36 protein-coding genes and 4 pseudogenes are annotated in these 41368 nt (G+C 69.1%); 25 read left to right on the top strand and 15 right to left on the bottom strand.

Features of this window, described 5'->3' with window-relative positions; genetic code table 11:
• Nucleotides 1–219: 219 nt before the first annotated feature.
• The 4 genes from TY25_RS27835 to TY25_RS27820 form a co-directional block, all read right to left on the bottom strand.
• Nucleotides 220–1215 carry a TAXI family TRAP transporter solute-binding subunit gene (locus tag TY25_RS27835; protein WP_042260900.1) on the bottom strand — a complete coding sequence of 332 codons (996 nt, stop codon included), beginning with the start codon at nucleotides 1213–1215 and terminating at the stop codon, nucleotides 220–222.
• A 108-nt stretch (nucleotides 1216–1323) separates the two neighbouring features.
• Nucleotides 1324–2319: a TAXI family TRAP transporter solute-binding subunit gene (locus TY25_RS27830; RefSeq protein WP_042260898.1), complete on the bottom strand. Its 996-nt coding sequence runs from the start codon at nucleotides 2317–2319 to the stop codon at nucleotides 1324–1326.
• Nucleotides 2316–4343, bottom strand: coding sequence for a TRAP transporter permease (locus tag TY25_RS27825; RefSeq protein WP_042260910.1), 2028 nt, complete (start codon nucleotides 4341–4343; stop codon nucleotides 2316–2318). Before TY25_RS27825 ends, TY25_RS27830 begins: the two co-directional genes overlap by 4 nt.
• A gap of 66 nt (nucleotides 4344–4409) precedes the next feature.
• Nucleotides 4410–5375, bottom strand: a complete 966-nt coding sequence (locus TY25_RS27820; RefSeq protein WP_042260896.1) for a helix-turn-helix transcriptional regulator — start codon at nucleotides 5373–5375, stop codon at nucleotides 4410–4412.
• Between the two features lie 62 nt (nucleotides 5376–5437).
• Here TY25_RS27820 and TY25_RS27815 point away from each other — a divergent pair, with 62 nt between their 5' ends.
• The 5 genes and pseudogenes from TY25_RS27815 (at nucleotide 5438) to TY25_RS27795 (ending at nucleotide 11727) form a co-directional block, all read left to right on the top strand.
• Complete coding sequence (locus TY25_RS27815) at nucleotides 5438–7723, top strand: ATP-binding cassette domain-containing protein (RefSeq protein ID WP_052383230.1); 2286 nt, start codon at nucleotides 5438–5440, stop codon at nucleotides 7721–7723.
• Between the two features lie 25 nt (nucleotides 7724–7748).
• Entirely contained in the window at nucleotides 7749–8636 is an 888-nt protein-coding gene (locus tag TY25_RS27810; protein ID WP_226887377.1) for a glycoside hydrolase family protein, read from the top strand.
• Between the two features lie 42 nt (nucleotides 8637–8678).
• Nucleotides 8679–10172, top strand: a complete 1494-nt coding sequence (locus tag TY25_RS27805) for an FGGY-family carbohydrate kinase (protein ID WP_042260892.1) — start codon at nucleotides 8679–8681, stop codon at nucleotides 10170–10172.
• A gap of 59 nt (nucleotides 10173–10231) precedes the next feature.
• Nucleotides 10232–10597, top strand: a pseudogene (gene trxA, locus TY25_RS27800) (thioredoxin); the annotation flags it as partial.
• A 158-nt stretch (nucleotides 10598–10755) separates the two neighbouring features.
• Nucleotides 10756–11727 carry a glycoside hydrolase family 172 protein gene (locus TY25_RS27795; protein ID WP_226887378.1) on the top strand — a complete coding sequence of 324 codons (972 nt, stop codon included), beginning with the start codon at nucleotides 10756–10758 and terminating at the stop codon, nucleotides 11725–11727.
• Here TY25_RS27795 and TY25_RS27790 read toward each other — a convergent pair.
• Nucleotides 11703–12206, bottom strand: a complete 504-nt coding sequence (locus tag TY25_RS27790; protein WP_042260887.1) for a hypothetical protein — start codon at nucleotides 12204–12206, stop codon at nucleotides 11703–11705. The genes TY25_RS27795 and TY25_RS27790 overlap by 25 nt on opposite strands.
• A gap of 124 nt (nucleotides 12207–12330) precedes the next feature.
• On the opposite strand from TY25_RS27790, the gene xylB reads away from it, so the two are divergent.
• The 4 genes from xylB (at nucleotide 12331) to TY25_RS27770 (ending at nucleotide 16900) form a co-directional block, all read left to right on the top strand.
• Nucleotides 12331–13731, top strand: a complete 1401-nt coding sequence (gene xylB / locus TY25_RS27785) for a xylulokinase (protein WP_042260885.1) — start codon at nucleotides 12331–12333, stop codon at nucleotides 13729–13731.
• 102 nt (nucleotides 13732–13833) lie between these two features.
• The gene (locus tag TY25_RS27780) at nucleotides 13834–15558 is read left to right on the top strand and encodes an N-acyl-D-amino-acid deacylase family protein (RefSeq protein WP_042260883.1); all 1725 of its coding nucleotides are present in this window, start codon (nucleotides 13834–13836) and stop codon (nucleotides 15556–15558) included.
• A gap of 145 nt (nucleotides 15559–15703) precedes the next feature.
• A complete protein-coding gene (locus TY25_RS27775; RefSeq protein WP_042260906.1) occupies nucleotides 15704–16354 on the top strand; it encodes a maleylpyruvate isomerase family mycothiol-dependent enzyme in 651 nt (216 codons plus the stop codon).
• Between the two features lie 24 nt (nucleotides 16355–16378).
• Nucleotides 16379–16900: a DinB family protein gene (locus TY25_RS27770; protein ID WP_042260880.1), complete on the top strand. Its 522-nt coding sequence runs from the start codon at nucleotides 16379–16381 to the stop codon at nucleotides 16898–16900.
• Nucleotides 16901–16907: 7 nt separating this feature from the next.
• Here the strand turns inward: TY25_RS27770 and TY25_RS27765 are convergent, their stop codons facing one another.
• Together TY25_RS27765 and TY25_RS27760 are read right to left on the bottom strand one after the other, a co-directional pair.
• Nucleotides 16908–19187, bottom strand: coding sequence for a LuxR C-terminal-related transcriptional regulator (locus TY25_RS27765; RefSeq protein ID WP_042260904.1), 2280 nt, complete (start codon nucleotides 19185–19187; stop codon nucleotides 16908–16910).
• Nucleotides 19188–19283: 96 nt separating this feature from the next.
• A pseudogene (locus TY25_RS27760) lies at nucleotides 19284–20609 on the bottom strand (2-isopropylmalate synthase); the annotation flags it as partial.
• 240 nt (nucleotides 20610–20849) lie between these two features.
• Here TY25_RS27760 and TY25_RS27755 point away from each other — a divergent pair.
• The 4 genes from TY25_RS27755 (at nucleotide 20850) to TY25_RS27740 (ending at nucleotide 24144) form a co-directional block, all read left to right on the top strand.
• On the top strand, nucleotides 20850–21521 hold the full coding sequence (locus TY25_RS27755; protein WP_042260876.1) for a FadR/GntR family transcriptional regulator: 672 nt from the start codon (nucleotides 20850–20852) through the stop codon (nucleotides 21519–21521).
• A complete protein-coding gene (locus tag TY25_RS27750; RefSeq protein ID WP_042260875.1) occupies nucleotides 21518–22324 on the top strand; it encodes an ABC transporter ATP-binding protein in 807 nt (268 codons plus the stop codon). The genes TY25_RS27755 and TY25_RS27750 overlap by 4 nt, the downstream gene beginning before the upstream one ends.
• Nucleotides 22325–22484: 160 nt before the next feature.
• The gene (locus TY25_RS27745; protein WP_042260873.1) at nucleotides 22485–22835 is read left to right on the top strand and encodes a YciI family protein; all 351 of its coding nucleotides are present in this window, start codon (nucleotides 22485–22487) and stop codon (nucleotides 22833–22835) included.
• A 13-nt stretch (nucleotides 22836–22848) separates the two neighbouring features.
• Nucleotides 22849–24144: an RNA polymerase sigma factor gene (locus tag TY25_RS27740; RefSeq protein WP_042260871.1), complete on the top strand. Its 1296-nt coding sequence runs from the start codon at nucleotides 22849–22851 to the stop codon at nucleotides 24142–24144.
• Here the strand turns inward: TY25_RS27740 and TY25_RS27735 are convergent.
• The 3 genes from TY25_RS27735 to TY25_RS27725 all read right to left on the bottom strand — a co-directional run bounded on the left by TY25_RS27735 (nucleotide 24138) and on the right by TY25_RS27725 (nucleotide 25612).
• The gene (locus TY25_RS27735) at nucleotides 24138–24332 is read right to left on the bottom strand and encodes a hypothetical protein (RefSeq protein ID WP_147296710.1); all 195 of its coding nucleotides are present in this window, start codon (nucleotides 24330–24332) and stop codon (nucleotides 24138–24140) included. The two genes, TY25_RS27740 and TY25_RS27735, sit on opposite strands and share 7 nt — an antisense overlap.
• Before the next feature lie 95 nt (nucleotides 24333–24427).
• The gene (locus tag TY25_RS27730; protein WP_226887379.1) at nucleotides 24428–25192 is read right to left on the bottom strand and encodes an alpha/beta fold hydrolase; all 765 of its coding nucleotides are present in this window, start codon (nucleotides 25190–25192) and stop codon (nucleotides 24428–24430) included.
• 51 nt (nucleotides 25193–25243) lie between these two features.
• Nucleotides 25244–25612, bottom strand: coding sequence for a hypothetical protein (locus TY25_RS27725; RefSeq protein WP_042260865.1), 369 nt, complete (start codon nucleotides 25610–25612; stop codon nucleotides 25244–25246).
• A gap of 21 nt (nucleotides 25613–25633) precedes the next feature.
• Here TY25_RS27725 and TY25_RS27720 point away from each other — a divergent pair, with 21 nt between their 5' ends.
• Nucleotides 25634–26242 (top strand): TetR/AcrR family transcriptional regulator, encoded by a 609-nt coding sequence (locus TY25_RS27720; protein ID WP_042260863.1) that lies wholly within the window; start codon nucleotides 25634–25636, stop codon nucleotides 26240–26242.
• 12 nt (nucleotides 26243–26254) lie between these two features.
• Here TY25_RS27720 and TY25_RS27715 read toward each other — a convergent pair whose 3' ends face one another.
• Nucleotides 26255–26911, bottom strand: a complete 657-nt coding sequence (locus TY25_RS27715) for an HAD family hydrolase (RefSeq protein WP_042260862.1) — start codon at nucleotides 26909–26911, stop codon at nucleotides 26255–26257.
• Between the two features lie 152 nt (nucleotides 26912–27063).
• Here TY25_RS27715 and TY25_RS27710 point away from each other — a divergent pair, with 152 nt between their 5' ends.
• A complete protein-coding gene (locus TY25_RS27710) occupies nucleotides 27064–27738 on the top strand; it encodes a PaaI family thioesterase (RefSeq protein ID WP_029892355.1) in 675 nt (224 codons plus the stop codon).
• A 46-nt stretch (nucleotides 27739–27784) separates the two neighbouring features.
• Here TY25_RS27710 and TY25_RS27705 read toward each other — a convergent pair whose 3' ends face one another.
• Genes TY25_RS27705 through TY25_RS27695 form a run of 3 tightly spaced genes read right to left on the bottom strand, consistent with a single transcriptional unit; the run spans nucleotide 27785 to nucleotide 30934 of the window.
• Nucleotides 27785–28990: a sulfotransferase family protein gene (locus tag TY25_RS27705; protein ID WP_042260860.1), complete on the bottom strand. Its 1206-nt coding sequence runs from the start codon at nucleotides 28988–28990 to the stop codon at nucleotides 27785–27787.
• 4 nt (nucleotides 28991–28994) lie between these two features.
• Complete coding sequence (locus tag TY25_RS27700) at nucleotides 28995–29771, bottom strand: SDR family oxidoreductase (protein WP_014984279.1); 777 nt, start codon at nucleotides 29769–29771, stop codon at nucleotides 28995–28997.
• Nucleotides 29771–30934, bottom strand: coding sequence for a hypothetical protein (locus TY25_RS27695; protein ID WP_042260858.1), 1164 nt, complete (start codon nucleotides 30932–30934; stop codon nucleotides 29771–29773). Before TY25_RS27695 ends, TY25_RS27700 begins: the two co-directional genes overlap by 1 nt.
• A gap of 99 nt (nucleotides 30935–31033) precedes the next feature.
• Here TY25_RS27695 and TY25_RS27690 point away from each other — a divergent pair, with 99 nt between their 5' ends.
• The 8 genes and pseudogenes from TY25_RS27690 (at nucleotide 31034) to TY25_RS44505 (ending at nucleotide 39560) form a co-directional block, all read left to right on the top strand.
• On the top strand, nucleotides 31034–31933 hold the full coding sequence (locus TY25_RS27690) for a helix-turn-helix domain-containing protein (RefSeq protein ID WP_042260856.1): 900 nt from the start codon (nucleotides 31034–31036) through the stop codon (nucleotides 31931–31933).
• Nucleotides 31934–31982: 49 nt separating this feature from the next.
• Nucleotides 31983–32915 (top strand): sulfate adenylyltransferase subunit CysD, encoded by a 933-nt coding sequence (gene cysD, locus TY25_RS27685; protein WP_042260853.1) that lies wholly within the window; start codon nucleotides 31983–31985, stop codon nucleotides 32913–32915.
• Complete coding sequence (gene cysC / locus TY25_RS27680; RefSeq protein ID WP_042260851.1) at nucleotides 32915–34750, top strand: adenylyl-sulfate kinase; 1836 nt, start codon at nucleotides 32915–32917, stop codon at nucleotides 34748–34750. The genes cysD and cysC overlap by 1 nt, the downstream gene beginning before the upstream one ends.
• Nucleotides 34751–34894: 144 nt before the next feature.
• A complete protein-coding gene (locus TY25_RS27675; RefSeq protein ID WP_042260849.1) occupies nucleotides 34895–36016 on the top strand; it encodes a CaiB/BaiF CoA transferase family protein in 1122 nt (373 codons plus the stop codon).
• Nucleotides 36017–36092: 76 nt separating this feature from the next.
• Complete coding sequence (locus TY25_RS27670; RefSeq protein WP_042260847.1) at nucleotides 36093–37889, top strand: acyl-CoA dehydrogenase; 1797 nt, start codon at nucleotides 36093–36095, stop codon at nucleotides 37887–37889.
• Between the two features lie 45 nt (nucleotides 37890–37934).
• Nucleotides 37935–38561, top strand: a complete 627-nt coding sequence (locus TY25_RS27665) for a TetR/AcrR family transcriptional regulator (RefSeq protein WP_042260902.1) — start codon at nucleotides 37935–37937, stop codon at nucleotides 38559–38561.
• A pseudogene (locus tag TY25_RS44510) lies at nucleotides 38461–38898 on the top strand (hypothetical protein); the annotation flags it as partial. The gene TY25_RS27665 and the pseudogene TY25_RS44510, both read left to right, overlap by 101 nt.
• A gap of 98 nt (nucleotides 38899–38996) precedes the next feature.
• A complete protein-coding gene (locus TY25_RS44505; protein ID WP_256656768.1) occupies nucleotides 38997–39560 on the top strand; it encodes a pyridoxal-phosphate dependent enzyme in 564 nt (187 codons plus the stop codon).
• 145 nt (nucleotides 39561–39705) lie between these two features.
• Here TY25_RS44505 and TY25_RS27655 read toward each other — a convergent pair whose 3' ends face one another.
• Entirely contained in the window at nucleotides 39706–40305 is a 600-nt protein-coding gene (locus tag TY25_RS27655; RefSeq protein WP_042260846.1) for a TetR/AcrR family transcriptional regulator, read from the bottom strand.
• A gap of 107 nt (nucleotides 40306–40412) precedes the next feature.
• Here TY25_RS27655 and TY25_RS27650 point away from each other — a divergent pair, with 107 nt between their 5' ends.
• A complete protein-coding gene (locus tag TY25_RS27650; protein WP_042260844.1) occupies nucleotides 40413–41105 on the top strand; it encodes an SDR family NAD(P)-dependent oxidoreductase in 693 nt (230 codons plus the stop codon).
• A 62-nt stretch (nucleotides 41106–41167) separates the two neighbouring features.
• Nucleotides 41168–41368, top strand: a pseudogene (locus TY25_RS27645) (serine protease); the annotation flags it as partial.

Raw genomic sequence — 41368 nt, 5'->3', positions numbered from 1 at the left:
AGGCCCTCCGCTCAGCGTCTCCGCTGGCTTCTCGGCTCCGGGTCGGTGTCCGTGTCGCTCTGACTCGAACTAAGTTACGCGCCGGAGAACGCCACGTCAAATCGCCTGCGCAGCCCGAGAATTCGCAGGTCAAGGGGCCTGGCATCGGCCCCTTTCCCGGACGAATCACACGAATGTGACTCAGGCCACCGCAAAGTTCTCGAAACCGGGCGTCCGGTCCTAGTTCTCCAGCGCGTGCTCGGCACCGCGGTGCAGCGGTACCGGGTCCGTCGCGCGGGCGGTGTCGCGGACGATTCCCTTTGCGGCGGAGTTCGCCTGTTCCAGCTGCGGCTTGCGCTCGAAGAGAGTCTTGGTGAGTACGCAGGCCACGTCGGCATCGAGGTTGTCGCGGACGAGCAGCACATTCGGCACGACGATCGCGGGCACGTCTTCGGCCAGTCCATAGGCCGCCGCGGGGATGGTGCCCAGTTCATACGCGGGACTGAGCACGCGCATACCGACCATCTGGTCGGAGGTGTCGAGGAAGCGGAACTCCCCCCTGTTCGATTTGAACAGCTCGCTGAGGCCCGGGGTCGGCAGACCGCCGACGAAGAACAGCGCGTCCAGGGTGCCGTCCTTCATGCCGGCGACGGCCTTACCCAGGTCCAGCCGGTTCACCGCGATATCGCTGTCCGGGTTGAGCCCGCCGGCCCGCAGCACGCGCCGCGCCACCACTTCGGTGCCCGAGGTGGGCGAGCCGGTGGACACGCGCTTACCACGCAGGTCGGCGATCGTGGTGATGTCGGAGTCCGCGCGCACGACGACCTCCACGTAGCTCGGATAGAGCCGGGACAGTGCTTGCACCGGCTGCTTCTTTCCGTCGAAGGTGCCGATGCCGAGCACCGCGTCGGCCGCGGTGTCGGCCTGCGCGAAGGCCACCTGATACTTGCCCGCCACGAGCTGCTGGATGTTCTGCACCGACGCGAGAGTTTCCGCGGCGGTGGCCGTCACCTTCCCGTTGGTCGCCAGGGAGATCTGATCGGCGAGCGCGGCGCCGAGTGCGGAGAAGACGCCCGTCGCGTTGCCGGTGGCGATGCCGAGCTCGGTCGATTGCCGCACCTGACAGGTGACCGGGCCGCCGGCGTCGGTCGGCACCGTCCCGGCACCGTCGCCGCATCCGGTGAGCAGACCCGCAGACAGCGAGCCGACCGCGAAAACTACGACCACTCTTCGCATCTCATCCTCTCTCGACGACGGAGCGACCCTGCTCCACCGCAAAACGAGACGATATCAACGCAGCGCGGCACGCAGGCAGCTAACCGCACAGCTATCCGGCAGCGGCGGCTACTTCATGAACGCGTGTTCGGCGCCGCGATGCAGGACGACCGGCGCGGTGTTGGTGGCCGCGTCACGAGAAATGCCCTTCGCCGCGGAGTTGGCCTGCTCCAGTTGGGGTTTGCGATCGAACAGCGTTTTCGCGAGAACACACGCCAGGTCCGCGTCGAGATCGTCCCGAACGAGCAGGACATTCGGCACGACAATGGTTTTCGCGTCGGCGGGCAGCCCGTAGGTCGCGGCGGGGATGGTGCCTTCCTCGTAGACCGGGCTCAGGTTGCGCATGGCCGAGAGCTGCGGGGTGATGTCGAGGAAGCGGACCTTGTCCTTGGCGGAGGTGAACAGGTCGGTGATACCGGGGGTGGGCAGTCCGCCGGAGAAGAACATGGCGTCGATGGTGCCGTCCTTCATGCCGTCGACCGTTTTGGTGAGATCCAAACGCTGGGCCGAGATGTCGCCGTCCGCGTTCAGGCCCGCGGCCTGCAGCACCCGCTGCGCGATCACCTCGGTGCCCGACTTCGGCGAGCCGGTGGAGACCCGTTTGCCGCGCAGGTCGGCGACGGAGTTGATGCCCGCGTCGGCCCGCACCACCACCTGGGTGTAGTTCGGATACAGCCGCGAAAGCGCTTGCACCGGCTGCTTTTTGCCGTCGAAGCTGCCGGCGCCGGTCACCGCGTCGGCCGCGGTGTCGGCGAGCGAGAACGCGACCTGATAGGTGCCCGCGACCAACTGCTGGATGTTCTGCACGGACGCACCGGTTTCCGCGGCGGTCGCCTTCACCTTGCCGTCGGTGGCCTGCGAGATCTGATCGGCGTAGGCGTTGCCGAGCGCGAAGTACACGCCGGTCGCGTTGCCGGTCGCGATGCCCACCCGCGTTTCCTGTTTCACCGCACACGTGATGGGCGCGCCCGCGTCGTGGTGCGGGGCGTCGCGGCGGCCGCCGCAGCCGACGAGCAGTCCGGCCGACACTACGGTGACGGCGAAAACTATGGCGACTCTTCTCATGTCGTTCTCCTTCGAGCGAGCAACGTGACCCCGATGGCCGCGCTCAGCGCGACCAGTCCGGCAATGAGGGCGCCGGTTTCCAGATACAACAGCAGCAGGCCGCCGACCGCGGCGAGTGCACGGGCGATCGGCCCGGCCGGGCCGATCCCGAGGATCCAGCCGCCGGTGGCGACGGCCAGTGCGGCGACACCGAGGCAGGCGACGAGGGTGGCCCAGATGATGCCGAGCACCGGTCCCCGGCCGAGCAGATACTCGCCCGGTTCGGTCAGCACGAACACGACCGGCACCAGGAACGCCGGTAGCGCGTACTTCAGCGCCTGCCACATGGTCGGCACGGTGCGCGCACCCGTGACCGCGGCCGCGCCGACGGCGGCGAGCGCGGTCGGCGGCGTCACCTCGGACAGCACCGAGTAGTAGAAGACGAACATGGCCGCCGCGGGCGCGGGCACGTCGAGCGCGAGCAGGGCGGGGCCGATGATGACCCAGCCGATGATGAACGACGCGGTGACCGGTACCGCGAGACCGAGCAGTGCCAGCGCGATCGCCGCGAGCACGACGGTGCAGGCCAGCACGACGGTGTGGTTGTCGGACAGGGATTTCGCGAGCCGCACGAGCAGCGCGGCCAGCTGCGAACCGAGGCCGGTTTTGGTGGTCATCGCGGTGATCACGCCCGCGGAGGCGCATACCGCAACCACCGGCAGCGCCGCGCGCACGCCGCTGCCGACGGCGTGGAAGACGTGGCGTGGCGAGCGCGCCAACGCCCGGGTGCGCTTGTCGAGGAAGGCGAGCACGAAAGCGAGCGCGGTGGCGTACACGACTGCGCGGGTGGCACTGACGCCGATCAGCAGCAGCACGACGATCGCGATCAGCGACAGGAAGTGGTACCCGAAGCGCAGCAGCAGCCGCCAGGCGGAGACACCGTCGAACTCCACGCCGGTGGTGCCGAGCCGACGGGCGTCGATCTCCACGGCGAGCAGGATGCCGAGGTAGTAGAGCACCGTGGGAATGAGCGCCCAGCCGAGCACCGTCACATACGACACCTCGAGGTACTCCGCGACGATGAACGCGGCGACCCCCAGGGTGGGCGGCGACAGAATCGCCCCGACTCCGGCCGCGGCGAGCATGCCGCCCGCCTGTTCCGGCGGATATCCGGCCCGCCGCAGGATCGGCCAGGTCACCGCGCCGATGGTCACCGCGGTGGCAGTGCCCGAGCCGGAGACGGTGCCGAGCAGGAAGCCCGAGGCGACCGCGGTGCGTCCGGCGGCGCCGCGGGAACGGCGGAACGCCGCCACCGACAGATCCACGAAGAACTGTGCCGCACCGGAGAATTCGAGCACCGCGCCGTACAGCGTGAACAGCACGATGTAGGTGGCCGCGACGTCGAGCGGGGTGCCGTAGAACCCGCTGCCGGAGTTGTACAGCGCGTCGACGATCTGCCCGAAGTCCAGCCCCGCGTGCGCGACACTCCAGCCTTGCGGCAGGTAGCCGCCGTAGTACCCGTAGGCCAGGAACACCACGCACACCGCGACGAGCACCCAGCCGGTGGTCCGCCGGCACGCCTCCAGCACTAGCACGAGCAGCACCGCGCCCATCCCGACGTCGACGGGATCGAGCAGGCCTTGCCGGTCGAGGAAGGAGTTGTAGCCACCGCCGCCGGAGCCGATCGTCCACGGCAGCACGGGATACAGCGCCACGAATACCGCGAGCACGGCCAGCGACCAGTCGGCGATACCGGGACCGCCGTCCCGATCCAGGAAGCGCAGCCCGGATCGATAGGAGAGGAACACCAGCGGCAGGGTCGCCGCCAGGAAGATCACCAAGTAGTACTGGCTGCCCTGCGGCAGCGGCCGGAACACCTGCCACACCACCAGCAGCGCGACCGCGAACGCGGTCACCGCGACCACCCGCTCGGCCCAGCCGGTCAATTCCCGGGCAGGGCGCTCCTCGTCGTCGACTTCCAGCAGCGACGACCGATCCTCCACGGGCGCCTCGGTCTCCACCTCATCGGGGCCCGTCTTCGGCATGGCGGAACGATAGCAACGCACGACCGTCCGCATGTCCGAATTGAAAGCAAGGGAATTGGTCGCTTTTCAGTTATTCCCGGCCGCCCGAGCGAGTTTCGCGCCGAGGTCGCGCAGCAGCTCCCGCATCTCGGGCGGCTCCCGCACCTCGAAATCCAGACCCAGGTGGGCGATCCGCAACGCGGTCCACTCCAGCGAGTCGGCGGCGGTGCGGATCAGGCAGGTCCGCGCGTCGATCGGTTCGACCTCGTCGGGCCGGACCCGGAAGGTGTCGGCCAGCTCGTCCGCGCCGGCGTGGACGAGCAGGACCACCCGGCGCGCCGGGCGCGAGCGGGCGAGCTGCTCGGCGACGAACGCCGCGGCATCGGCGGTGGGTAATTCCTTTGGCACACAGCGCATCCCGGTACGGAACGGCGCATCGATCCGATCGACGCGAAAGGTGCGCCAATCCTCCCGCTCGATATCCCAGGCGACCAGATACCAGCGCCGGCCGGCGGAGACGAGGCTGTGCGGTTCGGCGAATCGCTTGCTCTCCTGGTCGGCTTTGTCCCGATAGCGGAAACGGATCCGCTCGCCGTCCCGGGCCGCACCGGCCAGAGCGACGAGTGTCTCCGGATCCACCCGCGGTCCGGCCGCCGGGCCACCGAGCGACACGGTGGCGGTGTCGATCGCATCGACGCGTCCGCGCAGCCGCGAGGGCAGCACCTGCTGGAGTTTCACCAGGGCGCGCGCGGCAGATTCCTCGATACCCGCGACCGAGCCCTGCGCGGCGCTGCGCAACCCGAGGGTGATGGCGACCGCTTCGTCGTCGTCGAGCAGCAGCGGGGGCAGCGCGGTGCCTGCTTCCAGCCGATAGCCGCCGATCGAGCCGAGGCTCGCGGATACCGGATAGTCCAGGTCACGCAGCCGCTCGATATCGCGGCGCACCGTGCGCACGGTGATGCCGAGCCGCTCGGCCAGCTCGGGACCGGTCCATTCGCGGCGGGTCTGCAACAGGGACAGCAGCTGGAGTAGTCGCGCGGCGGCGTCGGTCATGTTTCGAGTATTCCCCGCAATGAGGACCGGAACCGTCCGCATTGCGCCCTACCGTCGTCGGCGTGAGTACAGAGCGTGACACCATCCAGATCGTCGGAGCCCGCGAGAACAACCTGCGCAACGTCTCGCTGGCCATTCCCAAGGGCAAGCTCGTGGTTTTCACCGGGGTGTCCGGCTCCGGTAAGTCCTCGATCGTGTTCGGCACCGTCGCGGTCGAGTCGCAGCGCCAGCTCAACGAGACCTTCACCTGGTTCATCCGGAACCGCCTGCCGAAATACGAACGGCCCGAAGCCGATCTCATCGACAACCTGGCGCCCGCGGTGGTGATCGACCAGAAGCCGATCGGCGGTAATTCGCGCTCGACCGTCGGCACGATGACCGATATCCAATCGATCATCCGGGTGCTGTTCTCCCGGCACGGCGTGCCGAGTGCCGGTGAGGCGTCGCGCTATTCGTTCAACGACCCGCTCGGGATGTGCCCGGAATGCGGTGGGCTGGGCCACGTCGTGCGCGCGGACCTGGACAAGCTGCTCGACACCGGGAAGTCGCTCAACGAGGGCGCGATCACGTTCGGGCCGTTCGCGATCGGCACTTTCCAGTGGCAGCTCTATGCCCAGTCGGGCCTGTTCGATCCCGACAAGCCGCTGCGCGACTACACGGCCGAGGAATGGCAGCTGTTCCTGCGCGGCAACGGCTTCCGGGTGCCGCGGCCGAACAGGACCGGGTCGATGGGTAGCAACGCCTATGAGGGCCTGCTCGAACGCCTCGACCGGCTCTACATCAAGCGCGACCTGAGCTCGCTGTCGGAGAAGAACCGGGCCGCGGCGCGCGCGGTCGTCACCGAGGAGATCTGCCCCGACTGTCGCGGCGCGCGCTTGAACGCCGCCGCACTGGCCACCCGGATCGATGGACTGAGCATCGCCGACTACGGCGAGCTCGAGGTGTCCGACCTGATCGGTGTGCTCGGCGCGATCGACGACCGGGTGGCCGCGCCCATCGCCGAGTCGGCGATCGCCCGGCTGCGCCGGATCGAGGAGGTCGGTCTCGGCTATCTCTCGCTCGGCCGGGAGACTTCGACGCTGTCCGGCGGTGAAGCCCAGCGGCTCAAGGTGGTTCGGCACCTCGGTTCGAGTCTCACCGGCATGACCTACATCTTCGACGAACCGAGCGTCGGCATGCATCCGCGCGACGTCGGCCGATTGAACAGCCTGCTGATCCAGTTGCGCGACAAGGGGAACACCGTACTGGTGGTCGAACACTCCCCCGACGTGATCGCGGTCGCCGACCATGTGGTGGACATGGGGCCGGGTGCGGGCGGGCACGGCGGGCAGGTGGTGTTCGAGGGCTCGCTCGAAAAGCTGCGCGCCTCCGGCACTTCGACGGGCGAGCGACTGCGCCGGGTACGGCCGGTCAAGGACCGTGCGCGCCGGCCCACCGGTTGGCTCACCGTCGCCGAGGTCGATCGCTACAACCTGAAGAACGTCACCGCGCAGTTCCCGACCGGCGTGCTGACTGCGGTCACCGGGGTGGCCGGTTCCGGGAAGAGCACCCTGGTCTCGGGCGCGTTCCTGGCCGCGCATCCGGGCGCGATCGCGGTGAACCAGTCGGCCATTCACGCGTCCCGCCGCTCCAGCCCGGCCACCTACATCGGCATCATGGAGCCGCTGCGGCAGGCGTTCGCCCGGGCGCACAACGTCAAGCCGGGGTTGTTCAGCTTCAACTCCGACGGCGCGTGCGCCGAATGCGGCGGCGCCGGTGTGATTTTCACCGACCTGGCGTACATGGACCCGATCACCACCGTGTGCCAGACCTGTCACGGCAGGCGCTATCGCCCCGACGTGCTCGGCTATACCGTGCGTGGTGTGTCCATCGCGGATGTGCTGGAGATGACCGCCGAACAGGCGCTGGACTTCTGGGACGGGCACGACGACAGCAAGATTCGCCCGCCGCTGCGCGCGCTCAACGAGGTCGGGCTCGGCTACCTGACGCTGGGCCGCTCGCTCAGTTCGTTGTCGGGTGGGGAGCGCCAGCGCATCAAACTGGCCGATCACCTGCACCGCAGCGGCGGGATCTACGTGCTCGACGAACCGACCACGGGGCTGCACATGGCCGATGTCGACACGCTGCTCGCCCTGCTGGACCGCTTGGTCGATGCGGGCAACACGGTGATCGTCATCGAGCACGATCTCGATGTCGTCAAACGCGCGGACTGGGTCATCGACCTGGGACCGGACGGCGGCAAGCACGGCGGCGAGATCGTGTTCACCGGAACGCCCGCGGCGCTGCTCGACGACCCGCAGTCGATCACCGCGGACTACCTGCGGCGCAGTGTGGTGCCCCACGACTGAGCGGATCGCGAGGATGATGGTGGATATGGCGATGCGCGAGGTGGTGAGCGCGGGACCGTTCACGCGAATCTATGACCCCGGCGCCGGGGAGGCGGAGGACTGGTACATCAACGACCACACGATCGTTCGGGAACCGAAGGGGCGTCTGCACCTGTTCGGCATCACGCATCCCGAGCCCGCGGACCCGTTCGACGAAACCGAATTCGCCCATGCGACGGCGCGCGAGTTGCTGGGCCCGTGGGTGAAACAGCGCCCCGCCCTTCATGTGGACCGTGACTACGGCGAAACCCATTTGTGGGCACCGTTCGTCATCGAAGCCCATCGGCGGTACTACATGTTCTACGCGGGGGGCGGTGCCGACCGGACCGCCGCGGCGATCAACCTGGCCACCTCGACCGATCTGTTCCATTGGGTGCGAAGACGTTCGGGCCCGCTGTTCCGGGACGGCTACGACGCCCGCGACCCGATGGTGACCAGGGTCGGCGATCAGTGGGTGATGTACTACTGCGCGACCAGCACCCCCGCCGGCGGGCATCACGTGGTCGCCTATCGCACCAGCAGCGATCTGGTGCACTGGGGGCATCGGCACATCGCCTACACCGATCCGACGAAAGGCACCGAGGCCGGAAACACCGAGTCCCCCTTCGTGGTCCAGCAGGACGGCTGGTGGTATCTGTTCATCGGCCCGCGGCCGACCTACGTCGGCACCGACGTCTTCCGTAGTGACAGCCCGTTCCGGTTCCGGATCGGCGACAAGATCGGCCATATCGCCGCGCACGCCGCCGAGGTGCTGCCGGACGCGGACCGCTGGTGGATCACCAGCGCGGGCTGGGGTCAGGGCGGGGTGCACCTCGCGCCGCTGCGGTTCCCGCGGCCGCGCGAGCCGCATACCGCGAAAGTGGTGCCACGGTAGGTTCGGGTGGTCGCTGCGGCTCACTCACGGGAGGTCTCGGGTATGGCTGGTCCCCTGTTTCTCGGCGTCGATATCGGCACCGCCAGTTCGAAGGGCGTGCTGACCCGCGCGGACGGCAGCGTGATCGCCAGATCCGAACGGATGCACGGGGTCTCGACGCCTGAGCCGGGGTGGGTAGAGCACGACGCGGAAACGGTGTGGTGGGCCGATTTCGCCGCCATCGTCGGCGACCTCGTCGCCGCGGCCGACGGTGCCGGACTCGCCGGACTCGCGGTTTCGGGCATCGGGCCCTGTCTGCTGCCCGCCGACGCGCACGGCACACCGCTGCGACCCGCCATCCTGTACGGCGTCGACACCCGGGCCACCGCCGAGATCGCCCATTTGGAAAGCGAATTCGGCGCGCGGGCGGTGTTGCGCCGGGCCGGCTCGCCGCTGACCAGCCAGGCCGTCGGGCCCAAACTGCGCTGGCTGGCCGCGCACGAACCGCACATCCACGCCCGCACCGAACTGCTGCTGATGGCCAGTTCCTTTCTGGTGCACCGCCTCACCGGCCGCTACGTGCTCGACCATCAATCCGCGAGCCAGTGCGTGCCGATGTACGACCTGCGGCGGCGCGAGTGGGCCGCCGACTGGGCCGAGCAGGTGGCACCCGGCCTGCGGCTGCCGGAACTGGCCTGGCCGACCGAGGTGGTCGGCCGGGTCACCCCCGCGGCCGCGGCGAGCACCGGTCTGCCCGTGGGACTTCCGGTCACCACCGGCACCGTCGATGCCTGGGCCGAGGCCACGGCCGTCGGCGTGCGCGCACCCGGCGATGCCATGATCATGTATGGCACGACGTTGTTCCTGGTGCAGGTGCTGACCGAGCCGAACCCACATCCCGGTCTCTGGAGTACCTGCGGAACCTGGCCGGGCACATACACTCTCGCGGCGGGCATGGCCACCGCGGGCGCGGTGACGGACTGGCTGCGCGAACTGGTCGGCGGCGAATTCGCCGACCTCGTCGCGGCGGCCGCCGACGTCCCCCCGGGCAGCAACGGACTACTGGCACTGCCCTATTTCGCCGGCGAGCGCACCCCGCTGTTCGATCCGGCCGCCAGAGGTATCGTCGCCGGGCTCACCCTGCGCCACGGGCGCGCGGAGCTGTATCGGGCGGTGCTGGAAGGCATCGCGTACGGCGTGCGGCACAATCTCGCGGCGATGACCGAGGCGGGCGGCCGGGCGGGACGGCTGGTCGCGGTCGGCGGCGGCACCAAGGGCGGTCTGTGGACCCAGATCGTCTCCGACGTCACCGGACTGCCCCAGCAACTGCCCGCCGACACGATCGGCGCTTGTCTCGGCGACGCGATGCTCGCGGCCGAGGCCGCCGGGGTGGACACCCGCGACTGGAATCCGATCGTCGGCACCGTAGAGCCACGCCCCGGGCACACGGCCGACTACGATTCCTACTACCAGCACTACCGTGAGCTCTACGAACGCACTACCGATATCGCGCACTTCCTGGCGAGCGAACAACACCGTACCGGGGCGAGTTCCTGATCTTCGCGCGCTGTGCGAAGATGCACGGTTGCTCTGTCGGACACCTATGCGAGGACCACATGCCCACCCAGACCCTGACCCAGCAGAACTTCGACTCCGTGATCACCGGCAATCACATCGTGCTGGTGGACTGGTGGGCCGGCTGGTGTGGTCCGTGCCGGCAGTTCGCGCCGATCTTCGAATCGTCCGCGGAACGCCATCCGGACATCGTGCACGCGAAGGTGGACACCGAGGCCGAGCAGGAACTCGCCGCGCGGGCCCAGATCACCAGTATCCCGACGGTGATGGCGTTCCGGGAAGGCCTGCTCGTCTACGCCGAGGCCGGGGTGCCCGCGCCGGGCACGCTGGACGAATTGATCGAGCAGGTCAAATGGCTGGACATGGACCAGTTCCGCCGCGAGGTGGCCCGGCACCAGCAGGCGCAGGAGCCTGAGTACCCGTCGACCGCGCCGGTGCCGGCGACCGCCGGCGCCTCCAGAGCGGCGGGGCTGGCACCGACCGCGAGCAAGTACGGCTGGCCGGGGCTGTGACCGCCCGGCGCCGGTCGGAGCTGTGGCTGCTCGACGATACGCGGACGCGGTCGGTGAGCGCCGAGAATCCCACCGGCGCTCCCGGCGGCGGCGCCCGCGCGACGACCGGTACCGGCGCGCACGCGGCCCGGCTGCTCGGCCCCGGCTGGAAGATCTCGCCGTCGATCATGCTCGGCGACGGTGAAACCGCCACGCTGGCCGATGTTTCCGGCCCCGGCGTGCTGCGGCACTGCTGGCTCACCACCGACCGTGCGGTCCTGCGTGCGATGACGCTGCGCATGTACTGGGACGATGCGGCCGAGCCCGCGATCGACGTGCCGCTCGGCGACTTCTTCTGCAACGGCTGGGACGAACTGGCACTCGTCGATTCGGAAATGGTGGTGGTCGCCCCGGCGGGCGGCCTGAACAGCTACTGGCCCATGCCGTTTCGCCGGCGGGCGCGGATCACGCTGGAAAACCACTGCGGCCGTACGGTTCCGGTGTACTACCAGATCACCTACGGCGAAGAGGACGTGCCGGGCGAAGCCGGGTATCTGCACGCACGCTGGTCCCGCAGTGCACCGCTGGGCAGTCCCGCGGTGCACACCCTGCTCGAGACCGGTCCCGCGCGCGGCCGCTATGTCGGCACGTACCTGGCGATACGGCCGGGCGCGCCCCGCTGGTGGGGCGAGGGCGAGCTGAAGTTCTATCTCGACGGCGACGACGAATATCCGTCGCTGTGCGGCACGGGCACCGAGGACTACTTCGGTGGCGCATGGAATTTCGATATGGACGGGAAATACCGGACCTACTCGACCGCGTATCTCGGCCTGCCGCAGGCATTGCCCGCCGACGAGATCTACCAGGCGCACCAGCGTTTCGGCATGTACCGCTGGCATGTGCACGACCCCATCTGCTTCCATCGCGAACTGCGCGTCACCGTGCAGGGACTCGGCTGGCGCGACAGCGACACCTATCTCCCGCTCGAAGACGCGGAGATCGCGACCACCGCATGGTGGTATCAGGAGGTACCGCCGTCCGCCTGATCGGTCGGGTCGTCCACGTCCGCGAGCAGTTCGTCCGCTCGCGCCAGCGCGTCGTCCATGCTCGACCCGATATCGTCGAGCACCGACAGCCCGCCGAGCAGATCGTCGAACTCGCGCAGTACCGACCGGACCTCCTCCACCGCCGGGTCGACGCGGTACCAGGCGACCGACTCACGCCACCATGGGTTCTCGTCGATCCAGGCAAACATGACGTCGCGGACCATGCGAGGCTCGGAGGTGTACATCTGGAAGATCTCGGTCGCGTTGCCGGCGCAGTATTCCAGTTCGTACATGCCGTCGGGGAGCAGTCGCGCCCGGAGGTAGTCGTGCGCACCGCGTTCGAGTTCGATGGACGGATCCCGCGGACTGTGCGGTTCGTCGAGAATCTCCGTGAGCAACGCGTCGGTCAACTCCGGCACCGGCGTTCCGGCACCGGTCCGGACATGCACGTCGGCAGGTCGGTCCGGATCGTCGGTCACCGGGCCAGTGTGCCCGATCCCGGGATCGAATACCCGAAATGCCTCGTGCGAAGGCGTTTCGGGTGCACAGTGGACTGATGTGTGCCGTGGTGATCGAGGGTGACAGCAGGCGGAGACAGCACCGATGACGCTGGTCGCGGGGGTGGACAGCTCCACCCAGTCCTGCAAAGTGGTGGTCTGCGACGCGGTGACCGGCGAACTCCGGCACGAGGCGCACGCGCCGCATCCGGAGGGTACCGAGGTCGCGCCGCAGGCCTGGTGGGACGCGTTGTGCGCGGCGGGCGCCGGACTGCTCGAGCAGGTGGCGGCGGTGGCGATCGCCGGTCAGCAGCACGGCTTGGTCGCACTCGACGCCGCGGGTCACCCGGTGCGCGACGCGCTGCTGTGGAACGACGTCCGCTCCGCGGCCGCGGCAGCCGAACTCGTCACCGAATTGGGTGGGCCGCAGGCGTGGGCCGAGGCCGTCGGCAGCGTTCCGGTGGCCGCGTTCACCGTGGCGAAACTGCGCTGGCTGGCCGATCACGAACCGGACCGCGCCGACCGGGTCGCCCGGATCATGCTCCCGCACGACTATCTCACCTGGCGGTTGCGCGGCGGAGCCGCCGAACCGACCACCGACCGGGGTGACGCCTCCGGCACCGGCTACTGGTCGGCGGCCACCGGCGGGTATCGGAAAAACCTGCTCGCCCTTGGCTTCCGGGGGCGCACGCCGGAACTACCCCGCGTACTCGGCCCGGCCGAAGCCGCCGGGCGGACGCCGTCGGGCGTGCTGGTCGCGGCGGGCACCGGCGACAATGCCGCGGCCGCACTGGGACTCGGCATCGGCGACGGCGACGTGGTCGTCTCGCTCGGCACCAGCGGCACGGTCTTCGCCCGCGCCGAACGGCCCAGCGCCGACGCCACCGGCGCGATCGCCGGATTCGCCGATGCGACCGGCGCTTTCCTGCCGCTGGTGTGCACGCTCAACGCGGCGCGGGTGCTGAGTGCCACGGCGGACCTGCTCGGCGTCGACCTGCCCACGCTCGAAACGCTTGCGGCACAGGCACCTCCGGGTGCGGACGGGCTGGTCCTGCTCCCCTATCTCGCCGGTGAGCGCACGCCGAACCGGCCGGACGCGACCGGCAGTCTGCACGGCCTGTGCGCGGCGACCATGCGCCCCGGCCATATCGCCCGCGCCGCCTTCGAAGGCATGCTCTGCAACATGGCCGAGGCGCTCGACGCGATCCGCGCCGCCGGCGTCGCGCCGCGGCGCGTCCTGCTGATCGGCGGCGCGGCGCGCTCTGCGTTGGTCGCCACGATCGCGGCGCAGATCTTCGCGACGCCGATCACGGTGCCCGAACCCGCCGAATACGTCGCGCTGGGCGCGGCGCGACAGGCCGCGTGGGCGCTCGCGGGCACGCCGCAGCCACCCGACTGGCCCGCTCGGCCCGCCGGCGCAGTGCAGTCCTCGGCCGACGACGCCGCGACCGGTGCGGCGATCCGCGCACGCTATCGGCAGGCGCAGACCGCGCTGTACGGCGGCTGATCAGGACCGATCCGCCCGCAGGATGAGCCGCGGCGGCAAACGTGCAACCATGTATCCAATACCCGCAGTAGCAGATACTGGGTGCTGGTCGAAGGAGCTCAGATGACGGCGTGCGACTTGGTCATCCGTGGTGGATCGGTGTTCGACGGCACGGGAGCACCGCCACGCACCGCCGATGTGGGCATCACCGCGGGCAAGGTCGTGACGATCAGTGCCGCCCCGCTGCCCGACGGCGCGCGCAACGTGGACGCCACCGGCAAGTGGGTCATCCCGGGCATGCTCGACGTGCACACCCACTACGACGCGGAGGTGCTCGGCAGCCCCGGCCTCGGCGAGTCGGTGCGCCACGGCGTCACCTCGGTGGTGATCGGCAATTGCTCACTGTCCACGGTCTATTCGACGGCCGAGGACTGCGCCGACATGTTCGCGCGGGTGGAAGCATTGCCGTGGGACGCCGTGCACTCGGCCGTCAAGGAGCACAAGGACTGGGAAAGCCCACTGGCGTATCGGGACTCGCTCGCCGCGCGGCCACTCGGTGCGAATGTCGCGGCGCTGCTCGGGCATTCGGACATCCGCGTCGCCGTGATGGGGCTCGGCCGAGCCACCGACGCGACCGTCACCCCGACTCACGACGAGCTGAATCGCATGCGGCACATGCTCACCGACGCGCTGGACGCGGGCTTCCTCGGCCTGTCCACCATCCGCAGCTCGTTCTCCAAGCTGGAGGGCGCCCGCTTCCCGGCCCGGCAGCTGCCGTCCACCTATGCGAGCTGGCGGGAGTACGCGGCGCTGAACAAGATTCTGCGGCAACGCGATCGGATCCATCAGAGCACGCCGAATCTGACCTCCCGGCTCGAGATCGCCCGCTACTTCGCCGAGAGCGCAGGGCGGTTCCGCAAACCGCTAAAGACCACGCTGATCGCGGGCATGGACGTCAAGGCCGATCGCACCACCGCGCGGGCCGCGGCTACGGCGGCCTGGATCGCGAACACGGTCGGCGGCGCCGCGTTCCGCTGGCAGCACCTGCCGGTGCCGTTCGAGGTCTACGCCGACGGTGTCGATCTGGTGGTCTTCGAGGAGTTCGGCTCGGGCGTCGCGGCGCTCAACATCCGCGACGTGCTGAAGCGCGGCGAGCTGCTGGCCGACGAGTCCTACCGGCGGCAGTTCCGCAAGGACCTGGCCAAGAAGTACGGCCCCCGGGTCTGGCATCGCGACCTCTACGACGCCCGGATCGTGGCCTGCCCGGAGGCCGAGGTGGTCGGCAAGTCGTTCGGCCAGGTGGCCGACGAGCGCGGTATCCATCCGGCGGACGCACTGCTCGACCTGGCCGTCGCGCACGGCACCGGGCTGCGCTGGCGCACGGTCATCGCCAACGACCGCGAAGAGGTGCTCGACCGGCTGCAACAGTCGCCGGTGATGCAGGTCGGCTTCGCCGATTCCGGTGCGCACCTGCGCAATATGGCGTTCTACAACTTCGGGCTGCGCATGCTCGAGCGGGTGCACCAGCGCGGCTTCATGCCCGTCGAGCGGGCCGTGCATCGGCTGACCGGTGAGCTGGCCGACTGGTACGGCCTGGACACCGGCCGCCTGCGCGAAGGCGCGCGCGCCGACCTGGCCGTGCTGGACCCGGCGGGCTTCGACGGGTCCAGTGCCGCCTACGCGGAAGCTCCGGTTCCCGGCATCACCGGCCTGGATCGCATGGTCAACCGCAACGATCGGGCCGTCGCGGCCACCGTGGTCGGCGGCCATCTCGTCTATGAATACGGCGAGTTCGCGCCGGGGTTCGGCAGCACCTTGCGCGCGGGGGCCTTCCTCACCGCGCAGTAGCTCGGCCCAGCTACTGCGTCTCTCGCGACACGCCGTGCGACACACGGACGACTGCTTGTCCGCAACGTCCCATTAGACCGACCAGTTTCGTGATTGGGTGACGTCTCAGGATGTGGGAAGGACGGGTCGCGACGAGGAGACGGCGATGGCGGAGGTGCGCAGGGCGATCATCGACGAGCGGGCCGAGCTCGCCGAGTTGCTCACGGGTTTCGACCATGCGGCGTGGGACGCGCCGACGCTGTGCCGCGGCTGGCGGGTGCGCGAGGTGGTCGCCCACATCACCGTGCCGTTCCGCCTGACCGGCACTCGCCTCGCCGTCGAATTCGTCCGTGCGGGCGGCAATTTCGACCGGATCGCCAACCACACCGCGCGCGTCGACGCCGCCGCGCTGACCTCGGGCCAATTGCTGAAATCGCTCTGGGACAACGTCGGACATCCGTGGCGGCCACCGGGGTGCGGGGCGGTGCACGCGCTGGGCCACGACATTGTGCACGGCCTCGACATCACCGTCGCGCTGGGATTGGACCGCAAGGTGCCCCACGATCGCCTACGCCTGGTCCTGGACCTGATCAACCCGCGCTGTGTCGAGTTCTTCGGAACCGACCTGACCGGTGTCGAGTTGCGTGCCGACGACCTGGACTGGAGCTATGGCACCGGTGCGGTCGTCACGGGCAACGCGCAGGACCTGTTGCTCGTGGCGTGCGGACGGACGCTACCGGCCCGGCGGTTGCGTGGCGACCACGCGGCCCGGTTCACCCGTAGCCGTCGGCGGGCGAAAAGGAGGCGCCGCCGCTGACCGTGCCGAGCTACAGTCGGCCGGATGAACTGGATCGCGCCCGAAGTGCCCCGAACCGCGGCCCCGCACGTCGCCGACGAGCGATCGATGTTGCAGGGCTGGTTGGACTTTCACCGTCGCACCCTCTTGGCGAAATGCGCGGGCCTCGACGACGAGCAGCTCCGGCGCAGTTCCGCCGAGCCGTCGACGCTGACCCTGCTCGGCCTGGTCCGGCATCTGACCGAGGTGGAACGCGGCTGGTTCCGGCTCACGGCGGCGGCCATGGACGTGCCCTACGCCTATGGCAGCGAGGACGATCCCGACGGTGATTTCGACCTGCGCGAAGCCGACGCCGCAACGGATTTCGCGACCTTTCGGCGGGAGATCGAACTGTCCGACGCCGCGGTGGCCGATCTGCCCCTGGACCACACCTTCCGGCACCCGCGGCGACCCGAACTCGAATACAACCTGCGCTGGATCTATCTGCACATGATCGAGGAGTACGCCAGGCACAACGGCCACGCCGACCTGCTGCGCGAACGCATCGACGGAACCACCGGCGCCTGAACGGATTTCACAGCTGCCGGGCGCTGACCCAGGACGCGACCTGTGCCCGTGAGGTGAACCCCAGCTTGGTCAGGATGTGGTCGACGTGGCTTTCCGCGGTACGAATCGAGATGACCAGTTCCGCGGCGATCCGCTTGTTGCTGTAGCCGGCCGCGACCAGCCGGGCGACATCGCGTTCCCGGCGGGTCAGCGGCGCGGCCGCCGCCGCTTTCGGTTCCACCGGCGCTTCGGTGCCGAGGGCGAAGCGGACCGCCTCGTCGAAGGTGAGCGCCCCACCGCTGTCGAAGGCGGACCGGAAACTCTTGTCCCCCAGCACGTCGCGGACCTGCGACCGGACCCGCTCGCCGATCGTGTCGGTCATCGCGTGCGCGAGATGCTGGGTGCTGCCGCTGCGTACCGTCGCCGCGGCGCCCATCAGCCGTGCGGCGCGGGGGTGCTCCCCCACCGCGGCCGCGGCCCAGGCCAGGCCGTCGAAGGCCGAGGCCGTCCACACGCACCGATCGAACAGCCGCAACTGTTCCACCGCGCGGCGCAGTTCCGCGATCGCCTTGTCCGCGTCACCGTTTCGCCAGTGGTCGGTGCCGACCGCCCACGAGGCGAGCCCGCCGAGCAGATGCGAACCGTGCTCGGTGGCCTTGCGCAGGAATCGCTCGGCCAGGCCGCTCGCCCGGTCGTCGGAGAGCACCATCGCGCAGACATAGGCGAACGCAAGGCTTTCCATTTCCGTGCCGTGATGGGCGCACGCCCGGGCGCGCGCGGCGGCGGCCTCGGCGAGTTCCAGCGCGCCGACCGGATCGGCATCGGCGAACGCGAGCACCGAGGCGAGCAGCATGGCCTCGACGAGCACCTCCTCGGCGGCCAGTTCCGTCGCGATCGCCACGCATTCGTCCAGGAAGCCGTGTGCCACCGCGGGATCGGCGAACATGGCGGCGATCACCGAGGCGGCGGCCAGCGCGCGGGCCCGGTCGACGGTGTGCGCGAGATCCTTGCCGAGGGCGTCGGTCAGCCACCGATAGCCTTCGCGCAGAAAGCGGTAGTGCTCCCAGAACGGCCGCAGCTCCGAGGCGATCTGCAGACCGCGGTGCACGCCCTCCGGGTCGGCCAGCGCGAACTGCAGGGCCGCACGCAGATTCGCGTGTTCGCGGGTGACGTCACGGAACCAGCCGACGTCGGCGTCGCCCCAGTATTCGATGCGGCCGCGCTGGGCGATCCGGTAGTAGTGGTCGCGGTGGCGCAGCCGGACGCTGCGCTCGTCGCCGCGGGCCACCAGGCGAGCCAGCGCGAACTGCCGCAGCGGTTCGAGCATGGTGTAGCGGCCCGCACCGTCCTGGCCCTGATTGCCGAAACTCAGCACCGATTTCTCGACCAGACCGGTGAGCGCGTCGAGCAGGGCGCCCGGCGGCTCGAGCACGCAGACCGCCTCGGCGGCGGTGAGGTCGAAACCGCCCGCGAAAACAGCCAATTGCTCCCAGAGATGCTGCTCGTCCGGGGTGCACAGGTCGTAGCTCCAGCGGATCGTCGCCTCGAGCGTCTGCTGCCGCTCGGGGGCGGTGCGCAATCCCGTCGTCAGCAGGCGCATGGTGTCGTCGAGTCGTTCCAGCACCTGTGCCGGAGTGAACGCGCGCAGCCGTAACGCCGCCAGCTCCAGCGCCAGCGGGATGCCTTCCAGCCGTGCGCAGATCGCGGCCAGTGTGCCGAGACCGGCTGCGGTGGCCTGGAATTCGGGATTCGCCGCGGAGGCGCGGTCGATCAGCAACCGTAACGCGGCGTTGTCGGCGGTCTCGACGGCGCCGGACTCGTCGGCCGGCTCGGGTACCGGCAGCGGCGCCACCGGCAGGATCTGCTCCCCCTCGACCCCGAGCGGCTCCCGGCTGGTCGCGAGCACCCGCACGTCCGGGGTGCCCGCGAGCAGCCGATCGACCAGCGCCGCGCACGCGCCGATCAGGTGCTCGCAGTTGTCGAGGATCAGCAGCAGGTGTTTGTCGCCCAGATACTCGATCAGCCCGGCCACCGGCAGGCTGGTGTCGTCGCGCAGGCCGAGCGCCTGCGCGACGCTCGGCGCCACCAACTCACCGTCGTTGACCGGAGCCGCCTCGACCAGCCACACGCCGTCCGGGAAGGCCCGGCGCACCGCGTCACCGACCCGCCGGGCCAGCCGGGTCTTGCCGACGCCGCCCGGCCCGGTGAGCGTGAGCAGCCGGGTGCCCGACAGCAGTTTTCTGGCAGTGGCGACTTCGCTGCCCCGCCCGACGAAGCTGGTCACTTCGGCCGGGAGGTTACCTGTCACGTGCCGCGCCACGCCGATTACCTTCGCACGGACGACCGCGGCCGCCGGGCGCTTTGCCCGAAGATGCGGTTACCGTCACCGCGTCCGCGTGGCCGGGTACACCGCCTCGAACAGCTCGCGCAGTTGCGCCGCGGTGATCTCCGCGCCGGTCGCGTCGACGTGCGCCTGCACATGCCGGGCGAACTCGATCTGCCGGTGCCGCGGCAGGTCGATACCGTATTCGGTCTGCAACAGATACGCGATACCGCCCTTGCCCGACTGCGAGTTGACCCGGATCACGGCCTCGTAGCTGCGGCCGAGATCGGCCGGATCGATCGGCAGGTACGGCACCTGCCAATCCGCTTCGCGCTCCGGGATTCCCGCCTGCTCCGCGCGCGCCTGATGCGCCGCCATGCCCTTCTTGATCGCGTCCTGATGGGTGCCGGAGAACGCGGTGTGCACCAGTTCGCCCACGTACGGGTGGCGTTCGGGCACCCGCATGCGCGTGCAGTGTTCGACGGTCGCCCGGATTTCGCCGATATCGGAGAAGTCGATCATCGGATCGACGCCCTGTGCATACAGATTCAGCGCCAGCGTGGCGAGATCGACGTTGCCGGTGCGTTCGCCGTTGCCGAAGACACAGCCCTCCACGCGTTGCGCGCCGGCCAGCACCGCGAGTTCGGCGGCGGCGACGCCGGTGCCGCGGTCGTTGTGCGGATGCACGGACAGGATGACGCTGTCCCGGCGGGCCAGGTGGCGATGCATGTATTCGATCTGGTCCGCGTACACGTTGGGGGTCGCGACCTCCACTGTCGCAGGCAGATTCAGGGTCACCGGCCGCTGCGGGGTGGCATCCCACAGCGTGGTCATCCGATCGCACAGGTCCAGCACATAGTCGGGTTCGGTCAGGTTGAACACCTCGGGCGAGAACTGGAACCGGACGTGCGGCAGGTCGGCCGCGAATTCCAGGACGTCCCGCCCACCGGCCAGGATCAGCTCGCGCAACGCGGCACGATCCTTGCCCAGCACCGTGTTTCGCCAGGCGGGCGCGGTCGCGGTGTACATGTGGATCACGACATCGCGCAGGCGGCGGACGGACTCGACGGTGCGCTCGATCAAATCCCTTCGGGCGGGGGTGAATACGACGACGGTCACGTCGTCGGGCACCAGGTCGGACTCGGCGAGCAGCCGGACGAAATCGAAATCGGCCCGCGAGGCGGACGGGTAGCCGACCTCGATCTCCTTGTAGCCCATGGCGACCAGCAGTTCGAAGAAGCGGCGCTTGCGCGCCGGATCCATCGGTTCGGCCAGCGCCTGGTTGCCGTCGCGCAGGTCCACCGGCACCCACAGCGGCGCCGCGGTGATCCGCGCCGCGGGCCAAGCACGCTGGGTGTGGGGCACTTCCACGCGATCGTAGACGTCACGGTAACGGTGGAACGGCATCTGCGAGTGCCGCTGCCGATTCCAGGCGGGGGCGGATTCCGGTACGGCACCCTGCGGGGTGTTGATCATGATGCGGTCTGCTTTCTGGCCGGACGGCCGTCACGAACGAGGTGACCGGCCACGACAGAGCCCCACGGCGGGGGGCCGGTCGGTCAGGCCCCGCCGTGGCGGCTAAGCAGAAGCATGGTGCGCATGATGGGTAGACTATACACAACTCCTCAGACAAGTAGAGAGGTTGCGATGGTCTCGCAGGTACGCAGGCACCCGCTCGCCGCCCAAGCGGCCGAGCTGCTGCTGACCCGGATCAAAGCGGGCGAATGGCCACTGGGACACCGGCTTCCAGGGGAAACCACCCTGGCCGCGCAGCTCGGTGTCGGCCGTTCGACGCTGCGTGAAGCGATCCGCGAGCTGGCCGGCAAAGGCGTGCTCGACAGCCGTCAAGGGGCCGGGGTGTTCGTCACGGCGCTGGACGCGAAACAGGACTGGGACATCGTGCTGCGCCGGGCCACCATCGCCTCGGTCATCGAGGCGCGCATCGCCATCGAGGCCGAGGCCGCCGCGCTGGCCGCGCACCGCCGGACCCGGGCCGACCTGCGCATTCTGCGCACTACGCTGGCCGCGCGGGCGGCGCACGGGGAGCCGGTCGCCGAGCACGTGGACGCGGACATGGCCTTCCACCGCGCCGTGCTCGTCGCCGCGCACAACGAGGTGCTCGTCCAGCTGTTCGACACCTTCCTCCCCCGGCTGCGGCTCGCGATGATCGACATGCTGACCATCCGGCCCGTCCCGTCCGAGCCCGCCGACCACGCGGCGCACGAACAGCTGGTCGAGGCGATCGTCGCCCGAAATGCCACGGCGGCAGCGGAATTCAGCCGCACCCATCTGACGAGCCTGAAGGAGGCCTTCCAGTGACCGATGCGCCGGTGCTCGAACTGACCGACGTGACCTTCCGCCGCGAGGGCAAGAAGATCATCAACGGCATCTCGATGACCGTGCACGCGGGCGAGCACTGGGCGCTGCTCGGCCCGAACGGCGCGGGCAAGAGCACTCTGCTCGGCTTCTGCGGTGCCGTCACCTTTCCGACGACGGGCACCGTGCGGGTGCTCGGTCAGCAGCTCGGCCGCGTCGAACTCCAGCGACTGCGCCATTCGATCGGCCATGTGAATCCGCGCCATCCGCTGCAGTACCCGCTGACCATCCGCGAGGTGGTGCTCACCGGCCTAACCGCGACCATCGACACCCCGATGCGCTGGACGCCGACCCCGGAGCAGCTGGCTCGCGCTGAGGCGATGATCCACACCGTGGGACTCACCGGGAAGGCCGACGAGATCTGGCCGACGCTGTCCCAAGGGGAACGCGGACGCACCCTGATCGCCCGCGCGCTCATCGCCGAACCTCGGTTGCTGCTGTTCGACGAACCGTCCACCGGCCTGGATCTCGCCGCGCGCGAACAGCTCCTGGAAACCCTCGACACGCTGGGCGACACGCACCCCGACGTCGCCTCGATCCTGGTCACCCACCACCTCGAAGAACTCCCCACCAGCACCACGCACGCCATGCTCATCGCCGACGGCCACACCGTCGCCGCGGGCCCGGCCACCCAGACCCTCACCACCGAGACTGTCACCGCCGCCTTCGCCCATCCGGTCGAGGTCCGCTACGACGGCCGCTGGACCGCCCGCGCCGCCCACGCCGGCCCCGACTGGCCCAGCTGACTCCTCGACCGCAGTCGGGGGGTGCACGCTGTCCGGCCGAGCTGACTTCGGGGGATGTTTGCGGAAGAATTTTCGGGGAGGTGTCGATTCGGGGGGTGGCCGTTCGATGCAGTGAGGTGAGGGTCGGCCGATCCTGACGACGACGAGCAAAGGACGCGCTATGCGCTACATGATGTTGATCCGTCTCGACCCGAGCGCCTCGCCCGAACCGGACGAGGCGTTGATGGAGCAGGTCGGCAAGGTGATCGAGGAGATGACCAAGGCGGGCGTGCTGCTCGACACCAACGGCCTGCATCCGATCGCCGAGGCCACCCGGATCACCCAGGCCGGCGGCAAGCAGACGGTGCTCGACGGACCGTTCACCGAGACCAAGGAGATCGTCGGCGGGTACTGCATCCTGCAGACCAAGTCGAAAGACGAAGCGGTGGAATGGACCTCGCGGTTCCTTGGCGCACACGGGCCGGAATGGGAGATCGAGGTCGAGCTCCGGCAGATCGCGGAGCAGGGCTGAGCGAGCACCGCGGATGAGCCCCGACCGGTCGCCGGAGCAGGCCCGTCGCGCCGTGGAAACGGTGTGGCGGATGGAGTGGCCTCGGCTGGTCGCGGGGCTCACCCGCGTGGTCGGCGATATCGACGTCGCCGAGGAGCTGGCACAGGACGCGCTGGTCGCCGCGCTGGAACAGTGGCCGCGCGACGGGGTGCCGCCGAACCCGGGCGGCTGGCTGATGCTCACCGCGAAACACCGCGCGATAGACCGGATCCGGCGCAACCAGACCTTCGCCCGCAAGCTGGCCCTGCTCGGCCACGATCTGCTGAGTGCGCCGGAGCCGATCGAACAGGCCGAAGCCGTCGAGGACGACCTGCTGCGCATGATGTTCACGGCCTGTCATCCGGTGGTGCCGGAGCAGGGTCGCGTGGCGTTGACCTTGCGATTGCTGGGCGGGTTGACCACCGGAGAGATCGCGCGCGCCTTCGTGGTACCCGAATCGACGGTGGCCCAGCGCATCGTCCGGGCCAAACGCACCATCGCGGCACGCGCCCTGCCGTACGAGGTGCCCGGGGCCGACGAACTCGCCGACCGGCTCGATTCGGTCCTCGCGGTGGTCTATCTGATCTTCAACGAGGGGTATGCGGCGACCGCGGGCGAGGATTGGGTGCGCGTCGAATTGTGCCAGGACGCATTGCGTTTGGCGCGCATGCTGGCCGAGCTGCTGCCGGGTGAACCCGAGACACACGGGTTGGTCGCACTGCTCGAATTGCAAGGCTCCCGGCTACCGGCGCGCACGGGCCCGGCGAAAGACGTTGTGCTGCTGGCCGATCAGGATCGGTCGCGCTGGGACCGGCTGCTGATCCGGCGCGGTTACGCGGCACTCGGCCGAGCGAATACGGTCGCGCGGGAGCGCGGACTGCCGCCGGGCCGCTACGCCTTGCAGGCGGCGATCGCCGCGGTACACGCCATGGCGCCCATACCGGAGGAGACCGACTGGCGGCGCGTCGCCGGACTGTATGCCGTTCTGGCCGAACGCTTCCCGTCCCCCATCGTCGAACTGAACCGCGCCGTCGCCGTCGGCAAGGTGCACGGCCCCGCCGCCGCCCTCGACCTGGTGGACGCCCTCGTCGCCGTGGGCGCCCTCGACGCCTACCACCTGCGCAGCGCTGTCCGCGGCGACCTGCTCGCCCAACTGGGCCGTCGAGCCGAAGCCCACGCCGAATTCACCCGCGCCGCAGGCCTCACCGCCAACCGCGCCGAACAATCACTCCTGCGCGCCCGCGCCGCCGAGTGCGCGTCCGACGACCGGCGCGACAGCGGCGATCAGTAACCGTTGGGCAAGCCGCCGATGATGCGGGGTAGTTCGATGGTGTCGTCGTCGCGGCGGGCGGCGTGGGCTTGCGCCAGTTTCTCCAGGAACGCTTCCGCGGAGCCGAAGCGGGCGGCGACCTGCGCCAACAGCTCCTCCGCCGGTTTCATGAAGTCCATACCGATCAGCATGACCGGTTCGGCGACCACCGTGACCATCGTTCGCCCACAGTTTGCCCAAATGTCGCGCGACAGCAAGGCCCTGCGGCTTTCTGCTATCGCCGCGCCACATGCAGCACACTTGTTCATGCGCGCCGAATGGGCTGCCAGGTAGGTGTCGCGTCGGTGGCGAGGAAGTTGCCGACGAGGCGGTAGACCTCGGCGGGCTTCTCGACGATCAGCAGATGCGACGTGCCGGGCACGATCGCCAGTTCGGACTCGGGGATCGCCCGGTAGAGGGCGATCGTGTGCTCCAGGCTCATCGCGTCGTCGTCGGCGGCGATGACGAGGGTGCGTGCGGCGATCCCACCGAGGTCCTCGACCGTCAGCGTGGGCTCGGCGTTGGCCATCCGGAACAGCTTTTCGGCGACGACCGGGAAATGGTCCACGCCGTCCGGGGAGACCTCGCCGTAGCGAGCGGCCAAGCGCTGCATGGGTTCTTCGTGCGCGAAGCCGTCGAGCACACCGGGCAGCAGGCCGTGGTGGTGGAAGTTGCCGCTGATCGACACAAGTTTGCGGACGAGATCCGGCCTGCGCAGCGCGACCAGCAGCGCGACGACCGCGCCGTCGCTGTAACCGACCAAGTGGACAGGACCGCCGATCACCGCGTCCAGGAACGCGATGGTGTCCTGGGCCATCAGGTCATACGAGATCGGCCCGGCCACATCGGGGGTCCGGCCGTGCCCGCGCCGATCGGTCCGGAACACCCGGAACTGTTCGGCGAGAACAGCAACCGCCGCATCGAACGATCGCGAATCCACGAACCCGCCGTGCAGCAGCAACACCGGCTCACCATCGCCGGTCACGTCATACCAGGCCCGAACCTCGCCGAGCTGAACATCTTTCGCCATGCCGACGATCATCCTCGATGGGCGTGACACGTTTTCGGGCGGTGCGCGAGGTCATACCGCCGCCTCGATGCGGCGAAGCAGCTGACGCATCACCAGACGGTGGCCGCCGCTGCCGATCACCAGGGCGCGGTAGATCTTGCCGTGCAGCCCAGGGAAATTCGCCAGGGATTTGGCGCGGATTCGGGTGCGGTTCGCGTCCTGCTCGTCGAGTTCGAAGATCAGGGCGTAGCGGGAGAACCAGTGCTGTCCGCTCAGGGCCAGCTTGCTCGGGGCCTCGGCGCCGTCGAGCACGAAACCGGCGGGGACCGTCGCCGCGTCCGCCGGGTCTTTGCAGACTACTTTCAGTAGTGCCTGCCAGACCCGGTCGCGGTTCGCGTCGATCGATCTGGCATGCTCGTCAATATAGGATAAACGCTCCATATAGAAGGAACGTACTAGTAGATGGCTCCGCCCCGCAAGCACGACACCGACGTGATCCTCGACGCAGCCCGCGCCCTCGTCCTCGCCGACGGGCCGCGCGCCGCCAGCGTGGCCGCGATCGCCGACGCCAGCGGTGCGCCGGTCGGCACGCTGTACCACCGCTTCGGCAACCGCAACGGCGTGCTCACCGCGGCGTGGCTGCGGGCGCTCACGCGCTTCCAAACCGGTGTGCTCACCGCCGCGGAGCACTCCGATCCGGTCGAGGCGGGCGTCGCCATGGTGCGCGCCGCACTCGACTTCGGTCGCGAATTACCCGATGACGCAAAGCTTCTGCTCAACCTGCGCCCCAGCGATCTGCTGGACGGCGGCCCCGACGAGGAATTCCGCGCTCGGCTGGCCGAGATGAACGCGCCGTTGCTCGACCACCTGCGGCGCATCGCCACCGGCGCCTTCGGCCGGGCGGGCCACCGCGAGATAGACGCGGTCAGCCGCGCCGTGGTCGATCTCCCCTACGCCGCCCTGCGTCGGCACGCACACAATCCCGAGTTGCCGGACTGGCTGGACACCGACCTGCCCGCGGCCGCTCGGACGTTGCTCACCACACCGTTACCCGGGCCGTCCTCGGACTGAGCCCGCGCACGGCTACGCCGCGCCGCCGACCAGCTCGGGCGTCAGCTGGGAGAGGTCATCGATCACGTGCGCGGCCAGGGCGAGCGCATCGTCGGCCGGTGGGTATTCGGGGCGCGGCGCGGCGATCACCCGCAGGCCCGCGGCGTGGGCGGAGCGCATGCCGTTGCTCGAATCCTCCACCGCCGCACAGTCGGCCGGACGCTGCCGGAGCAGGCCGGCCACCGCCAGGTAGACATCGGGAGCGGGTTTGCCGCGGTCGACCTCTTCGGTGGACAGGGTGCCCGTGAAGAACTCGATCAGTCCGGTGCGCCCCAGCACCACGTCGATCAGAGACCGCGGGGACGAGCTAGCCACGCCGAGCGGCCACTGCTCGCTCATCCGCTGCACGGCGTCGATCGCGCCGGGCAGCAGCGGCACCGCACGGTCGTAGTGCGCCACCATCTGGTCGATGACGTCGCGCGCCACGGTCTCCGGCGATTCGCCGACGCCGAGATCGGCACTGAGGTATTCCGACCATTCCCGGGTGCTCATCCCCATCAGCCGCTGCTGGGTATCGGGCAGCCATCGCCCGCCCTTGTCCGCGACGTAGGCGCGGCGCACCTGCTCCCACACCGGCTCGGAGTCGATCAGCACGCCGTCCATGTCGAAGACAACCGCCGTAATACCCATCTACCCTTAGCCTTTCGCCGCCGGACCGATCCACCCGCCGGGCGACCGGCCTGTCCCGGCCGGCGCCGTCCACCGCGGACCAGCCTAGGCCACGCAACCCGCCGAGCACCTGCGGCGCGAGCATTCCGACGGCAACCTATAACGTGTTCCTTATGAACGAAGAGCAGGCCGGTGCCTCGCTGCCGAGCAAAGAGCATCACGAGGGCGCGTTCCGGCCGATGACCGAGCTGATCAACGCGCGCGAAGAGCAGGGCGCCGATATCGAGCGCGGCGGACCGCACTACGGGGAGTTCGTCGAACAGGTGCGCGGGTTGATGGACCGCGTGCGTCTGGCCTGCCCGTCCGACGAACTCGCGGTGGAGACGATCGGCCTGCTCAAGGAACTCAACGACAAGCTCGACGCGGCCCGGGTGGACGAGTGGTCCACGCCGAACTGGACCCGCCACGATCTGCCCGCCCGCGGCAACATCACGCTGCCGCCCTACGTCATCGATCACGCGGGTAAGGACGGCGTGGACGCGCGCGTCACGTTCCGGACCTTCCACCTGGGCGGCAACAGTGCCGCACACGGCGGCCACATCGCACTCAGCTTCGACGACCTGCTCGGCATGGCCGCCGCGGTGCACGCCCGCGCGGTGACCCGCACGGCGTCGCTGACCATCGACTACCGCTCGATCACGCCGCTGAACACCGAACTGCAGGTGCACGCCTGGGCCGAGCGGCAAGAGGGGCGCAAGGTCTACGTCCGCGCCACGCTGCACGACGGTGAACGCCTCTGCGCCGAGGCGCACGGCCTGTTCATCGTGTTGAAGCCCGGTCAGCCGTAGCAACACCGCCGCCACCGTCCCGGAAGACGGTGGCGGCGTGCTGGATTCAGGCCTTCGGGAAATGTTCGGCCCGGTAATCGGCGAACCGGGCGTCGACCTGTTCGGCCGTCAGGCCGAAATCCTCGAGCGTGTACCGATGCACCGGACGTGCTGCGCCGGAGGTACTTTCGGCGTGCAGCGCGGTCATCGCCGCGGTGGCCTGCGCGGTCAGCGGCAGGTCGAAATGCCGGTAGATTCCGGCGACCGTGCCGATCGGGTCCGCGACGAAATCGTCGTAGTACACATCGCAGAACTGAGCGGCGTTGTGCCGCTGACGATCCGCCAGGAAACGGTCGGCCCCGCGGGCCCAGAGATCGAGCTGCGCGGCGCCCACCACCGGACCGCGGAACTTGTCCGACCACCCGGCCGAGGCCTGTTCGTTGAGACTGCACACCGAGGCGATGATGGTGCGCGGATCGCGGTGCATCTGAATGATCAGCGCGTCCGGATACACCTCGAAGATGGCGTCGAGGGCGAACAGGTGGCTCGGGTTCTTCAGCACCCAGCGCCGTCCGGCATCCGGCAGCCCGATCAACTGCAGGTTGCGGCGGTGCCTGCGGTAAGCCGGGGTCCAGTCCTGCTCACGCAGCCATTCCGAGTAGGTCGGCAGATAGCCCAGGCACTCGTAGGACACCGACATCGCCGACTGCCGCAGCAGCTGCCAGCACTCCTCCACCTGTTCGGCCGAAATATGGTGCACCCCCATGAATTCCGGGTGTTCGACGTGGTGCTTCTCGAAGGCCGCCTCGATCCGCTGATAGACCGGGTTGCTCGCCCAGGTGTCCCGGGGCGGGCGCGGCTGCGGCATTTCGGTCAGCCACATCTCCAGGCCCTGATGCGCCGGATCGGCGTTGAGCAGCCGGTGCACGGCCGTCGTCCCCGACCGCGGCAGACCGGTCACGAAGACCGGACGCTCGATGGCGACCTCGGCGTGTTCGGGAAAGCGTTGCCACGCCGACTCGCTGAGCAGCCGGGCGATCAGCGCCCCGCGCAGGAACGCGCGATTCACCTTGTTGCCGAACGGGGTCAGCTCCGCGTCCTTGGCGTAGGACGCCAGCAGAACCTCGAGTCCCGCGCGGTAGTCGTCGGCACCGAAATCGTCCAGCCCGACGACCTTGGTCGCCGAGGCGTGCAGATCGTCGATGGTGCCGACGTCGTCCCTACCGATCACTTCATCTCCTCTGTATCGCCACGAGTCTGTGTTGCCGCGCATCCGGCTAGTGGTGGTACTCGCCGCCGTTGACGTCCAGGCACGCACCGGTGATCGCCCGCGCCATCGCCGAGGCGAAGAACACGACCGCGTCGGCGATCTCGTCGGGCTCGGGCAGCTTGCGCAGGTCGATCGTCTTCGCCGTCTCGGCATAAACCTCGTCGGCGGTGATGCCGCGCTGCTCGGCGAGATAGTTGAAGTACCACTTCAGGTTGTCGGCCCAGATATAGCCCGGGGCGATGGTATTCACCCGGATGCCGCGCGGGCCGAGCTCGGTGGCCAGGCTCTGGGCCAGCGCGAGCAGGCTCGCCTTGGCCATCTTGTAGGGGCCGAAGGTGCGCCGCGAATGCCGCAGCACCGCCGAGTTGATCATCACCACCGAGCCCTTCGACTCGGCCAGCGCAGGCACGAACAGTCGCGTCAAGCGCAGTGCCGCAAGCACATTCGTCTCGAAGCCGGCGCGCACCTGGTCCAGGTCGACCTCGGCGAGGTCGGCGATCGGCGGAATGGCGAAGGCGTTGTTCACCAGCGTGTCCACCCGGCCGAACGCGCTCTGTGCCGTCTCGACCAGATTGATCGCGGCCGCCTCGTCGTTGATGTCGGTGGGCACCACGACCGCGCGCCTGCCGAGCTCGGTGATCTCCTTGGCCACCTCGGTGAGCCGCGATTCGGTCCGGGACGCGAGCACCACGTCGGCGCCGGCCTTCGCGCTCTGCACCGCGATGGAACGGCCGAGCCCGGGACCGATACCGGAAACGACGACAACTTTGTCCTGCAACAACATCAGCCGAGCATCCTTTCCGCGACCGCGGCCTGCCGGGCCGCGATTCGTGCGCGCCATTCGTCCGGCGTGACGCGCGCCTGGTCATAGAACGGAAGCCGTTGTCCCAGTTCGGCGACCGGGACCACCTCCACCGTCGGGCCGTCCTCCGGCTTCATCTCCCGGGACAGCCGCTGCCACCGGAATTGGAGGTAGCCACGGTCGTGCCCGGTGCGTTCGATCCAGTTGGCCAGCCCGGGATCCCGCTCGCTGACCACGAGGCGGATCATGCCGTCCGGGTCCACCCGCGCCTGGTCGGCGGTGAGGCTGGTCTGGTGGTTGATGTAGTCCAGCGACAGGTACCACATGCTGCCGAGCTGGAAACCCTGATACGGCGCATCGGATTTCGGCACCGTGATGATCATCGCCTGTTCGTCGCTCAACTCGTAGTGCCCGGCCGAGGAGAACTGGGTGGTGAGACCGCCCGGCGTGGAACGCGGTTCGGTCATCGTGTTCACCGGCAGGTTCAGATAGAACCATTCGGGGAAGGCGAGGAAGGTCTGCAGGCGCGAGATCAGCATCTTCCCCGCCACGCCGTAGCGTTTGGTCAGCAGATCTCTGGTCAGCGGCGGCGGGGCGTCGCCGATGCCGTCGACCCGGGCGATCCGCACGGTGCCCGGGCGCTCGTTGCCCCAGTCGCTGTAGACCTCACGGATCACCAGCATGGCGGAGTCCGCCGCAAGGTGGACGTAGCCGGGACGCGCGGGACCGGGGCCGAGCCGCAGTTCGTAGGACCCGTCCGGCGCCACCTCGAGCGCCCGGTCGTCGAAGGCGGTGAGGCTGTCCGGCACGTCCACCGGGGAATAGTTCCCGTTCAGCACCTGAAAGCTCAGATCCCTTGTGGTGCCGCGCTTTCCGGTGACCACGTACTCGGCGTCCGGGCGCAGGTAGGAGTGGAAGTAGAGCGTGTCCGGATTGTCCAGACCCATTTTCGTGTACGGCCCGGTGGACTGGACGAAGAACGGGAAGTCCCGCTCGTAGGCCCAGGCCATCTGCAGGGCCGCGCGAATGCTGCCCGCCAGGTAGTCGTAGCCCTCGACGAGGTCCTGCTCGGTCCGGATGTGCGCGGCTCCGGTGATGATCTGCTCGGCGGCGGCGATGGCGTCCGCGAACGGCTGTGTCAGCAAAAGGCTCTCCGTTGAATCACACGCTGTGGTGTTCCAAATATGTACCGCTCTGGTACATTTCCTCTCAGCTGAGATTAGAACGTGTTCTAGGAGTGGTCAATGGTCGGCCGTAGATCCGCACCGACGGTGCGCGTGGTGCAGGTGCTGGATTTCTTCGTCGAACAGCGCGGCAAGCGCTTCGGCCTGTCCGAACTCGCCCGCACGCTCGACCTGGCGAAACCCACCTGCCTCGGCATTCTCACCGAGCTCACCGCGGGCGGCTACCTGGTGCGCGATGCCGATGCCCGGACCTACGGCCTCGGCCCCGCGCTCATCGCCGCCGGCCGGGTCGCGCAGGACAGCTTCGCGATCTCCGCGCTGGCCCGGACGGAACTGGAACGGCTCACCGCCGAATACCGCACGACCTGCACCGCATCGGCCGTGGTCGGCGACCGGATCATGGTGCTGGAGAGCACCGGTCCCGGGATGGTCAAGGTCGGCGCCGCCTACCATTTCGCGCCACCCGTCGGGCTGATGTACGTGCTGTGGGATACCGACGCGGCGTTCGACGCGTGGCTGACCCAACCGCCGACCGTGCCGCTACAGCAGGACGAGGCACGATTGCGCCAGGTGGTCGCCGAGTGCCGCGAGCGCGGCTACCTGGTGGAGAGCCTGACCGCTGCGGGCCGCAGGCTGTATTCCTTGCTGGCTGGGTTCGCGGCTCGCGATCTACCCGATGAACTGCGGGAATTGGTGGGCGAGCTGGTGACCAGCCTGGGCGAGCGGGTGTACCTGGGCACCGATCTGCGACCGCGCAAGGAGCATCCGGTGAGCCTGCTCGCCGCCCCGACCTACGGCGGCGACGGCAGGCAGAACATGGTGCTCACGATGTACGTTGGTAAGTCCATCACGGGTGCCGAAATCGACAGGCGCGGAACGGCTCTCATCGCCGCCGCGGACGCCGTCACGGCCGCCTCGGGTGGCCGGCAGCCGTCCGCCCGACCGGCATCGCACGGTTGACGCCTACGCACCCATTGCCAATAACCGAAACGTGTTCTAGTTTTGCGATGTGAGCCAGTACGCGAAGTCGACGGCGAGCACCTACGAGCTGCCTCATCTGGACGCGCTCGAGGCCGAGTCGGCACACATTTTCCGAGAAGTAGCGGCGACCTTCGAGCGACCGGTGCTGCTGTTCTCCGGCGGCAAGGACTCGGTGGTGATGCTGCACCTCGCGGCGAAGGCCTTCTGGCCCGCGCCGCTGCCGTTCCCGGTGCTGCACATCGACACCGGGCACAATTTCGACGAGGTGATCGCCTACCGCGACGAGACGGTCACGCGGCTGGGGTTGCGCCTCGTCGTCGGCCGGGTGCAGGACGATATCGACGCGGGCCGGGTCACCGAGGAGACCGGCCCGCGCGCCTCGCGCAACCGATTGCAGACCGCGACGCTGTTGCGCTCGATCAAGGAGGGCGGCTTCGACGCCGTCTTCGGCGGCGCGCGCCGCGACGAGGAGAAGGCGCGCGCCAAGGAGCGCGTGTTCAGCTTCCGCGACGAATACGGCCAGTGGGACCCGCGCAGTCAGCGACCCGAGCTGTGGAACCTCTACAACGGCAAACACCGTGCGGGCGAACATATTCGAGTGTTCCCGCTGTCGAACTGGACCGAGCTCGACATCTGGACCTATATCGCCGCGGAGGGCATCGACCTGCCGCCGCTCTACTACGCGCACCGCAGGCCGGTGGTGCAGCGCGACGGAATGCTGCTGGCGCACACCAGGTTCCTGCAACTACTGGACGGTGAGCAGCCTTTCGAGACCACGGTGCGGTTCCGCACGGTCGGCGACGCCACCTGCACCGGCTGCGTCGAATCCAGCGCGGCCACCCCCGCCGAGGTGGTCACCGAGGTGGCCGCCGCCCGGGTCACCGAGCGCGGCGCCACCCGCGCCGACGACCGGATCTCCGAAGCGGGCATGGAAGATCGCAAACGAGAGGGCTACTTCTGATGACCGCCACCCTGCTGCGCCTCGCCACCGCGGGCAGCGTCGACGACGGCAAGTCCACCCTCATCGGCCGGCTGTTGTTCGACTCCAAGACGATCTTCACCGACCAGCTCGCCGCCGTCGAGCGCACCAGCCGCGACCGCGGCGACGACTACCCGAACCTCGCGCTGCTCACCGACGGGCTGCGCGCGGAACGGGAACAGGGCATCACCATCGACGTGGCGCACCGCTATTTCGCCACGCCCCGACGGAAATTCATCATCGCCGACACCCCCGGCCACATCCAGTACACCAGGAACATGGTGACCGGGGCGTCCACCGCCGATCTCGCGCTGATCCTGGTCGACGCGCGCAAGGGGGTGGTCGAGCAGACCCGCAGGCACGCCTTCCTGGCCGGCCTGCTCGGCATTCCGCACCTGGTGCTCTGCGTCAACAAGATGGACCTGGTGGACTGGTCGCAGGCCCGGTTCGAGGAGATCCGCACCGAATTCGCCCAGTTCGCCTCGAAATTGGACGTCTCCGACCTGACCTTCGTACCGATGTCCGCGCTGCACGGCGAGAACATCGTGCACCGCGGCGCGAGCATGCCGTGGTACGAGGGCACGCCCCTGCTGCACCACCTCGAGGAGGTGCACATCGCCTCCGACCGCAACCTCATCGACGCGCGCTTCCCGGTGCAGTACGTGACCCGCAGGCACGCCCAGGATTTCCGCGGTTACGCGGGCACGGTCGCGGGCGGTGTCTTCAAGCCCGGCGACGAAGTGGCAGTGCTGCCTTCGGGATTGACGAGCACCGTGGCCGCGATCTGGGGGCCGGGCGGCACGCCCGTCGCGGAAGCGTTTCCGCCGCAGGCGGTCACGATCCAGCTCGCCGACGAGATCGATGTCTCGCGCGGTGACATGATCTGCCGTCCGAACAACCGGCCGATCGCGGGGCGCGACCTCGACGCGATGGTGTGCTGGTTCGCCGACGACAGTCAGCTCTCCCCCGGCGCGACCTACACCATCCGGCACACCACCCGCACCGCCACCGCCGAGGTGCGCAGCCTCGACTACCGGCTCGATGTGAATACGCTGCACCGCGACGAGAGCCCGGAATCGTTATCGCTCAACGAGATAGGCCGAGTCCAGCTGCGCACCCGGCAACCGCTGCTGTTCGACCCGTATCGGCGCAATCGGTTCACCGGCAGCTTCATCCTGGTCGACGACACCACCAACAACACCGTCGCCGCGGGCATGATCACCGGTCCGACCCTGCCGTCGTCGCGGGTCGTCTGGCATTCGACCGCGGTCGGCCGGGACGAGCGCGCGACGCGGGGCCTGACGGTCTGGCTGACCGGCCTGTCCGGTTCCGGAAAGTCCACTGTCGCAGTGGAACTCGAACGTCGCCTGGTCGCCGCGGGACGCCCCGCCTTCCTGCTCGACGGGGACAACCTGCGTCACGGGCTGAACGTCGATCTCGGCTTCAGCGCCGCCGACCGGGTCGAGAACGTCCGCCGCGTCGGCGAAGTCGCCCGGCTGTTCGCCGACGCCGGTGTGGTGGCGGTGGTCTCGCTGATCAGTCCGTACCGCGCCGACCGCGACCGGGTCCGTGCCGCGCACCTCGCGGCGGGCATACCGTTCGTCGAGGTCTTCGTCGATACGCCGCTGGAGGTCTGCGAAGCCCGTGACCCGAAAGGCATGTACGCCAAGGCCCGTGCAGGCGAGATCAGCGGCTTCACCGGTATCGACGATCCGTACGAGGCGCCCACCGACGCCGAACTCGTGCTGCGCCCGGACCACGGTGACCCCGCCGCCATGGCGGCCACCATCCTCGCGCGGTTGTCGCGTCTGGACTGAGTGTGAGCGCTGCGGTCACGGTTACTCGAGCGCGACGGTCATTGGCCGCGTGCCGAGTCCGACCTACGGTCGGGGCACCGACCGGACGGGCGGGGGTTCGGCCGTGGCCGCATGCCCGCGTCGAGGACGACAGAGAGCGGAGACATGGGACCACTGCACGGAGTCAAAGTCATCGAGATCGCCAGCCTCGCACCGGGTCCGTTCGGGGCGATGATCCTGGCCGATCTCGGCGCGGAGGTGCTGCGGGTGGACCGCGGCGGCAAACCCGGCGAGGGCATCGTCTCGCCGGAGGGTCCGCTGGACCGCGGCAAGCACAGCATCACTCTCGATCTCAAGAACCCCGACGATCGGGACACGCTGCTCGCGCTGGCCGAACACGCGGACGTGCTGATCGAAGGGTTCCGTCCGGGCGTCACCGAGCGCCTCGGCATCGGCCCCGCCGAGCTGGCCGCGCGCAACCCGCGCCTGATCTACGGCCGGATGACCGGTTGGGGCCAGGAGGGTCCGCTGGCGCGCACCGCGGGCCACGATATCGACTACATCGCCGTCTCCGGCGCGCTCGGACTGGTCGGGCGCGCGGGCGAGGCGCCGGTACCGCCCGCGAACATGCTCGGCGACTACGCGGGCGGCGGTCTGCTACTCGCGCTCGGCGTGCTCGGCGCGCTGTATGAACGGGAGCGCTCCGGCCGGGGCCAGGTGATCGATGCGGCCATGGTCGACGGCGCCGCGCTGTTCACCGCGTCCATGCACGGCCTGCACCACCTCGGGCTCTGGAACTTTCCGCGCGGGGAGAACATGCTCGACGGCGGCGCGCCGTTCTACGACACCTACGAATGCGCCGACGGGGAGTACCTCGCGGTCGGCTGCGTCGAGATCCCGTTCTACAACCAGATGCTCGCGATCCTCGGCATCGACGATCCCGAACTGCCGTTCCAGCTGGACAAGAACGGCTGGCCGCAGCTCAAAGAGGTACTCGGCGCCAAGTTCAAGGAGCGCACCCGCGACGAGTGGACCGAGCTGTTCACCGGTTCCGACGCCTGCGTGGCCCCCGTGCTCAGCCCCTGGGAAGCCCACGAGCACCCGCACAACGTGGCCCGTAACGCCTTCATCACGGTGAACGGCGTCCGGCAACCCGCGCCCGCACCACGCTTCGACCGCACGCCCACCAATGCCCCGGCGCCGCTCTCCGCCGACCCGCAGCAGGTGCGAAAGCTGCTGTCCGGCTGGGGTGTTCCCACCGACGAGCTGGATCGCCTCAGCACCTGAGGCTACGATTTCCGGTAAGCGGACCAGGCCGCACCGTAAGATACAGTAGATTGCACATGTCTCGAAAGGATGGGTGATGCGGTCTACGCTGCTTTCCCGGCGCGATCTCGACTTCCTGCTGTACGAGTGGCTGCATGTCGAGGAGCTGACCAAACGCGGGCGGTACGCGGATCATTCGCGCGAGACCTTCGATGCGGTGCTGGACCTGAGCGAGCAGCTGGCGACCAAGTACTTCGCGCCGCACAACAAGCTCAACGACGCGCACGAGCCGACCTTCGACGGCGAGCGCGTCACCCTCATCCCCGAGGTCGGCGTGGCGCTCGACGCCTTCGCCAAAGCCGGATTGCCCGCCGTGGCAATGGATTACGAATTCGGCGGCGGGCAGCTGCCGGTGACCGTCGCGCAGGCGAGCTACGCGTGGTTCCAGGCGGCCAACCCCGGCACCGCGGGCTACTCGTTCCTCACCGTCGCCAACGCCAATCTGCTGCTCGCCCACGCCGGCCCCGCGCTCGCCGAACGATTCGTGCGGCCGATGCTGGAGGGCCGGTTCTTCGGCACGATGTGCCTGTCCGAACCGCAGGCCGGGTCCTCGCTGGCCGATATCGTGACCCGCGCCGAGCCGCGCGAGGACGGCACCTATCGGCTGTTCGGCACCAAGATGTGGATCTCCGGCGGCGACCACGAGCTCGGCGAGAACATCGTGCACCTGGTGCTCGCGAAGATCCCCGGCGGCCCGGCGGGCACGAAGGGCATCTCGCTGTTCGTCGTGCCGCGCTTCCTGGTCGGCGAAGACGGCGCGCTCGGCGAACGCAACGATGTGGCGCTCGCCGGACTCAACCACAAGATGGGTTTCCGCGGCACCGTCAACACCGTGCTCAACTTCGGCGAGGGCAAGTGGACGCCCGCGGGTGCACCCGGCGCGATCGGCTACTTGGTCGGCGAGCCGCACCGCGGTCTGAGCTACATGTTCCACATGATGAACGAGGCGCGGATCGGCGTCGGCCTGGTCGCGACGGCGCTCGGCTACACCGGATACCTGGAGTCGCTGGACTACGCGCGCACCCGCGCCCAGGGCCGTGCGAAGCTGCCCGCCGACCCCACCGCCCCGCAGCGGCCGATCGTCGAGCACGCCGACGTCAAACGAATGCTGCTGGCACAGAAGGCGTATACCGAAGGCGCGCTGGGCCTCGTGCTTTACTGCGCGCGACTGGTCGACGAACAGCGCACCGCCGATTCCGACGAGGAGCGCCAGGCGCTCACCCTGCTGCTCGACATCCTCACCCCGATCGCGAAGAGCTGGCCGTCGCAGTGGTGCCTGGAGGCGAACAACCTCGCGATCCAGGTGCTCGGCGGTTACGGCTACACCCGCGAATACAACGTCGAGCAGCACTACCGGGACAACCGGCTGAATCCGATCCACGAGGGCACCCACGGCATCCAGGGCTTGGATCTGCTGGGGCGCAAGGTCACTCAGCAGGGCGGCGCCAGCCTGCTCGCGCTCGGCGGCCGGGTGCAGGCCACGGTCACGGCGGCGCAGGCCGTCGGCGGCGAGGCGGCCGAGCTTGCCGCGCAATTGGATTCGGCGTGGCAGCGGCTGGTCGAGGTGACCGCGGGCCTGTTCGCCTCGGGCGATTTCGAGGCCGCGCTGGCCAACAGCTCGGTCTATCTCGAGGCGTTCGGCCACATCGTGCTGGCCTGGATCTGGTTGGAGCAACTGCTGGCCGCCGGCGCGCACACCGGCGACTTCTACGACGGCAAGCGGCACGCGGCCCGGTTCTTCTACCGTTTCGAGCTGCCCAAGACCGGACCGGCGCTGGATCTGCTCGCCCGGCTCGACACCACCACGCTGGACATGCGCGACGCCTGGTTCTGAGCACAACCGGTTAGGTACACAAATGGAAGGATGTACCATATTCCGATGACCTCCTCCAGCCAGCGGACCACCCGCCCGCCCGGACGACCGGCGTCCGCGACCAGGGCGGAGGTCATCGATCTCGCCCGCCGCGCGTTCCTGGCCGGCGAGCGGGTCGACATTCAGGCGATCGCCGCGCAACTCGGGCTGAGCCGCGCCTCGATCTACCGCTGGTTCGGTTCCCGCGAGGGCGTGCTCGGCACGGTGCTCGCGGGCGAGTTCGAGGCGCTGCTCACCCGGGCCGACGCGCGCAGGCGTTCGGCCGGGGCGCGGCGCATCCTCGATGTGCTGTATCGGGTGAACCGCTGGATGACCGACAACGAGCCGTTCCGGCGGTATTTCGAGAACGAGCCGCTGGCCGGGTTGCGCATTCTCACCGCGAGCGACGGACCGGTGCAGCCGCTGGTGGTTGCGACGGTGCGCGAACTGATCGCGCGCGCCGAACGCGAGGACGACTACCGCCCGCCGCTCGAACCGGATCTGCTGGCCTACGCGCTGGTGCGGCTCGGCGAGGCCTTCCTCTACAACGACAATGTGGCGGGCATCAGCGGCGACGTCGATCGCCTGCACGAGGTGCAGGCCGCGCTGCTCGGCATCCCGGAGGCGATCACCAGACCGCGTACGGATCGCTGACGTGCCCACGAATTCTTTACTGCACCAGCGCTTCCCAGAGTTAGCCGACACCCTGCCGTATTTGCGCCTCGGTACCGCCCCGACCCCGATCCGGCCCTTCGACGTCGGCACCGGAGTTCGGCTGTGGTGCAAGGACGACGGCGCCTACGGCGACGGCGGATGGGGCGGCAACAAGGTCCGCAAACTGGAATGGCTGCTGCCCGAAGCCCATCGGCGCGGCGCGCGCACTATTCTCACCGTCGGCGGCACCGGTACCAACTGGGGCCTGGCCACCGCACTCTACGGCCGCGCCCACGGCGTCGGCACCGTGCTCGCACTCGTCGACCAGCCGGTGGACGAGCACGTCCGGGCGCAACTCGAGCGTTTGGCGAATTCCGGTGCGACACTGCATTTCACACACACACCAAACGACAGACCCTGCTCCGGGCGCCGTGGTTGTATCTGCGACATGCGCTCGGCCGCAAGCGACCGTACTTCTTGCCGGTGGGCGGCTCGTCCCCGATCGGGGCGCTCGGCTACGTCGAAGGCGCGCTCGAACTCGCCGCCCAGATCGACGCCGGGATCCTCGCCGAACCCAGCCATATCGTGACGGCGGTCGGATCCGGAGGCACCGCAGCGGGACTGGCGCTCGGGCTGCGGCTCGCCGGATTGCGCACGCGGGTGGTCGGCGTCGTCGTCAACGACTCGCTACCGCTCGACGCCGCGCACATCGTCGGTCTGGCCCGGCGGGCCGAGCGCCTTTTGCGTTCACGCGGAGCGCGATTCGCGCCGACCGGGCTGCGGCCTGCCGACGTGACGATGACGACGGACTGGCTCGGCCCCGGCTACGGTCACCCCACCCCCGCCGCGGCGGCGGCCGCGAGCCGCGCCGCGCACGACGGGCTCCGGCTCGAGCCGGTCTACACCGCCAAGGCCTTGGCCGCCCTGCTGCATCTGGACACCGCGGGCGAGTTCGGGACCGGGCCGGTGCTGTTCCTCAATACCTACGGCCCTCGATGATCCGCCGCATTCGAATCGTGTTCATCGCCTTCACCGCAACGCTGGCTCCGGGCGCTGACGCAGCCCACCGCGTTACCGCGGATCGCACCGGTCGCCACGGAATCGGGCTGTCCGCCTTCAGATCTACGCAAGCAGGGTAAGCCGATCATTTCGCGACCGGTGCGAGCAGGCTCTCGACGAGGGTGTCCACCAGCTGGCGCGGAATACCAGCGCCGGTCATGGCGCGATAGACGAGCGGCCCGATGAGGGCGTCGAGCACCGCGTCCGGGCCGAGCACGGGCGCGATCTCCCCAGCCTCGACGGCGCGGGCGAGCAGGTCACGCTCGGCGGCCCGGCGCGGACCCAGATAACGCGCCTGAACTCGCTCGGCCGTGCCCGGATCGTGCTGGGCCTGAGCGAGGAGCGCGAGCAGCACCTTGCCCGCCGGATCGCGGGCGACGAAACGCGCGAAATCGCGCAGATACGCCCGAATGCCCGCGGCCGTCGGCTTTTCCACCGGCACCGGACAGTGCTTGGCACTGTCCTCGAGGAGCGTGTCGAGCAGGATCTCGACCTTGGACGGCCACCAGCGATAGATCGTCTGCTTGGCGACGCCCGCCCGGCGCGCGATGGCCTCGACGGTCAGCGCCGCGAAGCCGTGTTCGACGAGCAGATCGTCGGCGGCGTGCAGCACGGCCAGGCGCGCGGCTTCGTCGCGCTGGTTGCCGGAGCGCACCCTGCGGATCGGCGATTTCGCGTCGGGCATGCCCGACACCCTATCGGCCCGCTCGGATGTGCAGACTCGCTCCGCCTGCTACTGGCTAGACGCAACGTCCAGTCTAGACAAATTGCTTTATTGCCAAGGAGTAACCCATGTCCGACACCACCCCGCACGCCCTCGTCCTCGGCGCCGCCCGCGGCCTGGGCCTCGTCCTCGCCGGCGAACTCGTCCGCCGCGGCCGCCGGGTGGTCGCCACCACCCGCAGCACCGGCGGCGAACTGGCGGCGCTCGCGCAGACCTCGCAGGGGCGCTTGCGGATCGAGACAGTGGAGATGACCAGTCAGGAGCAGCTCGCCGCGCTGCGCGCGCGCCTGGCCGGCTGCCCTCTCGATCTACTGTTCGTCAATGCCGCGATCGACCGCGGCGATCTGCCGATCAGCGCGGTTTCCACCGAGATGTTCACCGAGGTGATGATCACCAACGCGCTCAGCCCATTGCGCGCGATCGAAGCGTTGCGCGACCTCGTCGTGCCCGGTGGCACCGTCGCGGTCATGTCCTCCGAGCAGGGCAGCATCTCGCAGAACACCGAGGACGGCTACGAGCTGTACAAGGCGAGCAAAGCCGCGCTGAACCAGCTGATGCGCAGCTACGCCACCCGCAACGCCGACGACGGGCACACGAAGCTGCTCATCGATCCCGGACACAATCGCACCGAACTCGGCGGACCCGACGCGCCGCTCAGCCCGCAGGAAAGCATCCCGGCCGTGGTGGACGTGCTCGACGCTCGAGCCGGTGCGCCCGGATTGCAATTCCTGGATCGGCACGGCGTGACCGTCCCCTGGTGACGCGGGGCAGCTGACGAGCCGACGGCCCCGATGCGCCGGCGGGCAGTCGCTACCGTGGAGGCGTGCCCCTGCCGAACTGGCTCGACCTCGCTGTACTGGCCGCGACCGGACTGGCCGCCGTGCTCGGTTGGCGCCGCGGCGCGCTCGCCGCGGTGATCGGTGTGCTCTGCGTCGTCGCGGGCGCGGTGGCGGGTGCGTTCGTCGCGGCGGCGACGCTGGCCCAGCTGACGCCGGGCCCGACCCGGCTGCTGATCGTCCTGTGC

It is taken from the genome of Nocardia brasiliensis NBRC 14402 (assembly GCF_000308475.2).
Classification (GTDB): Bacteria; Actinomycetota; Actinomycetes; order Mycobacteriales; family Mycobacteriaceae; genus Nocardia; species Nocardia brasiliensis.
This window is presented reverse-complemented; position numbering and strand designations above follow the sequence as displayed.

What these genes read in the sequence shown, in the direction of transcription:
- TY25_RS27775 (WP_042260906.1), top strand. Translation starts at nt 15,704, where the DNA reads ATGGCGGAGGTGCGCAGGGCGATCATCGACGAGCGGGCCGAGCTCGCC.
- TY25_RS27725 (WP_042260865.1), bottom strand. Translation starts at nt 25,612, where the DNA reads ATGGAGCGTTTATCCTATATTGACGAGCATGCCAGATCGATCGACGCG.
- TY25_RS27730 (WP_226887379.1), bottom strand. Translation starts at nt 25,192, where the DNA reads ATGGCGAAAGATGTTCAGCTCGGCGAGGTTCGGGCCTGGTATGACGTG.
- TY25_RS27700 (WP_014984279.1), bottom strand. Translation starts at nt 29,771, where the DNA reads ATGTTGTTGCAGGACAAAGTTGTCGTCGTTTCCGGTATCGGTCCCGGG.
- TY25_RS27835 (WP_042260900.1), bottom strand. Translation starts at nt 1,215, where the DNA reads ATGCGAAGAGTGGTCGTAGTTTTCGCGGTCGGCTCGCTGTCTGCGGGT.
- TY25_RS27665 (WP_042260902.1), top strand. Translation starts at nt 37,935, where the DNA reads ATGACCTCCTCCAGCCAGCGGACCACCCGCCCGCCCGGACGACCGGCG.
- TY25_RS27825 (WP_042260910.1), bottom strand. Translation starts at nt 4,343, where the DNA reads ATGCCGAAGACGGGCCCCGATGAGGTGGAGACCGAGGCGCCCGTGGAG.
- TY25_RS27715 (WP_042260862.1), bottom strand. Translation starts at nt 26,911, where the DNA reads ATGGGTATTACGGCGGTTGTCTTCGACATGGACGGCGTGCTGATCGAC.
- TY25_RS27675 (WP_042260849.1), top strand. Translation starts at nt 34,895, where the DNA reads ATGGGACCACTGCACGGAGTCAAAGTCATCGAGATCGCCAGCCTCGCA.
- TY25_RS27740 (WP_042260871.1), top strand. Translation starts at nt 22,849, where the DNA reads ATGAGCCCCGACCGGTCGCCGGAGCAGGCCCGTCGCGCCGTGGAAACG.
- TY25_RS27710 (WP_029892355.1), top strand. Translation starts at nt 27,064, where the DNA reads ATGAACGAAGAGCAGGCCGGTGCCTCGCTGCCGAGCAAAGAGCATCAC.
- TY25_RS27820 (WP_042260896.1), bottom strand. Translation starts at nt 5,375, where the DNA reads ATGACCGACGCCGCCGCGCGACTACTCCAGCTGCTGTCCCTGTTGCAG.
- xylB (WP_042260885.1), top strand. Translation starts at nt 12,331, where the DNA reads ATGACGCTGGTCGCGGGGGTGGACAGCTCCACCCAGTCCTGCAAAGTG.
- TY25_RS27745 (WP_042260873.1), top strand. Translation starts at nt 22,485, where the DNA reads ATGCGCTACATGATGTTGATCCGTCTCGACCCGAGCGCCTCGCCCGAA.
- TY25_RS27830 (WP_042260898.1), bottom strand. Translation starts at nt 2,319, where the DNA reads ATGAGAAGAGTCGCCATAGTTTTCGCCGTCACCGTAGTGTCGGCCGGA.
- TY25_RS27655 (WP_042260846.1), bottom strand. Translation starts at nt 40,305, where the DNA reads ATGCCCGACGCGAAATCGCCGATCCGCAGGGTGCGCTCCGGCAACCAG.
- TY25_RS27720 (WP_042260863.1), top strand. Translation starts at nt 25,634, where the DNA reads ATGGCTCCGCCCCGCAAGCACGACACCGACGTGATCCTCGACGCAGCC.
- TY25_RS27650 (WP_042260844.1), top strand. Translation starts at nt 40,413, where the DNA reads ATGTCCGACACCACCCCGCACGCCCTCGTCCTCGGCGCCGCCCGCGGC.
- TY25_RS27670 (WP_042260847.1), top strand. Translation starts at nt 36,093, where the DNA reads ATGCGGTCTACGCTGCTTTCCCGGCGCGATCTCGACTTCCTGCTGTAC.
- TY25_RS27770 (WP_042260880.1), top strand. Translation starts at nt 16,379, where the DNA reads ATGAACTGGATCGCGCCCGAAGTGCCCCGAACCGCGGCCCCGCACGTC.
- TY25_RS27755 (WP_042260876.1), top strand. Translation starts at nt 20,850, where the DNA reads ATGGTCTCGCAGGTACGCAGGCACCCGCTCGCCGCCCAAGCGGCCGAG.
- TY25_RS27805 (WP_042260892.1), top strand. Translation starts at nt 8,679, where the DNA reads ATGGCTGGTCCCCTGTTTCTCGGCGTCGATATCGGCACCGCCAGTTCG.
- cysC (WP_042260851.1), top strand. Translation starts at nt 32,915, where the DNA reads ATGACCGCCACCCTGCTGCGCCTCGCCACCGCGGGCAGCGTCGACGAC.
- TY25_RS27690 (WP_042260856.1), top strand. Translation starts at nt 31,034, where the DNA reads ATGGTCGGCCGTAGATCCGCACCGACGGTGCGCGTGGTGCAGGTGCTG.
- TY25_RS27780 (WP_042260883.1), top strand. Translation starts at nt 13,834, where the DNA reads ATGACGGCGTGCGACTTGGTCATCCGTGGTGGATCGGTGTTCGACGGC.
- TY25_RS27705 (WP_042260860.1), bottom strand. Translation starts at nt 28,990, where the DNA reads ATGCGCGGCAACACAGACTCGTGGCGATACAGAGGAGATGAAGTGATC.
- TY25_RS27810 (WP_226887377.1), top strand. Translation starts at nt 7,749, where the DNA reads ATGGCGATGCGCGAGGTGGTGAGCGCGGGACCGTTCACGCGAATCTAT.